We start from the raw sequence: 54,635 nt of genomic DNA, 5'->3' as shown, positions 1-54,635 counted from the left end.
GAGGTCATCGGCTCCTGGAACACGAAGCCGACTCGTCCGCCGCGGATCGCGCGCCAGTCGCGCGTCGATAGCCGCGCGAGATCGGTGTCGCCGAGCCGGCGCGTCCCGCTGACCCGGGCCCCGGGGGGCAGCAGGCCCAGGGCGCCGAGCGCCGATACCGACTTGCCGGAGCCGGACTCGCCGACCAGCGCCAGGGTCTCGCCGGAGCGCACCTGCAGCGACAGCGCCTCGACCACCGGGGCGTCGTCGAAGGCGATGGTCAGATCCTCGAGGCGAAGCAGGGTCTCGTCGCTCATCTGGCGCTCCCCGTGGCGGTCTGGCGCTCGCCGTCGGCCGGCTCGGCCTTGCCGCTGGCGTGCTGGATGTGGCGCGGATCGAAGGCGTCGCGCAGGCCCTCGCCGATGAACACCAGCAGCGACAGCATCACCGCCAGGGTCAAGAAGGCGGTGATGCCGAGCCACGGCGCCTGGAGGTTGTTCTTGCCTTGGGCCACCAGCTCGCCCAGCGACGGCGAGCCCGGCGGCAGGCCGAAGCCGAGGAAGTCCAGGGCGGTGAGGGTGGTGATGGCGCCGGTGAACAGGAACGGGATGAAGGTCAGGGTGGCGACCATGGCGTTGGGCAGCACGTGGCGGCGCATGATGATCCGCGACGGCAGGCCCATGGCCCTGGCGGCGCGCACGTATTCCAGGTTGCGGGCGCGCAGGAACTCGGCACGCACCACGTCGACCAGCCCCAGCCAGGAGAACAGCAGCATGATGCCGAGCAGCCACCACAGGTTCGGCTCGACCAGGCTGGCCAGGATGATCAGCAGGAACAGCACCGGCAGGCCGGACCAGATCTCGATCAGGCGCTGGCCGATCAGGTCGACCTTGCCGCCGAAGTAGCCCTGCACGCCGCCGATGGCGACGCCCAGGGCCAGCGAGCCGGCGGTCAGCACCAGGGCGAACACCACCGACAGGCGGAAGCCGTAGATCACCCGGGCCAGCACGTCGCGGCCCTGGTCGTCGGTGCCCAGCCAGTGGCGGGCGTCGGGCGGCGAGGGCGCCGGATGATCGAGGTCCTGATCCAGGGTGTCGTAGGAGAACGGGATCGGCGGCCACAGCATCCAGCCGTCGGCCTCGATGGCCTCGCGGGTGTAGGGGTCGCGATAGTCGGCCGGGGTGGGCAGGAAGCCGCCGAAGGCGCTGTCCGGGTAGTCGACGATCAGCGGTGCGTACCACTGGCCCTGGTAGTTCACCAGCAGCGGCCGGTCGTTGGCCACCAGCTCGGCGCCGAGGCTGACCACGAACAGCGCCATGAACAGCCACAGCGACAGGCGCGCGCGGGGGTTGCCGCGGAACACCGCCAGCCGGCGGCGGGTGATGGGAGAGAAACGCTCGCTCAGTGCCATGCTCAGGACTCCCGGGTCTCGAAGTCGATGCGCGGGTCGACCCACACGTAGGTCAGATCCGAGACCAGCTTCAGGATCAGCCCGATCAGGGTGTAGAGATACAGGGTGCCGAAGATCACCGGGTAGTCGCGCTGCATCACCGCCTCGAAGCCCAGCAGGCCGAGGCCGTTGAGCGAGAAGATCACCTCGATCAGCAGCGAGCCGGTGAAGAAGATCGCCACCAGCGCCGAGGGCAGCCCGGCGATGATGATCAGCATGGCGTTGCGGAACACGTGGCCGTAGAGCACGCGGCGGTCGCTGGCGCCCTTGGCCCGGGCGGTCAGCACGTACTGCTTGTGGATCTCGTCGAGGAAGCTGTTCTTGGTCAGCATGGTCAGGGTGGCGAAGCTGCCGATCGCCGAGGCCAGCACCGGCAGGCTGATGTGCCAGAAGTAGTCCTTGACCTTGCCCCAGGCGGAGAGATCGCTGAAGTCCGGTGAGGTCAGGCCGCGCAGCGGGAACACGTCCCAGTAGCTGCCGCCGGCGAACAGCACGATCAGCAGGATGGCGAACAGAAAGCCCGGGATGGCGTAGCCGACGATCACCAGCCCCGAGCTCCAGACGTCGAAGCGCGAGCCATGGCGGAGCGCCTTGCGGATGCCCAGCGGGATCGAGATCAGATAGACCAGCAGGGTGGTCCAGAGGCCCAGCGAGATCGATACCGGCAGGCGTTCGAGCATCAGGGTGGTGACCGGCTCGCCGCGGAAGAAACTCTCGCCCAGGTCGAAGGTGGCGTAGTCGACGAGCATGTCGAGGAAGCGCTGGTAGGCCGGCTCGTCGAAGCCGAACTGGGTCTCGAGGCGGTCGATGTACTGCTGTGGCACGCCGCGGGCGCCGCGGGATTCGCCGCCGCTGCCCGCGCTGTCGCCGCCGCCGCCCTCGAGACGGGTGCTGGCCTGGGTCGACAGGCCCTCGAAGCGGGCCAACATCTGGTCGATGGGGCCGCCAGGGGCGGCCTGCACGATGAGGAAGTTGAGCAACATGATCCCCAGCAGGGTGGGGATCATCAGCAGCAGGCGGCGCAGTATGTAGGCGGCCACGGAGTGTCCTTAGGGCTTCTATGAAATCTCAACGAATGATGAGCCTTCGCGGCGACAAGCCTTCGCGAGGACGCGGTAAACCCATCCCTGGGCGCTTCTTTTGACGCCCCTGTCAAAAGAACCTCGCTTCGCCTTGTCCCCGGCGCTCATCTGCCAGCAGCATCGTGCCTCGAACCTGTATCACCGATTCCGCTGTCGGGCCTCGATCTCGGCGCCGCGCTCGGGGTCGACCCACCAGGCGTCGAGGTCGAGATTGTACTCGGGGAAGGGCTCCTTCCAGCCGAACTTGTCCCAGACCGCGATGCGGGTGCTGTCCAGATGCCACTGCGGAATGACGTAGAAACCCCAGCGCAGCACCCGGTCGAGGGCCCGGGCGGCGGTGTCCAGCGCCTCGCGGCTGTCGGCGGCGATCAGCTCGTCGACCAGGGCGTCGATCGCCGGGTCGGCCAGGCCGATCAGGTTGCGGCTCTGCGGCGCGTCGGCGTACTCGCTGCCCCAGAACTCGCGCTGTTCGTTGCCCGGGTTGGCGGACTGCGGGAAGCCGCCCACCACCACGTCGAAGTCGAAGCGGCGCAGCCGGTTCAGGTACTGGTTGACGTCGACGATGCGGATGTCGCCCTGCACGCCGAGCCGCGCGAGGTTGCGCAGCAGCGGCTGCACGACGCGTTCGAACTGGGTGTCGTAGAGCAGCACCTCGAAGGCCAGCGGCTCGCCGGTCTCGGCGTTGACCAGGGTGCCGTCCTCGCGGTTCTCGTAGCCGGCGGCATGCAGCAGGCCGAGGGCCTCGCGCAGGCGGCCGCGCATGTCATCCGGCCGCTCGACGGGCAGCGGTTCGTCGAACACCCTATCGGGCAGCGCGTCGCGCCAGGGCTCGAGCAGGGCCAGCTCGGCCTCGCCAGGCAGCCCCTCGGCGGCCATCTCGGAGTTCTCGAAGTAGCTGTGGGTCCGCTCGTAGGCGCCGTAGAAAAGGTTCTGGTTGAGCCACTCGAAGTCGAAGACCAGGTTCATGGCCTCGCGCACGCGCACGTCCTGGAAGATGTCGCGGCGGGTGTTCATCACGTAGGCCTGCATGCCGGCGGGCTGGCCGTCCGGCACCTCCAGGCGCTCGACGAAGCCGTCGTCGGCGGCCGGGAAGTCATAGGCGGTGGCCCAGTTGCGCGCGCTGGACTCGATGCGCATGTCGAGGTTACCGGCCTTGAAGGCCTCGAGCGCCACGGTCTGGTCGCGATAGTAGTCGTAGACCAGCCGGTCGATGTTGTGGCGACCGCGATTCACGGCCAGGTCGCGGCCCCAGTAGTCGTCGATCCGTTCGTAGACGATGCGTCGACCGGGGTCGACCTCGGCGATGCGGTAGGGGCCGGAGCCGAGCAGGGCGTCGCGGGTCGGTCGCTCGAAGTCGCGGCCGTCCCAGTAGTGGGCCGGCAGGATCGGGATCTGGCCGAGGATCAGCGGCAGCTCACGGGATTTGCTGTCGGCCAGATCGATATGCACGGTGTCCTCGTCGACCGCGCGGACATCGCGCACGTCGGCGTAGTAGGCGGCGTAGAACGGCTGGCCTAGCTCGGTGAGGGTGTCGAAGCTGAAGATGACATCTTCGGCGGTGACCGGTTCGCCGTCGTGGAAGCGGGCATCGGGATCGAGGTCGAACTCGATCCACTGGCGGTCCGGGTCGAGGCGGATGCCCTCGGCCAGCAGCCCGTACATGCTGAAGGGCTCGTCGGGGTTGGCCACCATCAGGGTGTCGTAGATGGCATTCAGGCCCGAGGCCGGAGTGCCCTGGATGATGAAGGGGTTGGTGGAATCGAAGCTGCCGCTGGCGCCGCGGGTCAGGGTACCGCCCGTGGGCGCGTCGGGATTGACGTAGGGGAAGTGGTCGAAACCCGCCGGCAGCGCCGGGTCGCCGTAGAGCGCGAGCCCATGGCGGGTGGGCACGTCAGCCGGGTCCGCGGCCAGGGCGGGCGTTGCCGCCAGGGCCGCCGTCAGCAGGACGATCGATCGCATCGGTCAGCATCCTTGTACCAGGTCGGGGGGCGATGGCCCCCCTGATCATCTACCGGAAAGTGTCAGCTGCTGGCCGGGTTGTAAAGCGTTGGGGCTGTCCAGGCCGTTCCAGCGGGCCAGGTCGGCGACCGCCACGGCGTACTCTGAGGCGATGCCGGAAAGGGTGTCGCCGCGCCGCACCACGTGGATCTCTCCCGCGGCGCCGCCGCTCGGGGCGGTGCTTTCCAGGGCCGCCAGCAGCGGTTCGGCATTGTCGACGGGCACCAGCAGCTCGCTGACCTGGCCGGGATGAGCGGTGTCGCCGCGCATCCCGGGGTTCAGTTCGGCCAGCTGGCTGGTCGGCACGCCGGCCAGCTCCGCGGCCTCGCCGAGGCGGACGGGGCGTGTCACCGGCACGCGTTCGAAGGCCGGTGTGCCCTCGATCTCGGGCAGCGTCACGCCGTAGCGCTCCGGCTCACCGACGATGGCGGCGATGGCCAGCAGCTTGGGCACGTAATCCATGGTCTCGTTGGGCAGGTCGAGATCCCAGTAGTCACCCCGCTTGCCCTGGGCCAGGGCGCGGCGCTGGGCACGGTTCACGGTGCCGGCCCCGGCGTTGTAGGCGGCCAGCGAGAGCTCGATGTTGCCCTCGTACCACTGGTCGGCCTGATACTCGATGTAGTCCAGCGCGGCCTGGGTGGAGCGCACCACGTCCAGGCGGCCGTCCCAGCTGCCGGAGCGGTTCAGCCCCAGGGCATCGCCGGTGCGCGGCATGATCTGCCACAGGCCGGCGGCGCCGAAGTGGCTGCGCGCCTCGGGATCGAAGGAGCTCTCGACGAAGGGCACCAGGGCGATCTCGCCGGGCAGGCCGCGGCCCTCGACCCGTTCGAGGATCCACGCCAGCCAGGGGCGGGCGCGCTCGGCGATTTCGGCGACGTTGTGCGGCTTGGCACTGTACTCGTCGATCCAGTGCTGAACCCGAGCGTGGCCGGCGCCGTCTTGCCACTGATCCTTCCACTGGAAGGTGTCGCGCAGACGCGACCAGGCGTCGGCCGGCTGCAGCTGCAGGTGGCTCCAGAAGGTGCGCTGGCCCTCCGGTTCGCCGCGGTGAACCGGTGCGAAGCTCGGGGTATCGGCGCCCATCTGTCCGGCGGGCAGGGTCGATGCCTTGGTGTAGGCGCCGGCGATCAGGGCGCCGGTCATGGCGATCGTGCTGGCGAATCCGAGGAGTCGCCGGCGCGATGTGTAATAGGTCATTCAGGGCCTCCGGGGCGGGCGTTGCCGTCCGTGAATCAGGCGGGCAACGCGAGTTGCCGGGTGGGTCTCAGAAGTCGTCTTTCCAGCCGCGCAGGGTGGCGAAGGTCGTCACGGCGTCGGTCGTGTCGCCCTGGGGGGCGGCGGCCCGACGCACACCGGCGTCCTCGCAGCGCAGGAAAGGGTTGATGCGCCGTTCCCGCCCGATGGTGCTGGGCAGGGTGGGGCGCTCGAGCTCCCGGGCCCGCCGGCACTCCTGCTCGGCGGCGTCGATGTCGGGGTTGTCCGGGTCGGCGGCCTTGGCGAAGGCGAGGTTCGCCAGGGTGTACTCATGGGCCGCGAAGACCAGGGTATCCTCGGGCAGGGCCGTGAGGCGCGCCAGCGAGGCATGCATCTGTTCGGGGGTTCCTTCGAACAGACGTCCACAGCCGGCACTGAACAGGGTGTCGCCACAGAACAGCAGCGGCGGAATGCCGGCGGTGAAGAAAGCGATGTGATCCAGGGTATGGCCCGGGACCTCGATGATCTCGAACAGGCGCCCGATCACCCGAACCTCGTCACCGGCGCCGACGCGTTCGTCGATGCCCTCGATGGCGGGGTTGTGCGGTCCGATCACCCGCGGCGAGTAGCGCTGGATCAGCTCGGGCAGCCCGCCGACGTGATCCGGATGATGATGGGTGACGAGAATGCTGCCGAGGGTCAGTCCCTCGCGCTCCAGGGTCTCGATCACCGGGGCGGCATCACCCGGATCCACCACGCAGACCTGGGGGCTCGTGTCCTGCCGCAGCATCCAGATATAGTTGTCGCTAAAGGCGGGAATCGGTGTCACGCTCAACATGGGCTCGGGGTCCTCGCGCCGGGGCCGGTGATGTCCGAGGCCGGTGGCGCCTTGAATCGGGTCTGTGCAAAATCGAGTACTCTGGAGAGATGAACGGATCATGTCAAATTCGCAGGAGGCGATGCGCATGGCGCGGCTGGTGCGAGAAGGCCGCCATTACTGGGCCGGCGCCGCCGGGCAGGGCGTGTGGCAGGCCCAGCGCGCCTGCCTCGGCCCGCTTTGCGAGCGCTGGTTCGGCCCCCACGGACTGGAGCTCGGGCTGGCGCCGAGCCTGGCCGACATGTGTCCGGTGCGTCATGCGCTGCGCTGGTCGCCGACCCGGGAGCTGGCCGCCGACGAATCCACCCTGGTCTGCCCCCTCGATGCCCTGCCGCTCCCCGACGACTGCCTGAGCCTGGTGGTGGTGCATCACCTGCTCGAGATCGCCCCCGATCCTCATCATCTGCTTCAGGAGGCGGCCCGCGTGACCGCCGACGACGGCCATCTGATCCTCTTCGGCTGGCACCCCTTCGGCCCCAGTGGCTGGCGGCGCTGTCGGTCCGCCCGGCGGCGGCAGCTGCCCGGCCGCGGACGCTGGCGCACGCCCGGGCGTCTCGCCGACTGGCTGGCGTTTGTCGATTTCGAGGCCCGCCGGGTAGACTATTGCGGCTTTCGCCTGCCCGGCAGTCCGGCCCGGAACGCCCGGCTCGAGACCCTCGGGCGCCGGTACAACCTGCCGCTGGGCGACAGCTACATGATTCATGCGCGGCGCCGGTCCCAGCTGGTCCAGCCCGGGCGCGGCCGGGTGGTCTTTCCGACGCCGCTGGCCGGCTCGGCGCTGGGCAACGTGTCCGGCCGGTCCGCCACCGACGAAGGTAAGCAAGGGTGACAGACCAACCACAGTCAGGGGCGTTGCCCGACGTGACGATCTATACCGACGGCGCCTGCCGCGGTAATCCCGGCCCCGGCGGCTGGGGCGCGCTGCTCTGCAGCGGCCCTCACGAGAAGCCGCTCAAGGGCGCCGAGGAGAAGACCACCAACAACCGCATGGAGCTGATGGCCGCCATCATGGCGCTGAAGGCGCTGACCCGGCCGTGCCGCGTCGAGCTGTGGACCGACTCGGAATACCTGCGTCGCGGCATCACCGAGTGGATTCACGGTTGGATCAAGCGCGGCTGGAAGACCGCCTCCAAGCAGCCGGTCAAGAACGCCGAACTGTGGCGCGCCCTCCACGAGGAAGCACAGCGTCACCGCGTCGAGTGGCACTGGGTCAAAGGTCACAGCGGCCATCCCGGCAACGAGCGCGCCGACAGCCTGGCCAACGAGGCCATCGACGAGATGCAGGCCAAGGCCTGATGCTCGCCCAAGAACGCCGATTTCCCCACAGGTAACGCCCCATGCGTCAGATCATCCTGGATACCGAGACCACCGGCATCGACCCCCGCGACGGCCACCGCCTGATCGAGATCGGCGCCGTGGAGATGGTCAATCGCCGGCTGACCGGCAACACCTATCACCAGTTCATCAATCCGCAGCGCAGCATCGATGCCGAGGCAGTGGCGGTGCACGGCATCACCGACGAGCGGGTCGCCGACGAGCCGCTGTTCGCCGAGATCGCCGACGAGTTCTGGGCCTTCATCGAGGGCGCGGAGCTGGTGATCCATAACGCGCCCTTCGACGTGGGCTTCATCGACCACGAAATCGGCATGCTGAACCAGGCCCGCGGCGAGCCGCGTCTGGGCCCGGTGGCCGATCATTGCCGCATCCTCGATACCCTGCAGATGGCGCGGGACAAGCATCCGGGCCAGCGCAACAATCTCGATGCGCTGTGCAAGCGCTACGACATCGCGAACGGGCACCGGGTGCTGCACGGCGCCCTGCTGGATGCCGAGATCCTGGCGGACGTCTACCTGGCGATGACCGGCGGCCAGACCGCCCTGTCGCTGGACGCCCGCGCCGGTGACGGCGACGAGTCCGCGGCCAGCGGCGGGTTGAACATCCGTCGGGTGGCGCTGACGCCGGGCAGCCTGACGGTCCAGGCACCGGACGAGGCCGAGTGGCAGGCCCATCGCGACAAGCTGGCGACCGTCCGCGAGGCCGGCGGCGAATGCCGCTGGGACACGCTGGAGGGGTGGCCGGGTCGGGAGACCTCCTGATGCTGCGTCGCGAACTGCCCCATGAGGAAGCCGCGGGTCGGGTGATTCGCCTGGCCCGGGGACGCATCGCCCCGGGCACAGACGGCGGCCCGCTGCAGCCCTGGCAGCCCTGGCCCCCGGCCATGCAGCCGATGTGCTGGTGGCACGACGCGCCGGTGGCGCTGTCGGTGGAGGAGACGCCCGGCGACGACTGGATCGAGGGGCGGGAGTGGCTGGCGCGGCTGCCGGAGTCCTGGTTCGCGCTGGTCTCCACCGCGCTGCAGGTCGGCGCCTGGCTGCGCCATCATCGCTTCTGCGGCAGCTGCGGCGCGCCGGCCTCGCGGCTCGACCACGAGTTCGCGATGCACTGCGAGCGCTGCGGTCATCGCAACTATCCGCGCATCTCGCCGTGCATCATCACCCTGGTGACCCACGGCGAGTCGCTGCTGCTGGCGCGCAGTCCGCGTTTCCCCCCGGGGCGCTACTCGACGCTGGCCGGCTTCATCGAGCCGGGCGAATCCGCCGAGGAGGCGGTGCACCGCGAGGTATTCGAGGAGGTGGGGCTAACGGTGGGGCGGCTGCGCTACTTCCAGAGCCAGGCCTGGCCCTTCCCGCACTCGCTGATGCTCGGCTACTTCGCCGAGGCGGCCAGCCGGCGCATTCGCATCGACGGCCACGAGATCAGCGACGCCGCCTGGTATTCGCCGCGTCGGCTGCCGCAGCTGCCGCCGCCTCACTCCATCTCGCGGGCGCTGATCGAGACGCACCTGGCCGAGGTCGGCGTGCGGCCTTGAGGCGAAATCGCCCGCCCTCGGCTCAGTCGCGGCGGGGAAACAGGCCGCCGAGCTTGGTCGCCAGCATGACGTTGCCGGTGGCCTTGAGGCGGCCGCTCATGACGGCGCTCATGCCGCTGATCTCGCCGCTCATCACGCCCTTGAGGGTCTCGGTGCTCAGGCTCAGGCTGACCGACGGCTCCTCGTGAACGCCCTCCTGAACGTCCAGCGCGCCGTCGCGCACCACCAGGTGATAGTCGCCGGCGTCGCTGAAGTGAAACTGGAACACCTCGTCCATGCCGCGGGCGGCCTCGGGATCGAAGCGGGCATGGAGCTTGTCGAGGGTGCTGTCGGACATCGGGGGTCTCCGGAGACGTGAAAGATCGATCCGCGAGAGTAGGGAAAAGCGTCGGAGCCATCAAGCCGGTCGGCTTGTCGCGGCGTCCGCCGCTGGGCAGGATGAGGGGCAGCCCAGCGGCGAATGACGCCGCGAGGGATGGACACTTCGAAGGAGAGACACGGTGAACGAGTGGCTGACGGATTTCGGCATGTTCCTGGCCCAGCTGGTGGCGGTGGTGGTCATCGTGGCCCTGGGCGTGATGGTGGTGATGCGCTCGCGCGGCGGCGAGAGCGAGCGGACCCGGCTGCGGGTCGAGGAGCTCAACGGCGATCGCCGTCGCCGCCGTCGCCGACTGCAGCTGGCCGCCAGCGAGCCCGGTGCGCGCAAGCGGCTGCAGAAGGCCTTTCGACGCGATGACAAGGCGCGCGGCAAGCACAAGGACGATGCCGGCGGCGACGTCGCCGGTACGGTCTGGGTGCTGGACTTCCACGGCGACCTGAAGGCCAGTGCCACCGGGCGCTTCGCCGAGGAGGTGTCGGCGGTGCTGGACGTGGCCGGCGAGAAGGACGAGGTGGTGGTGCGCCTGGAGTCGCCCGGTGGGCTGGTGCACGCCTACGGCCATGCCGCCGCCGAGCTCGACCGCCTGCGTCAGGCGGGGCTCTCCACCACGGTGTGCGTCGACAAGGTGGCGGCCAGCGGCGGCTACCTGATGGCCTGCTGCGCCGACCGGCTGCGGGTGGCGCCCTTCGCGGTGCTGGGCTCGATCGGGGTGGTCGCCCAGGTGCCCAACCTGCATCGCCTGCTCAAGCGCCACGACGTCGACGTGGAGGTGCTGACCGCGGGCCGCTACAAGCGCACCCTGACGGTATTCGGCGAGAACACCGAGGAAGGGCGCGAGAAATTCCTGGAAGACCTCGAGAACGTGCACGGGCTATTCAAGCATTATGTCGCCGAGCGTCGCCCGGACCTGGACATCGAGGCGGTGGCCACCGGTGAGAGCTGGTACGGCCAGCAGGCGTTGCCACGGGGCCTGGCCGACGAGATCGGCACCAGCGAGGCCTATCTCGTCGAGCGCATGAAAGAGGCGCGGGTGGTCTCGTTGCGCCTGGAGCGTCGCCAGCCCCTGCCGGCAAGGCTGGGTCTGGCGGTGTCCGACGGCGTGGAGCGTGGCGTGGAGCGGGTCGTCGAGAGCCTGGAGGCGCGCGGCTGGCAGAAGCGCTGATCCTGCGGGGCCTCGGTGTCAACCGCTTCCCGGTCTCAGTGGTTCCCCAGTTCCATTCGGGCGAGGGCCGACAGCAGGATCCTCGCCCGGTCGCCGTTGAGCGAATAGTAGATGGTCTGCGACGCGCGCCGGGTGCTCACCAGGCTCTCGCGTCGCAGGATGGCCAGATGCTGGGAAAGGGCGGACTGGCTCAGCGCCAGCTGGTGGTTGAGCTCCGTGACCGACAGCTCCTGCCCGTCCAGCAGGCACAGGATCCTCAGCCGGTTGTCGTTGGCCATCGCCTTGAGCAGGGCGCTGGCCTGGTCGATGACGTCATCCCCGTCGTGCAGCAGGCCATCGGCCTGGGCTTGCGAAGTGCTCATGATGTATCACCTCTCATGCTGCCATGGCAGCCGATGGCGGTCGTCTCTTGCCGATGGGCTGTCGTCATGACGTCTCCCGGCAAGCCCTGGGTGTTGTGATGGCGCGTGCCCGCGGTGGCCCGTAACGTCACGTCTTTTCTGATTCAGTCATTTCTCAACTATAGTTCAGGGCGGCCAGCGCGGCCCTGCCGTTGCGCTTGATACGTTCTGTTTGTCGACAACGTGGCGAGAAGGCTCGTCCATTTGTCGAATTTCGCCCTTGGTATGAGGGTTTTGGGGTTGGCGTTGTTCTAGTGTGTCAACAATCGAGGCGACATTCACTGAGCAGGCAGGCCCCATGTCCACATATCGCAGCGAATATCAGCGTTCCATCGAGCAGCCGGAGGCCTTCTGGGCCGAGCAGGCGAGGCGCCTGCCCTGGATCACCCCGCCGACGCGCATCCTCGAGTATGACGATCAGGGCCATGCCCGCTGGTACGGCGACGGCGAGCTCAACCTCTGTCATGCGGCCCTCGATCACCACATCGAGCAGGGCCGCGGCGATCAGGACGCACTGCTGTGGGACTCGCCGGTCAGCGGCGGCAAGCGGCGTTACACCTATGCCGAGCTGCGCGAGCGGGTGGCGCGCTTCGCCGGGGCACTGCGGGATCTCGGTGTCGAGCAGGGCGATCGCGTGGTCATCTATTTGCCGATGGTGCCGGAAGCGCCGATCGCCATGCTGGCCTGTGCCCGGCTGGGGGCCGTGCATTCGGTGGTGTTCGGCGGCTTCGCCCCCCACGAGCTGGCGGTGCGCATCGAGGACGCCGAGCCCAGGGTGGTGATCGCGGCTTCCTGCGGCATCGAGGTCGACCGGGTGCTGCCCTACCAGCCGATCGTGCGCGAGGCGCTGGCGCAGAGCGCCCATCGCCCCGAGGCCTGCGTGATGCTGCAGCGCGAGCAGTGCCCGGTCGAGCTCGGCGAGGGCGAGCATGACTGGGCGACGCTGGAGGCCGCGGCGGCGCCGGCCGAGTGCGTGCCGGTCCGGGCGACCGATCCGCTCTATGTGCTCTATACCTCCGGCACCACCGGCAAGCCCAAGGGCGTGATGCGCGATACCGGCGGCTATGGCGTGGCGCTGCACTATTCCATGGAGGCGGTCTACGACATGGCGCCGGGCGAGGTGTTCTTCTCGGCCTCGGACGTGGGCTGGGTCGTGGGCCATTCCTATATCGTCTATGGGCCTCTGCTGCGCGGCTGCACCACCGTCGTGTATGAGGGCAAGCCGGTGCGGACCCCGGATGCCGGGGCCTTCTGGCGGCTGATCGCCGAGTATCGGGTCAAGGCCTTCTTCACCGCGCCGACCGCCTTCCGGGCGATCAAGAAGGAGGATCCCGAAGGGGTGCACCTGAAGGACCACGACATCTCGTGCCTCAAGGCGCTGTTCCTGGCGGGGGAGCGACTGGACCCGCCGACCTTCCACTGGCTGAAGGGAATGCTGGATGTGCCGGTGGTCGATCACTGGTGGCAGACCGAGACCGGCTGGCCGATCGCCGCCAACCTGCTGGGGCTCGAGCCGATGCCGGCCAAAGCGGGGTCGGCCACGGTGCCGGTGCCGGGGTTTGACGTGCGTATCCTCGGTCGCAGCGGCCACGACGCGCCGGCGCTGGAGCAGGGCAGCGTGATGATCAAGCAGCCGCTGCCGCCGGGCTGCCTGTCCGGCATCTGGCGCGATCCCGAGCGTTTTCACGCCGCTTACATGGCGGCCTTCTCGGGCTACTACCTGACCGGCGATGCGGGCTATCTGGACGAGGACGGCTATTTGTTCATCATGGGGCGCACCGACGACGTCATCAACGTGGCCGGGCATCGTCTCTCCACCGGCGAGATGGAGGAGGTGGTGGGCGGCCATCCGGCGGTGGCCGAGTGCACGGTGATCGGCATTCACGATGCGCTCAAGGGTCAGGTGCCGGTGGGGCTGGTGATCCCCAAGGACGGCTTCGACGGCGACGAGGCGACCCTGGAGCGCGAGCTGGTCGAGCGGGTGCGCGAGATGATCGGTCCGGTGGCCTGCCTCAAGCAGGTGCTGGTGGTGGATCGCCTGCCCAAGACCCGCTCCGGCAAGATCCTGCGCAAGCTGCTGCGTCACATCGCCGACGGCGAGGCCTATGGCGTGCCCTCGACCATCGATGACCCGGCAAGCCTCGCCGACGTGCACGATGCCATGGTGGCGCGCTCGCTGGGCAGCGCCGAGCAGGCACGGCAGCAGTAGGGCGGCGCGCCGAGGCGGGTTTGGCCCCCGGCGAGCGGGCGCGTATAATTCGCGACCGTTCGCCGGGGTACCGGCATGCCATTCGATGAGGGTTCCCTTACCCCTCCCGCCAAAAAGGTGTCCCATGTTCGCGCTTACCGCCGCCCAGACCCGCCGCTGCCTGATGTGGCTGGTCGCCTTTCATATCCTCGTCATCACGGCCAGCAACTACCTGGTGCAGCTTCCCTTCAGCCTGTTCGGGCTGCATACCACCTGGGGCGCGTTCAGCTTTCCCTTCATCTTCCTCGCCACCGACCTGACCGTACGGCTGTTCGGCAAGGAGCCGGCTCGGGCCATCATCCTGCGGGTGATGTTTCCGTCACTGGTGATCTCCTATGTCGTCTCGGTGGTGTTTCCGCGCGGCGGCTTCGCCGGGCTGGAGGCGCTGGGTGAGTGGAACCTGTTCGTGGCGCGCATCGCCCTGGCCAGCTTCATGGCCTACGTGCTGGGCCAGCTGCTCGATGTCACCGTCTTCGATCGCCTGCGCCGCCTCCGGGCCTGGTGGGTGGCGCCGGCGCTGTCGACCCTGCTCGGCAATCTGGCCGATACCTTCGCCTTCTTCTCGATCGCCTTCCACCGCGGCACCGATGCCTTCATGGCCACCCACTGGCCGGAGATCGCCTGGGTGGACTACGGCATCAAGCTGGGCATCAGCCTGGCCTTCTTCCTGCCGCTCTACGGCGTGCTGCTGGGCTGGCTGACGCGCCGCCTGGTGACGCTGACCGGCGACCGTGACCTGGCGCCCGAGCAGGTCCGCTAACCCGACAAGGAGTTCACGATGACTCTCGCTCTCCATCATATCGACACCGGCGGCGACGGCACGCCGCTGGTGGTGATTCACGGCCTGCTGGGCAGCGCCGACAACTGGCGCTCGCACATCAAGAAATGGCAGGAGCAGCATCGGGTGATCGCGGTGGACCTGCGCAACCACGGCCGCTCGCCGCATTCGCCCGGCATGGGCTACGCCGCCATGGCCCGCGACGTGCTGGCGCTGCTGGAGGCGCTGGGCGTGGCCAGGGCGCATGTGCTGGGGCATTCCATGGGCGGCAAGGTGGCGATCACCCTGGCTCGGCTGGCACCCGAGCGGCTGGCCTCGCTGATCGTCGCCGACGTCGCTCCCCAGGCCTACGGCCACGGCCACGACAACGAGCTCGGCGCGCTGCGGCGCGTGCGCGACGAGCGGCCGGCCGATCGCCGCCAGGCCGATGCGCTGATGGCGGATTTCATCGATCAACGCACCACGCGGCTATTCCTGGCCACCAACCTGGTGCGCGGTGAAGACGGCATGACGGTGCGCGTCGGGCTGGATCAGATCACCGAGGACTATGCGTCGATCAGCGGCGAACCGGACGGCGAGGGCGCCTTCGAGGGTCCGACCCTGGTGGTGCGCGGGAGCCGCTCGTCCTACGTGACCGATGCCATGCTGCCGGCGCTGCGCGAGGTGCTGCCGAACGCCGAGCTCGAGACCCTGGAGGCGGGCCACTGGCTGCACGCCGAGTGCCCCGAGGAGTTTCAGGCGGCGGTCAACGGCTTCCTCGCCCGCCAGCACGGCTGAGGCCTTCGTCTCTGTCGCGCCCCGAGCGTCGGACGCGGTCGGCCTGACGCTGCATCACTGGCGGTTCGGATCGATGGCCAGGCGCTCCACCGGCGTGGTTTCGGATACCAGGTGCTGCTGCTTGAGGAAGTGCTCGAAGTCCGCGTAGCGCTTCTCGTGCAGGGCGGCGGGGGTCAGGCTCAGGCGCCGCATGGCCTCGGGCCAGGCGGCGCGGTTGGTCGGGGTGTCCATGGCCGGTTCGGCGCGGGCCAGCAGTGCCCAGCCGGCATCGGGATGCTCGACGATCCAGGCCGTGGCCTCCTCCAGGGCCTCCACCAGTGCCACGATGGCCTCGCGCTGCTGGGCGAGATGGTCGCGGTTGGCCACCAGGATCAGGCCGTCGTAGCGCGGCACGCCCATGGATTCGGTGGTGTAGGTGTGCGTCGACAGACCATCGTCGGCCAGGGCGCGCGGCAGCAGATAGCGCACGGCGCCGATCACCCCGTCCACGCGCCCCTCGCGCATGGCCTGCTCGAGCCGGAAATGCAGGTCGGGGCTGTCCAGGGCCTCGCGGGTCAGCTCCTGATGGGTCAGCAGGCTGGCCAGCAGCACGTTCTCGGCATCCAGGTCGACGTGGCCGATGCGCGTGCCTTCCAGCGCCTCGAGGCCGATGGCGTCGTCGAGCACCAGCGAGGCGAGCGGCAGGCCGACCAGCGTCGCCACGCGCACCAATGGCTGGTCCTGATCGACCATCAGGTGCAGCAGCGGCTGACGGGTCAGGGCCAGATCGATCCGCGAGGTCGCCAGCAGCTTGGTGGGCACGTCGGGGTCGGCGGGCGTCTGGATCTCCACCTCCAGCCCGCGCTCCTTGAACAGGTCGAGCTCGCGGGCCACGAACAGCGCCGCGTGGCGCGGGCTCGGGTACCAGTCGAGCATCAGCGACAGATGCGTGACCGGCGGCGGCGCGATGGGCTCGGCGGGGCCCACGGCCACGGCCGGGGCGGTCGGCCGCGTGGGCGTGTCCACCGACGGGCCGCTCGGCCGGTCCTGGAAGGCGGTCAGCGGGTCCTCGATGACGGCCGGCGCGGTTTCCGATCCCAGGTCGGGGACCATGACGTCGGTACCGAGCGGCGGGTAGCCACCCTCGGGCGTTTCCGGCGCGGCATGGCCGACCGGAGACAGTCCCGGCAGGCCGAGCGCCATGACCAGTGAGGCCCAGGCGCTCGGTCGGGCCGGGCGGCGGATGAATGACAGCATGTCAGCGGCTCCAGCGATGCCCGGGAGGTGGCGATGACGGGCCCGGGCAAGGGGAAAGACGTGGCCAGTCTATCGGCGTGGGGTCCCGCCTGACCAGCGCCGCGGTCAACGTGTCGCTGCGCGTCGCGGCCGCCCGCACGCTATGAGATACTTGGATGACTTTCTGGGGCAGGATGCCATGGACACGATCAATACCCTTTTTCTGCTCAGCGGCTTCCTGATCGCGCTGAGCGTGCTGGCCAGCCGGCTCTCCACGCTGGTGGGCGTTCCCCTGCTGCTGCTGTTCCTCGGGCTCGGCATGCTCGCCGGGGAGGAGGGCGTACTCGGCATCCAGTTCGACGACTACCCGCTGGCGTTTCTGATCGGTCACCTGGCGCTGGCGATGATCCTCCTCGACGGTGGCCTGCGCACCCGGCTGAAGACCTTCCGGGTCGGCTTCAAGCCGGCGCTGTCGTTGGCCACCCTGGGCGTGTTCGTGACCAGTGCGCTGGTCGGCGTGATTGCCATGTGGGTGTTCGGGCTCAGCCTGGTGCAGGGGCTGTTGGTGGGGGCGATCGTCGGTTCCACCGATGCCGCGGCGGTGTTCTCGATGCTCGGCGGGCGAGGCATCAACCTCAACGAGCGGGTCGGGGCCACGCTGGAGATCGAGTCGGGCACCAACGATCCGATGGCGATCTTCCTGACCCTGATGCTGGTGGAGGTGCTGGTCGGTGATATCGGCGGCTGGCTCGATACCACGCTGTTCTTCCTGCAGCAGTTCGGCGTCGGCATCGCGCTGGGGCTGGGGGCCGGCTGGCTGATCGCGCGGCTGATCAGCTGGGTGGATCTGGCGCCGGGGCTCTATTCGCTGCTGGCGCTGGCGCTCGGCTTCTGCGTGTTCGGGGCGACCAGCGCGCTGGGCGGCAGCGGCTTTTTGGCCATCTACCTGGCCGGTCTGATGATCGGCAATCGGCCGGGGCGCCACCTCAATTTCATTCTGCCGGTCCACGACGGCCTGGCCTGGCTCAGCCAGATCGGCCTGTTCCTGGTGCTGGGGCTGCTGGTCAATCCCAGCGAGATGATGGTCTATGCATTGCCCGCCGCGGTGGTGGCCCTGGCCCTGATCTTCGTCGCCCGCCCGCTGGCGGTGGTGATCGCGATCAAGCCGTTCTTCCGCTTCCGCTGGCGCGAAGTCGGCTTCATCGCCTGGGTCGGGCTGCGCGGCGCGGTGCCGATCGTGCTGGCGATTTTCCCGGTCATCGGCGGCGTCGAGAATGCCTCGCTCTATTTCAATGTCGCCTTCGCGGTGGTGCTGTTGTCGCTGCTGATCCAGGGCGGCTCGTTGCCGTGGATGGCGAAGCGCCTGAAGGTCGAGCTGCCGCCCAGCGTGACGCCCAAGCGGCGTGGCCCGCTGGGGATTCAGCACGACAACGACTACGAGATGTTCATCTATCGCGTGGAGAGCTCCGATCTCGAGGAGGTGCCGATCCGGCTGCTGCGCTTCCCCTCCGGGGCGATCATCGCCGCGCTGTTCCGCGATGGCGTGATGGTGCATCCCAAGGGCAGCACCCAGCTGCAGCGCAACGACGTGCTGTGCGTGATCGGTCGCGGCGACGACCTGCCGTCGCTCAACCGGCTGTTCAACGGCGATGCCACGCTCCGTCGCCAGACTGCCTTCTTCGGCGCCTTCAGCTTCAACGGCGATGCACGGCTGGGCGATATCGCCGATGCCTATGGCTTGACCCTGAGCCCGGGTGAGCAGGACATGACCCTGGCGGATTTCATCTCGCTGCGTGTCGGCGGCCATCCGGTGGTGGGCGACGATATCGACTGGCACGGCATTCACTGGGTCGTCAACGAGATGCAAGGCAATCGCGTGACGCGGGTGGGGTTGAGGCTCTATTGACCATGGCCGTACCGCCCGATCTCTCCGGCCCACTGTGGCGGCTCGTGCGTCGGGCGGTTGGCCATTCATGTTACGGTGCCGGCGTTGGGGCTATTCTCTGGATTTGGCCATCTTCCAGGTGATGGCCGCGGCAATCAGTGATCCCCCGCTGGCCAGCCACATGCCATACGCGACGTGCATCGACAAGGTCGTATCTCCTATCCTGGTGCATTGTGGGTGTATCGGGTGCCGTCGGGTCATCGGCACCGGCTACGGGAAGTTGAATGAATATTCACCCAGGCCCGAATATCGCGCCCACCGTCCTGCCCGGACACGATCGATGCATTCGCTCAGGAACATGGTCGGCCAGCGCGGGGTCGATACCCTGATCACGATTTATAGCCATCGTTAAAAGGAACTCTCTCATGGACGTGCTTCGTATCCTGTTCGCCATTCTCCTGCCGCCGGTAGGCGTGTTTCTCCAGGTGGGCCTGGGCCTTCACTTCTGGATCAACATCCTGCTGACGCTGCTGGGCTACATTCCCGGCATCGTGCACGCGGTGTGGATCATCGCCCGGCGCTGATCGCCGATAGAGGACAGCGGGGCAGGCGGGGTCGATGCCGATCGGCCCCGCACGCTTTTACTCTCTCATCTCCCTTCTTTTTCTCTCCTCGGCTGTTTCGCTCGGCTCTTCGCCTGAACCTTGTCCTCCCCGCAGTCAGCGTGATCTTGCTCAGCGGCTGCCTGGTGTCATGAAAGCCCTCCTCTGCATTGATGATGCTAAAAATACCGCTGATCGCTGGTATCACTAAATAAGCATTATCTGCGACCATATCGGCTTCGATCCTGCCAAAGTGATGTCATGCCGAGGAGAGTGCATGGGACGAACCTTCGTGTATTGCCGCACCGGCGACGCCGAGCCCGATATCGATGATCAGTTGGCCTCGATCGAGGCCGCCGGGTATCGCGTGGCGCCCTACCGGGTGATCGACGAGGCCGTCAGTGTCTCGTGGCCGGCGATGGAGCGACCGACCTTCCGGACGCTGGTCGAGCACAAGCTGGAGCCCGGAGACGTGCTGGTGGTGCTCAGGCTCGATCGCCTGGGGCGAGACAATATCGACGTACAGCGGAGCATTGCCCGGCTGTCCAACGCCGGCGTGAGCGTGGTGTCGCTGGATCTGCCGATCGGTGATCTGACCGGCGGCGAGGGCCAGTTGATGCGCCAGATGTTCGATGCCTTCGCCGAATTCGAGCGTGTGCGCTTCAGCGAGCGGACCCGGGAAGGGCTGGCGCGGGCTCGGGGGCAGGGCAAGAAGCTCGGTCGCCCCGTTGCCATCGACACCACCGAAAGGGTGCAGGCACTCAAGGCGGAAGGGCTCAGCCAGTCGGCCGCGGCGACGCGCTCCGGGCTGAGTATTGCCACGATCAAGCGGCACTGGAACCGGCGCCTCGCGAGCGTGGGATAGCGGCATAGCGTGTCGTTTACGCCGCGTCTCGTCTCGAGACAGGATGCGATAACACATTGATCGCATGAAACTCTTGACCAAAACAGAAAGATTGGTAATATATGCGCCGTGAGCCGGAGGGATGGCAGAGCGGTTGAATGCACCGGTCTTGAAAACCGGCGTAGGTGAGAGCCTACCCAGGGTTCGAATCCCTGTCCCTCCGCCACCTTGTTCTCAAGAATCAAGCGCCTACGGGCGCTTTTTTCGTTTCAGGACTCCTCCAAATCCTGCGCCGGAAGTTTCCCTGTCACATGACGGCGAGTGACGTCTCGCGGCCGCATGATCCGAGGCATCGAGCGCCGCCAGGCCGAGGCGCGCCGCGCCGTTTGCTAAGACGTATCGTGCCGATCGGCCAAGCCTTCCGGGCCAGTCCGCTCAGGCGGCGGGCTTCATGCGCCTGCGATGGGAATGAATCGACGATGGCCTAATGGTGGTGTCTCCTTCACGTTAGAGATGCCGCCTGGCTTTGCCGACCCTCCCCGAGGCGGCAGTGTTGTATCACGCATGTTACCGTCGAGTGGGCCATCGAGCCCCATGCGTGTCGCCGTAGGGTGACAAGCGTGATCGGTTCAAACTTGCGTCACCACCGCCCAGGCGGCATGCTGTTAAGCATCGCCAAGATCAACCACACGGAGCTTTGGATCGATGGCTTACCAAGACACGCGAATGACGACGCAACAGACGAGTGCCGTCAGCGCCAACAAGGTCCTGCGCAACACCTATGGCCTGCTGGCGATGACCCTGCTTTTCTCCGCCGTCACGGCCGGCGCCGCCATGGCGCTCGGCGTCCAGCAGATGAACATCTTCATCTTCTTCATCGGCGCCTACGGGCTGATGTTCCTGGTGCACAAGACCGCCAATTCCGCCATGGGCCTGCTGGCGACCTTCGCCTTCACCGGTTTCATGGGCTTCACCCTGGGGCCGATCCTCAGCGCCTACCTGTCGCTGCCCAACGGTGCCCAGTTGATCATGACCGCGCTGGGGCTGACCGGCCTGACCTTCTTCGGTCTTTCCGCCGTAGCGCTGGTCACACGCAAGGACTTCAGCTTCCTGGCCAACTTCCTGATGGCGGGTGCCATCGTGCTGGTGCTGGCCATGCTCGCCGGGCTGTTCTTCCAGATTCCGGCGCTGTCGCTGATGGTCTCCGCCGGCTTCGTGCTGTTCGCCTCCGCGACCATCCTCTATCAGACGAGCGAGATCGTGCACCGGGCCGGCGAGACCAACTACATCCTCGCCACCATCACCCTCTATGTGTCGATCTACAACCTCTTCATCAGCCTGCTGTCCCTGCTCGGTATCATGAGCCAGGATTGACGCCAGCCACGGCGATGCGAGAATTGCTGGCCCCGCTTCGGCGGGGCCAGCCTGTTTCTGAGAGGATGATATGCGCTACGCGATCCTGCTGATGGGGGCTCCCTACAGCGATCAGGCCAGCCACTCGGCGCTGCGATTCGCCCGGGCACTGCTGGCGCGGGGACACCGCCTGGAGGCGGTGTTCTTCTACCACGACGGGGTCTACAACGCCGCCCGCCTGTCGGCGCCGCCCCAGGACGAACCGCATCTGACCGATGGCTGGGTGGCGCTGCACGAGACGCACGGCGTGGCGCTTCAGGTGTGCATCGCCGCGGCGCTGCGTCGCGGCCTGATGGACGAGCGCGAGGCGGCTCGCCACGGCAAGGCAGGGCACAGCGTCGAGGCGCCGTTCGAACTGACCGGCGTCGGGCAGCTGGTCGACCTGAGCCAATGTTGTGACCGGCTGGTGACCTTCGGGCCCTGAGGGAGTGTGTGACATGAGTGACGAACACGAACCGCTCGCCGGCGATCTGCTGGTGATCCTGCGTCATGCGCCTCACGGCAGCAGCTGGCTGCGCGAGGGCCTGGACGTCGCCCTGGTGGCGGCCGCCTTCGGCACCGACGTCTCGCTGCTGTTCATGGGTGAGGGCGTCACGGCTCTGGTCGAGGATCAGTCGGCGGGGGCGCTGGGGCAGAAGAGCACCGCGCCCACGCTCGAGATGCTGGAGATGTATGATATCGAGACGCTGTGGGTCGAGGCCGAGGCGCTTTCGCGCTTCGGTCTCGATCCCGACGAGCTGATGCTGGCGCCCCGGCTGCTCGAGGCCGGGGCGATCGCCGAGGCGGTACGGAAGCACCCGCGCGTGCTCACTTTCTAGCCTGGTGGGGGAACCCGACACCATGAAACTTCATATCGTGAACCGTTCGCCGGCCAGTCATCGCGTGCACGAGCAGGCGCTGGCCGCCATGGGGCCGGAGGATCGCCTGCTGCTGATCGAGGACGGCGTGCAGGGCGGTCTACCGCAGTTGGTACGCCACTTCGAGGCGATTGCGGGGCGGCTCTATGCGCAACGCGAGGATCTCGAGGCGCGCGGACTGCTCGGTCGCTGCGACGGCTCGGTGCAGGTGGTCGACGTCGACGGCTTCGTCCAGCTGACCGAGCAAGCCGAACACACCCTGAGCTGGTACTGAGCATGGCAACCACAGCAATCACCCGTTATCTGACCGTCTCCGATGCCGAGATCGGTCTCGACCCCGAGGGCTATCTGGTCGAGCTCGATCAGTGGTCGCCGGCGGTGGCCGAGGCGCTGGCCGAGGAAGAAGGCATCGAGCTGGACGCCGAGCACTGGGAAGTGCTCGAGGTGCTGCGGGCCTTCTATGCGAAATACGAGATGGCGCCGGCCATGCGGCCGCTGGTCAAGGCGGTCGGGCGCGAGCTGGGCCCCGACAAGGGCCGCTCGATGCATCTGATGCGGCTGTTTCCCGGCAGCCCCGCCAAGCGCGCGGCGCGGCTGGCCGGGCTGCCCAAGCCGACCAATTGCCTGTGAGGCGCTCGCCATGAACTTCCTGGCCCACGGCTGGCTCGCCCGCGGCGGCAGCGACGACTTCCTCTACGGCAATCTGATCGCCGACGGGGTCAAGGGCGTCGATCTCGACGCCTGGGGGGCGGGCGTGGCGGCGGGCATCCGCCATCATCGGCGGGTCGACGCCTACATCGATCGTCATCCGGTGCTGCTCGAGGTCAAGGCTCGGGCGCCTCGCGAGGGGCGTCGCGTGGCCGGTATCGCCCTGGATCTGATGTGGGATCATTGCCTGGCGCGCCGCTTGACCGTCGCCGAGCGCGACTGGCTGGTCGCGCGCTGCTATCGGCTGCTCGACGCTCGTCCGGCGCCGGATCGGCTGGCCGCGATGATGCCGGCCCTGGTGCGCCAGGACTGGCTGCGCGGCTATGCCGATTTCCGCTTCACCTGTCGTGCGGTGGCGGGGCTGGGGCGCCGGCTCTCGGGCCCCAACCGCCTCGCCGCGCTGCTGCCGTGGCTCGAGCGCGACTATCTGGCGCTGGACGAGGCCTTCACCCGGCTGTGGCCGGACATCGAGGCCCATCTCGACGTGCCGTTCGACCCGAACGACACCGGCTCAGTCGACGCGCAGCCACAGGCAGCGGACCGCATCGCCGGGCGCCACTGACGCCTCGGGCGGGATCACCGCCAGGGCGTCGGCGCCGACGCAGGACGAGAGCACGCCGGAGTTCTGATCCGCGAATGCATGGGCCTGGATGCCGTCGGCGCCGAAGTCCAGCGTCACGCGCAGGTAGTGCTGGCGTGGGCCGGTGCACGTGGTGAAGGTGGCGCGCGCGGTCAGTGCCGGCAGCTCGGCCATGGCGTGACAGCCCTGCAGCGCGCCCATCAGCGGGCGCAGGAACAGCCATGCGCCCACATAGCCCGAGACCGGGTTGCCCGGAAGGCCGACGAAGCGGGCTTCACCGCCGGCGCCAGCGCCGGGCAGCCGGCCCAGGGCCAGCGGCTTGCCGGGGCGCAGCGCCAGCCGCCACAGATCGAGCCGCCCCAGGGCCTCGACCGCGCCGCGCACGTGATCCTCTTCCCCCACGCTGACCCCGCCGGTGGTGATCACCACGTCGGCGAGCTCGGCGGCCTCGCCGAGAAGGCGTCGCGTGCTCGCGGCGGCGTCCGGCACCGCGGTGGCCATCACCACCTCGGCGCCGAAGCGTTCGAGCAGCATCGTCAGCATCGGGCGGTTGGTGTTGTAGATCTGGCCCGGCCCCAGAGGCTGGCCCGGATCGACGATCTCGTCGCCGGTGGAGAGCAGTGCAACCCGCGGACGGCGCCTGACCGAGACCTCGGTGATGCCCTGGCCGGCGAGATGCCCGAGCGCCGCGGCGTCGAGCCGGGTGCCGCCGGCCAGCAGCGGGCTGCCGGCCGCCACGTCGCGGCCTCGGCGGCGCAGGTTGTCGCCTCGCGGCACGTCCTCGGGCATCCGCGCCCGGTCGCCTTCGAGCTCGACCTTCTCCTGCATCACCACGCAGTCGGCCCCGGGCGGGATCTCGCCGCCGGTGAAGATGCGCGCGCACTGGCCGCGCTCGAGCGGTGCGGCCGTGTGGCCGGCGGCGATGCGCTGACCAATCGGCAGCCAGCGCCCGGCATCGGCATGATGCAGGGCATAGCCGTCCATGGCGCTGTTGTCGAAGGGCGGCACGTCGAGCCGGGCGGTGACCGCCTCGGCCAGCACTCGTCCCGCGGCCTCACTGGCCGCCAGGCGCTCGCCCTCGACCGGCGTCACGTCGGCCAGCAGCGCCTCCAGCGCCGCCGCGACGGGCTTGAGCTCAGCCATGCTGGCCTCGCTCGGAGATGGCGAGATTGGCCGGACCTTGTCGAGAGCGGCAGGGCTCGTCGTGGAGGAACGGCTGTCGCTGGCGTGTGATGTTATCCATGCTGGCCTCGCTCGGGGATGACCAGGTTGGCGAAATTGCAGGGCCTATGGCGGCTGTCGAGCTGCTCGGCGAGGATGCCGTCCCAGCCGGTGCGGCAGGCGCCGGTGGTGCCGGGCAGGCAGAACACCACGGTGGCGTTGGCCAGGCCGCCGAGGCAGCGGCTCTGCACCGTGGAGCTGCCGATCTCCTGCCAGGACAGCTGGCGGAACAGTTCGCCGAAGCCCTCGATGCGCTTGTCGAGCAGCACCGAGACCGCCTCCGGCGTGGAGTCGCGGCCGGTGAAGCCGGTGCCGCCGGTGGTCAGCACCACCTGCACCTCGGGGGCGGCGATCCAGTCGGCGACCACGGCGCGGATGCGATAAACGTCGTCGGGCACGATGCGCTTGTCGGCCAGCCGGTGGCCGGCGGCGGTGAGCCGCTCGACCAGCGCCTGGCCGCTGCGGTCGGTGTCCTCGGTGCGGGTGTCCGAGACCGTCAGCACCGCCACCGACAGCGGGACCATCTCCTCGCTCATGACGGATCGTCCTGCTTGGCCGCTTGCTTCGCTTCCTGGCGGGCCTCGAAGGCGGCCAGCTGCTCCGGCGTGGCCTTGGGCTGATAGAGCGACTTCCACTCGCTGTAGGGCATGCCGTAGACGTATTCGCGGGCAGCCTCGTAGTCGAGGGTCTCGCCGCGCTCCTCGGCGGCAGCCACCAGCCACTTGGAGAGGCAGTTGCGGCAGAAGTCGGCGAGGATCATCAGATCGATGTTCTGCACCTCCTTGTGCTCGTCCAGATGGCTCAGCAGTCGGCGAAAGGCGGCGGCTTCGAGCTCGGTGCGGGTGCTGTCATCCAGGTGTTGCATGATGCTGACTCCACTGTCGTTCTGGACCATGCGGTCGGGCCCACGGGGTAGGCGACCAGCTTATCAAAAGTCATCCGGGCTGGGGTGCGCCGAACGACGGCGCAAGACAGGCACGCCGCGACGGCGGACCGGCGCGGCGAAACGGGACGCATGAGCGAGAGTCGGGGAAGGGTTACTGGGAGTCGCGGGGCGTGCACACGGACAGCACGGTGGCGTCTTCCTCGCTCACCGACACCAGGGCGTGGCCCATGTCGCTGTCGAAGTAGATGCTGTCGCCCTTGACCAGGTGCAGGGGTTCGTAGAACTCGGAGTAGAGCTGGATCTCGCCCTCGAGCACCATCAGGAACTCCTCGCCGTCGTGGCGCACCCACTGGCAGAACTCGTCGAAGCTGCGCGCCCGCACGATGGTCTTGAACGGGATCATGCGCTTCTGGGCCATCTCGCAGCTCAGCAGCTCGTGCTCGTAGGTCGGCGTCGGATGCTGCTGGCCGTCGCCGCGGCGCGTCAGGTCGCGGCGACCCATGGTGCGGGCCTGGGGGCGCGGCTGGGACAGCAGCTGTGGCAGGTCGATGTCCAGGCCGCTGATCAGCTTCTGCACGGCGGTGAAGGTCGGCGAGATCTGGTCGTTCTCGATCTTGGACAGGGTCGAGCGGGCCAGGCCGGTACGCTCGCTGACGTCACCGAGGGTCCACTGGTTGGCCAGGCGGATCTCCTTGAGGCGCTCACCGAGCCGCAGCGGCTCGACGAAGGCCTTGCGCCCGGAGGCGATGCGCAGGGCGGCATCCTGATCGTTGTTGGCGGGCATGCGGGTTCACTATCGGAAACATGATTTCCACCAGCCTACCATATCGCCGTGCGCCTGCGGACTCGGGTGCGACCCGCGGCAGATGGGCTGCGACATGGCGTCGGGATGACCGGCCGTCGCGGGACACTGTTTCCCGCGGGTCGGAAACGTCAGCCGTGTTCAATCGAAGGGCAGCCCCATCAGCGCCTTGAGATGCGCCTCGACGCCGCGGCCCAGGACATCGAGGTCGTAGCCGCCCTCCAGCACCGAGACCAGGCGGTGATCGGCATGGCGGTCGGCGATGTCCATCGCCAGGCGGGTGATCCAGTAGTAGTCCTCGTCCTCCAGGCAGAGGTCGGCCAGCGGGTCGTGGCGGTGGGCGTCGAAGCCGGCCGAGAGCAGCACGATCTCCGGGGCGAAGTCCTCCAGCGCGGGCCGCCAGTCCCGCTCGATGGCCCGGCGAAAGGCCGCGCCGTCGGCGCCTGCCGGCAGCGGCGTCTGGACGACGTTACTGGCTTCGGTCTCGAGATGTCGCCAAGGATAGAAGGGCGACTGGAAGCTGGTGCAGATCAGCACCTCGGGATCGTCGCGGAAGATGTCGATGGTGCCGTTGCACTGGTGAACATCGAAGTCGAGGATCGCCACCCGCCTGGCGCCGTGCCTGGCCCGGGCGTGCGCGGCGCCGACCGCCACGTTGTTGAAGAAGCAGAAGCCCATGGCCTGGTCGCGCTCGGCGTGGTGGCCCGGGGGGCGCACCGCGCAGAAGACGTTGTCGGCCTGATGGCGATAGACCCGGTCGACCCCACGCACCACGGCGCCGGCGGCATGGCGGGCGGCCTGCAGGCTGTGCGGATTCATCAGGGTGTCGTCCTCGAGCAGGATCAGCCCGTGTTCGGGCAGGCAGGCCTCGAGGCTCTTCAGGTGGCTTCTCGGGTGCACCCGGGTCAGCTGCTCGTCGGTGGCGGCGGGGGCGTCGCCCTGCATGGTCTGCTGGAGCAGGCCGGCGCGCATCAGTCGCGCGTGAATGGCATCCAGGCGCTTGGGGCTCTCGGGATGTTCGGGCCCCATGTGGTGGCGATGGCACTCGGGGTGGGTCAGATAGGCCGTGATCATGCAGGGGCTCCAGACGAGACGCCCTTACCCTAAGCGTGATGGGGCCTTGCGTGACAGTGGCCATAAGTCGTACACAGTAGGCTGAGCCGAATCACCACGGAGCCCCGGATGAGCACACGCTTCCTGCACCATTTCTTCTCGCCGCGCAGCATCGCCGTGGTCGGGGCCTCGGAAAAGCCACATTCCATGGGCGGCATCGTGATCCGTAACCTGCTCGAGGGCGGCTTCGCGGGCACGCTGTGGGCGATCAACCCCAAGGGCTACGACAGCGTGCACGGGGTGGATGGCCTGTCCCGCGTGCATCAGCTGCCCCGGGTGCCGGACCTGGCCGTGGTGTGCACGCCGGTGGCGCGCGTGCCGGGAGTGATCGCCGAGCTCGGCCGTTTCGGCGTGCGGGCGGCCCTGGTGCTGTCCGGCGGGGCGAACCTGAACGAGGACCTCGACGGTCACGGCTCGATCCGCGGGCGCATGCTGGCCGCGGCGCGTGAGTCCGGCATCCGGGTGCTCGGCCCCGGTTGCATGGGGCTGATCGTGCCGGGACGTCGGCTCAACGCCTCCTATGCCAGCCAGCCGGTGAAGAAGGGGCGAATGGCCTATCTCGGGCAGTCGGGCATGCTGGGCAATGCCATGATCGACTGGGCCGCCGGGCGCGGCATCGGCTTCTCTCATCTGCTGACCGTGGGCGACAGCGTCGATGTGCTGCTGCCGGACATGATCGACTATCTTAACCAGTTCGCGCCGATCCAGGCGCTGATGCTGCACCTGGAGCATATCCAGGACGCCCAGCACTTCATGACCGCGGTGCGCGAGGCCTCCCGTCATCGCCTGGTGCTGGCGATCAAGAGCGGACGCACCGCGGCGTCGGACATCGCCAATCTGCCGCCCACGCCGGGGATCGCCAACCGCGATCAGATCTTCGATGCGGCCTTCGCCCGGGCCGGGGTGGTGCGGGTCGATGACTCCGACGAGCTGTTCGATGCCCTGGAGACGCTGTCGCGCATGCGTCCGCTCAAACGCGACCGGCTGGCGGTGGTGTCCAACGGACTGGGGCCGGCGATGCTGGCCATCGACAAGTTGATCAGCGCCGGTGGGCGGCTGGCCACCTTCAACGAGCAGACCCGTGAGGCGCTGTGTCGTGATGACATGGACGTCAGCAAGCCGGGCGAGAATCCGGTGGATATCGGCGGCAACGCCACGCCGCAGCGGTTCACCGAGATCATCGAGCTGGTCGCCGCCGATCCCGGGGTGGATGCGGTGCTGGTGGTGCATGCGCCGACCCGCATGGCGCCGTCGCTGGATACCGCCCAGGCGCTGATTGCCGCCCGCCAGCGCTTCCGGCGCAACCTGCTGACCAGCTGGATGGGGCTCGGCGAGGCGCTGGACGCCCGGCAGGCCTGTCACGAGGCCGGCGTTCCCACCTATCTCTCGCCGGAGAAGGCGGTCAAGGCCTTCATGCACATGGTCAACTATCAGCGGGTGCAGAAGCTGCTGCAGGAGACGCCGCCGAGCCTGCCGTTCTCCACCACCCGGGAGAGCCGCGCCGCCAGCCGGACGCTGATCGAGCGGGTGCGGGATGAAGGACGCGAGTGCCTGTCCCACTCCGAGACCGCGCAGGTGCTGTCGGCCTACGGTATCCCGGTGGCCGAGAGTCGCTATATCGACACGCCGGAGCAGGCCGCCGAGGCGGCACTGGGGCTCGAGGGGCCGCTGGCGCTGAAGGTGGTGCATGACGGCAACTGCCGGCCGTACCGCTATCGTCAGCATCCCCACAAGCTGTCCGCCGGCCTGCTGCAGGATCTGGAGGGCCCCGAGCGGGTCGCCGAGGGCGTGGCCCGGCTGAGTGACAAGGTGGCCGAGAAGTTTCCCGCCTTCAGGGTGCGCGAGTATTGCCTGCAGCCCATGCAGCGCGGCAAGCACTCCATGCAGCTGTGTGCCGGCATCACCCGCGATCCGGTGTTCGGCCCGCTGATCGTGTTCGGCATCGGCGGCTACAAGGTGAACATTCTCGCCGACCGGCAGGTGGCGTTGCCGCCGTTGAACATGAGCCTGGCCGCGGACCTGGTCGGGCGTACCCATGCCGCGCGGCTGATTCGCGAGCACTCCAGCGATCCCGAGCGCGATCTGCGTCGCATCGGCGAGCTGCTGGTGACGCTCTCGCAGATGGCCAGCGATCTCACCGAGCTGCGCGGGCTGGAGCTCAACCCGCTGGTGCTCAATCGCGACGGCATGCTGGCGGTCGACTTCGCCATGGACCTGGGGACGTCGGCGCGTTTCGCGATCATGCCCTACCCGGAAGAGTTGCGCGAATGGGTGACGCTGAACAACGGCTGGGAGGTCGAGGTGCGGCCGATTCGCGCCGAGGACGCGCCGCTGATCACCCGCTTTCACCGGCGGCTGTCCGAGGAGAGCATTCGCTTTCGCTACTTCCATCACAAGGCCGACCTCACCCAGCGCGACCTGTCGCTGCTCTCGCACATCAACTACGACCGGCAGATGGCCTTCATCGCCGAACATCCGCTGCCCGAGGGCGGCAAGGAGATGCTCGGCGTGGTGCGGGTGTGGAATGACGCCGACAACATCCGCACCGAGTTCTCGATCATCGTGCGCGACGACCTCCAGGGACTGGGGATCGGCAGCCTGCTGATGGAGAAGATGATCCGCTACAGCAAGCGCCTCGGTACCCTGGAGATGGTCGGCAAGATCATGGTCGACAACCGGCCCATGCGCGCGCTGATGGAGCATCTCGGCTTCCGGCTCAGCTACAACCTGGAAGAGGAGGTCATGGACGCGGTGCTCAGGCTCAACGAGCCCGAGAGCGACTGGCAGCGGCTGCGCCTGGAGAGCCCGGTGGAGGGCTGAGAGAGGCTTTGGGTATAAAGTCGAGAGCGTAAAAGGCCCGACCCCGCACGATGGCGGGGTCGGACGGTCATGCTGGTGCTGGTCAGGCAGCGATCAGGGCGCCAGGCGGAAGCGATGCCAGTGGTCGTCGCGGCGCTCGAAGCGGATGCGGTCGTGCAGGCGGCTGGGCTGACCCTGCCAGAACTCGATCATCTCGGGCACCAGGCGATAGCCGCCCCAGTGGACCGGGCGCGGGATGTCCTGGCCCTCGTAGGCCTGCTCGAACCGGTTCTCGCGTTCCTCGAGCCACTGGCGGCCGGGAATCACCACGCTCTGGGTGGCGACCCAGGCGCCCAGCTGGCTGGCGCGGGGGCGGCTGGCGAAGTAGGCATCGGATTCCTGTTCGCTGACCTGCTCGACGCTGCCTTCCACGCGAATCTGGCGTGCCAGCGACGGCCACCAGAAGACCAGTGCGGCCTGGGGCACGTTGGCCAGCTCGCTGCCCTTGTGGCTGTGGTAGTTGCTGAAGAACTTGAGCCCCTGGTCGTCGGCGCCCTTGAGCAGCACCACGCGGGCGTGGGGAAAGCCCTGGCTGTCCACGGTGGCCAGCGTCATGGCGTTGGCATCCTCTCCCTCGGCGTCCAGCGCCAGGGTCAGCCACTCGTCGAACATCGGCATGGGCCGGTCGGGGAGCTGGGTCTCGTCCAGGCGGCCACCCTCGTAGTCGCGCCTGATATCGGCGATGTTGCGTGTCATGGTGTTCTCCTCGAATGTGCTCCCATGTTCGCCGCTTGTCGGGGCAAGCTCAACCTCGCCCCGTCGACCCGGTTCGGGGTGACGGGGCGACCATGGCCATCATACGCCATGTGGGCGCGATTCCATCGAGATGGATCATCGCCGCCACGTGGCTGACGCCGTGGCAGGGGAGCGTGAGCCGCCTCGCCGTAAGGCGGCTTCGGTCGCCGGGCAGTCGCTTTACTGCCGGGCCTTGAGCTGGCGGCTGCGAAAGCGGGCATAGCCCATGCAGCCGGTGAACAGCGAGAGCGAGACCAGCGCCTCGAGCCCGCCGCGCAGCATCTCGCCGGGCAGCGAGGCCACCATCACGCCCTGGGCGAAGTAGAGCAGGCTGACGAAGGCCAGCCAGGCGTGGCCGCGGGCTCGCTGGGCGAGGATCGACGGCAGGAACAGCACCAGCGGCAGCACGAAGGCCACCAGTGGGCCGACGTTGCTGCCGTCGCTCTGGATCGCCACGCCGCGATACAGCATCAACGCCAGAAGCATCACGTAGCTGCCGATCACCAGGCGCCGTGACCGGGCGGTCAGGTGGTCGAGCCCCTGGCGAGCCTCCAGGTCTTCCAGCCAGCGCCTCATGAGCGATCCCCCGCGCCGTCGAGCGCCAGGGCCAGCCGCGCCAGGCGTTTGCCCTGGGCGTAGGCCAGCTGGCGCTCGTTCTCGTCGAGGGGACGGTCGCTGCGCTTGCCGGCCAGATGGCTGGCGCCATAGGGCGTGCCGCCGCTCTGGGTCTCGGTGAGCTCGGTCTCGCTGTAGGGCAGGCCGGCGTAGACCATGCCGTGGTGCAGTAGCGGCAGCAGCATCGAGATCAGGGTGGTCTCCTGGCCGCCGTGCAGGCTGGAGGTCGAGGTGAAGGCGGTGGCCGGCTTGTCCACCAGGGCGCCGCCCAGCCATAGCTCGCTGGTGGTGTCGACGAAGTGCTTCAGTGGCGCGGCCATGTTGCCGAAGCGCGTGGGGCTGCCCAGCGCCAGGCCGGCGCAGTGGCGCAGGTCGTCGAGCTCGGCGTAGATGGCGCCCTCGGCGGGAATCTCGGGGTCGACCGCCTCGCAGGTGGGCGAGACCGGAGGCACGGTGCGCAGCCGCGCCTCGATGCCGCGGCAGGACTCGACGCCGGCGGCCAGGCGCTCGGCCATGGCGCGGGTGGCGCCGGAGCGGGAATAGTAGAGGATCAGCACATAGGGCAGGGAGGACATGGAGCTTCCTGATTCCGGAGAGGAAAGGGCGTCAGTCGAGCAGGGCGAGGATATCTTCCGGCGGTCGGCCGATGATCGCCCGACTGCCATCGTCGGCGATGGGCCGCTGCATGATCTTGGGATGGGCGACGATGGCGTCGATCACCTGCTCGGGGTCGTCGCGGTCGGCGCCCAGGGCCTTCCATTCGGCCTCGTTGGTGCGCACCAGGTCGCGCGGATCGGCGCTCAGGCGCCCCATCAGGGCGCGAAGCTCGGCACCGTCGAGCGGCTCATCCAGGTAGCGACGTACCTGGACGGCGGTGCCGCGCTCTTCCAGCAGCGCCAGGGCCTGGCGCGACTTCGAGCAGCGCGGATTATGCAGCAGGGTGATCATGGGCGAGAGTCCTTGGTGTTGTCCGAGAAGTCGTATCGCGGGTCAGAAACGGGGCTCATTGTAGGCTGGGGCCGAATGCCGTCACAACTGGCGGCCCCTCAGTCACCGTCGGGCCGGCGGTGGTGCGGCAGGGCGCGTTCGATGCCGCCCAGCACCACCATGATCACCAGCGCCATCAGCGTGACCATGGCGGCCAGCGGGAAGTTATGGACGCCCGCGGCGATGCCGATGGCGCCGGCCAGCCAGATCGAGGCGCCGGTGGTGATGCCCTGGACGCTGGTGCCGCTGCGGATGATGCTGCCGGCACCGAGGAAGCCGATGCCGCCGATCACGCCCTCGACGATGCGGGTCGGATCGATGCGGGCGGAGGGGTCGCCCTCGGCGGTGGCGTACAGGATCTCGAGGCGACGATCAGGAAGGCCGCGGCGCCCAGCGCCACCAGCATGTGCGAGCGCAGCCCGGCAGGCTTGCCGCGCAGCTCGCGCTCGAGACCCAGCACCAAGGCCAGGCCGGCGGCCACGCCCAGGCGAGCGAACATGTCGAGCAGGGTGATCCCGGCCTCCATGGAGGCGTCCTCGGTCGGGGATGATGTCAGTCCCGATAGTGCCTGTGATACGACACGGCAGAAACCCAGGGAGGTTTATACCGTTATCTACTGCTTCTGCCAAAAACGATACTCTTGAAATGTCAGCTTGAGTTATCCAGGCGGCGATAGACCCAGGCCGAGCGGCCATCGGCCAGCTCGATGCGTACGCGACGATAGCGCACGCCGAGGCGCTCGTAGCGATCGAGGCGGGCCAGCTCCTCGGCGCTGACGGTCAGTCGAAGCCCTTTCACCTCACAGGGCGTGCAGGGCACCAGGTCGAGCCCGGTACGCCGGTAGCCCTCGAGACTCGCCGGCTCGGGTTCGCCCGCGCGGCCATAGACCACCCAGCGTATCGGGGCATGGGTCAGGGTGCCGTAGACGAACAGTGCGTGCGGGCCCTCGGCGATGGGCGCCAGATGGTCGGGGCGCTCGTAGGTCCAGGGGCTGAGCATCGTCAGCCACAGCCAGGCGGCGACCGCCGGCGGGGCGGCGAGCAGCGGCAGGCCGATCAGCAGGCGCGGGGAGGGCATGGGTGAACTCCGGGGCGACAGAACGGCGCCCATGCTGCCATAGCTGCTCCCGTTGCGACAGAACGGCGCCCATGCTGCCTGACATAGCCGCTCCCGGGGCGACAGCACGACGGGGCATCGCGGCTCAGGCCAGGAAGTCCGCCAGTCTCGATGCCTGCTGGAGGACGCCCTCGAGGATGGGGTCACTGGTCGCCGCCGGGAAGTCGCCGGGCAGGTCGGCGTCGAGATCACCCACGATCCGCCCGGCGGAGCCGGCGATCTCCTCCATCAGGGCGGTGACGCGTTCGGGGGAATACTCTACCTGCTCGGCGGTGGCGATGAAGTGCCGGGGCGCCATCCGCGACCAGCGGTAGTGGCGATTCTTGCCCTTCAGGGCCATGGCCATCTTGGCGCGCTCGGCGGCCATGCTGCCCTGATGCATGAGCGGATAGGCCGAGATGACGTCGTACATCGGCGTCATGCGATAGGCGCTGCCCGGCTCGAGGAACAGGCTGAAGTTCTTGGCATGCCCGTCGATGGCGGCCAGCAGCCAGAACAGGATCTGGGCCTTGAAGAAGCGCTCCCGGTCCACGCCGGCCTGCTGTGAGCCGCGCAGCAGGCGCATGCCCTGGGCGATCCCCGGGCCGCCGTCGCTCTCGTACTTGAGCGCCGGGGCAATCCCCAGCGCCTGGCAGAAGTCTTCCTGGGGCAGGCGCATGAGCCAGGACCCGTCCCGCGACCAGCGGCGGTCGAAGCGCTCGACCACCAGCACCTCCTGGTCACCGAAGCGGGCGAGTTCTGTCTGCGCCGCCGGCAGGCCGAAGGCCTCCAGCAGGCGCAGGCACAACCACTCGTTGGCGTTGCTCTGGCGCAGGTCGATGTTGCTGTGTTCGAGAAAGCCGATCGGCAGCTTGAAGATGTGACTGGTGGGCGTGCTGCCGGTGGGACGCTGCCAGCGGCCCTGATGCCAGAGCAGCGCCGTCTTTTCCTGGGCGCCGGCCAGCGAGATGCGGAAATCCTGGCCCTCGGCCATGCCCAGCGGGGCGTCCTGGTAGCCGGACAGCAGCGCCTCGATGGCGCGATCGTCGAGCGGCTCGGCGCTGACGCCGTGGACGTCACCACACGGGGCATCCTCGGGGGTGAGCTGGATGGCGCCGACGCAGTCTCGGCCGATGCTCGCCAGCAGGTCGAAGGGGTGGCGCGTCGGCACCCGGAAACGGGCCTGCATGCGGGCGCGGATCGCCTCCGAATCCGGCAGCAGGTTGTCGAAGAAGTTGTAGACCCGCTCGCCGCGGTACGCCGCCGTGGAGAGCGGCAGCGAGAGCGAGACGGCCCGGGCGCCGGGGCGGTCGACCCATTCACGGCGGTACTGGAAGGCCATGGCGCCGGAGCGCGCCAGGCTCAGGGTGCCGATCTCGATGCCGTTCATCGCGACGGTGAGATTCGCCATGGCCTACCACTCCTGGTCCCAGCCCGCCTCGGGGCTTGTCGATGCGTCGGTGCTGTCGCGTTCGGTGACGTGAAGCTCCAGCTCGAGAGCCGACAGCAGCTTGAACAGCGTCTCGAGCCGGCTGCGCTCCGGGTGGTGCTCGAAGCCGGAGATGGTCGACTGCTTGATGCCGATCTGCTCGGCGGTGGCCTGCTGTGTCAGCTGGCGACGCTTGCGCGCGTTCTTCAGCGAGTGCGCGAGCATCTCGGGTGAGGTGATCTTCATGATATCCCCTGTAGAGGATAAAAATACGTTTATCCGCTATAGAGGATATTAGCACAATATCCTCTATAGCGGATATTGTGGCGTCATCTCGACATGCGATGGCACTGAGCACTTTGCTAGGATGAGCGTTCTACTCACGCTGGCCAGGAGGTGTGCCATGACGGACCTTCACGACGATGCCGATTTCCAGGCCCTGATGGGCGATGTGAAACCCCTGTCGCGCGGCCAGGGCCGGGTGCATACCGGCCAGACTCGCCGCGTGCCCACCGAGGCACAGCTCGCCAAGCGTGAAAGCGCGGCCGGTGACGCCGCGGGCCGCGATATTCTCTCCGACGACTTCGTCGATCTGGTGCCGCCCTTCGATCCGCTGGACTTTCGCCGCGACGGCATCCAGCGCGCCGTGGCGGAGCGCCTGCGCCAGGGCGGCTACCCGATGCAGGCCAGCCTGCACCTGCTGCGGCGCCCGGTGGAGGAGGCCCGCCAGGCGCTGCCGGCCTTCCTGCGCGAGGCCGTGGAGCACGACCTGCGCTCGGTGATGATCGTCCACGGTCGCGGCCGCGAGATCGACAGCCCCGCCAACGTGCTGCGTTCCTACCTGGCCAAGTGGCTGCCGGCCTTCGACGAGGTCCAGGCCTTCGCCTCGGCGACGCAGGCCGACGGCGGCCTGGGCGCCACCTGGGTGATGCTGCGCAAGAGCGAGCGGGCGAGGGCGGCCAATCGGGAGCGCCAGCAGAAGCGCCGCGGCTGATAGCAACCTTGATGATCATCATGCGATGGGTACTCAGCCATCGCTCGATAAAAAACGACGAAGCCGGCCCATGGGCCGGCTTCGTGCGTTCTGGCGAGGCGATCCGTCAGGCGACTTCGCCCTTGTGGGCCTCGCGCAGGCGACGGCGGAACAGCGGCTCCGGATCGTCGGTGCCGGGCTGGTAGCTGCGGCTGAAGGTGCTCAGGGCGTTCAAGGCATCCTCGACGATCTGATCCTCGCGCAGCGAGAAGGCGTCGAAGCCGCAGCGCGACATGTAGAACAGCTGGTCGATCAGCACGTCGCCGATGGCGCGGATCTGGCCCTGGTAGCCGTGCCGCTCGCGCAGCAGGCGGGCGATGCTGTAGCCGCGGCCGTCGGTGAACTTCGGGAAGTCGATGGCCACCAGCGGGGCGGCCTCGAGTTCACGCGCCAGCTCGTCGGTCATCTCGGTGTCGCTGGCCAGCCAGGGGGCGACGTCGTCGCCCTTGTCGGAGGCCTGCCAGTCGGCCAGCGGCAGCAGGGCCGGCTGGCCGTCGGGGCGCTGGGTGGCGTCCTCGCAGAGGACCCACTCATCGGCCACGACGCGCCGGTCGGCGATCAGGGGGCGAGAGGTCTGCTCAGGCATAGACACGCTCCTTGAAGGGTTTGAGGCCGATGCGGCGATAGGTGTCGAGGAAGGTCTCGTCGGGGTGGCGCTCGCCGACATAGACCTGCAGCAGGGTGTCGATCACGCCCGGCACGTCCTCGCGGTAGAAGGAGGGGCCGAGGATCTTGCCGAGCGAGGACTCGTTGCCCTGGCTGCCGCCCAGCGAGATCTGATAGTACTCCTCGCCCTTCTTGTCGACGCCGAGGATGCCGATGTTGCCGACGTGGTGGTGGCCGCAGGCGTTCATGCAGCCGGAGATGTTGAGCTCCAGCGGGCCCAGGTCGTAGAGGAAGTCGAGGTCCTCGAAACGCTCCTGGATAGCATGGGCGACCGGGATCGACTTGGCGTTGGCCAGGCCGCAGTAGTCGCCGCCGGGGCAGCAGATCAGGTCGGCCAGGGTGCCCACGGTGGGGTTGGCCAGGCCGAGCTCGTCGAGGCGCTGCCACAGGGCTTCGATCCGGTCCACGGCCACGTCGGTGAGCACCAGGTTCTGCTCGTGGGTCACGCGCAGCTCGCCGTAGCTGAACTCGTCGGCGATGTCGGCGATGGCGGCCATCTGATCGGAGGTGACGTCGCCCGGCGAGTGCTCGCGGCGCTTCAGCGACAGGGTCACGGCCTTGTAGCCCGGCACCTTGTGATCGGTGACGTTGTTGGTCACGAAGCGGGCGAAGGCACGGTTGTCGGCGCGCAGTGCCTCATAGGCCTCGATCGCCTCCTGGCTGATCTCGCGACGCTCGGGATCGACGAAGTGCTCGGCCACGGACGCCACGGCCTCGTCGGTGAGGGTCTGGGGGCCGTCCTTGAGGTGCGCCCACTCTTGCTCGACGCGGCGACGGAACTCGTCGACGCCCAGGGCCTTGACCAGGATCTTGATGCGCGCCTTGAACTTGTTGTCGCGGCGGCCGAACTGGTTGTAGACCCGCAGGATCGCCTCGAGGTAGGTCAGCAGGTGCTGCCAGGGCAGGTCCTCGCAGACCGTGTTGCCGATCATCGGCGTGCGGCCCAGGCCACCACCGGCCAGCACCTTGACCCGCACCTCACCGTCGTCGTTGCGCCAGAAGCGCAGGCCCACGTCGTGGACCTGGATCGCCGCGCGATCCTCCTCGGCGCCGGTCACCGCGATCTTGAACTTGCGCGGCAGGTAGGCGAACTCGGGGTGGAAGGTGGACCACTGGCGGATCAGCTCGCACCACGGACGCGGATCGACGTCCTCGTCGGCGGCGATGCCGGAGAACTGGTCGGTGGAGGTGTTGCGGATATCGTTGCCGCTGGTCTGGATGGCGTGCATTTCCACGCTGGCCAGGTCGGCGAGGATGTCCGGCACGTCTTCCATCTTGGGCCAGTTCAGCTGCAGGTTGGTGCGCGTGGTGAAGTGGCCGTAGCCGCGGTCGTAGCGCGCGGCGATCTCGCCCAGCTTGCGCAACTGGTAGGACGCGAGCATGCCGTAGGGAATGGCGATGCGCAGCATCGGCGCGTAGCGCTGCACATAGAGGCCGTTCTGCACGCGCAGCGGCAGGAATTCCTCGTCGCTGATCTTGCCCTCGAGGTAGCGACGCATCTGGTCGCGGAACTGGGCGACGCGTTCGTCGACCAGGGTCTGATCATGGGTGTCGTAGCGATACATTCAGCGCTTACCTGAAACGGGGAAGTGGCGAAGCTTGGCGACTACCTTAACGGGTCGCAATTATTCTATAAAAGAATAAATCTTCATAGTTTATATTCGAAACGGAATGAGCACAGGGCCTGTTCGTCGACCCTTTACGCTCATACCGCCAACCGCTGCCAGCCTCGGCGCTGCCAGATCAGCATGAAACCGAGGGAGTTGAGGCAGCGATAGCCGAGCTGGACCCACCAGATACCGAGCAGCCCGGCCTCCTGATGCACGCCGACCCACCAGGCCAGCGGCAGGAATACCATCCATTGTAGCGTCAGGGTGAGGGTCATCACCGTACGCTGGGCACCGGCGCCGAGCAGCGCCTGGGCGAAGACCAGGGCCGCGGCGTCGAGCACGATCATGGCCGCCGTGAGCTGCAGCGGCAAGCGTCCGAGCGCGATCAGCGCCGCGTCGTGCAGGAACAGCCCCAGCACGAGATCGGGCAGCAGCACCATCGGCAGGGCGATCAGCGCCAGGCAGGGAAAGGCCAGGCGCACCACGTCCCAGCCCCAGCGATGGGCGTCGCGATGATCGTGACGCCCCAGCGACTCGCCGACCAGGCTCATCGCCGCCATGCCCAGCCCCACGCCGGGCAGGATCAGCAGCAGCGACAGGTTCACCAGCACGTGGCCGACCGCCACGCTGGCGGTGTCGATCCGCCCGAGTATCCAGAACAGTACCGCGTAGCCGGCGGCGAACCAGATCTGCTGGAAGGAGTGCGGCACGGTCAGGCGCAGCGTGGTGGCGAAGGTGCCGGCGCAGGGGTGCTGCGTCAGGAAGCCGTTCGCCCGGGCGTGACGCAGGCTATACCAGGCCCACAGGCCGAGTCCGGCGAACAGTGAGAGGGTGGTGCCGGCGCCGGCGCCGGCGCTGCCCATGGCGGGCAGGCCGGCCAGGCCGAAGATCAGCCCCACGCTCGCCACCACGTTGATCAGGTGCATGGCCAGGATGATGCGCAGATAGAGGCCGGTCTGCTGGATGCCGTTCCAGTAGCCGCGGAAGCAGAAGATCATCGCCACCGGCACCAGCGAGGCGACGCGCCACTGGAAGTAGCCGGCCGCCTCGGCGTTCACCGCCGGGTCCTGGTTGATCAGCGCCAGCAGCGCCGGCGCCTGCCACAGGCACACCAGGGTCAGCGGGCCGGCCACGGCCAGGGCGATGACGAGTCCCGCATTGAGCGCCACGGCACAGCGCCCCCAGTCCTGCTCGCCGTGCCGTCTCGCCGCTTGGGCCTGCACCGCGGACGACAGCCCGAAGACCACGGCGGTGATCAGGAAGATGGCATAGCCGCCGATGCCCACCGCGGCCAGCGGCACCTCGCCGAGCGATCCCACCAGGGCGGCATCGACGAGGTTGAGCAGGCTCTGGGTGAGCATGCCGCCGATGATCGGCAGGGCGAGGCGCAGGATGGTCTGGCGTCGGGAGGTCTCAGGCAGCATGCCGGCCTCCATGGATCGGCTGGACGAGGCGGTGGATGGTCTGACGACGAGAGGATTCAGGCTGCATGCCGACTTCCAGCAATGACGAAACCGGGCCCGCTGAGCGGGCCCGGGGCGAGCGAGACGACCATCAGCTCGGGTCGTAGGAGAGCACCGGCGACAGCCAGCGTTCCATCTCGGCCAGCGTCATGCCCTTGCGGCTGGCCAGCGCCTCGACCTGATCGCGGGTGATCTTGCCGGTCGAAAAGTACTTCGACTGTGGGTGGGCGAAATACCAGCCGGACACCGCGGCGGCGGGCCACATGGCGAAGCTGTCGGTGAGCTCAAGGCCGGCGTTGGCCTCGGCCTCGAGCAGCCGGAACAGGGTGGCCTTTTCGGTGTGGTCGGGACAGGCCGGATAGCCCGGCGCCGGGCGGATGCCCTGGTACTTCTCGGCGATCAGCGCCTCGTTGTCGAGGGTCTCGTCGGCGGCGTAGCCCCAGAACTCCTTGCGCACCCGCTCGTGCATGCGTTCGGCGAGGGCCTCGGCGAGGCGGTCGGCCAGCGCCTGGACCATGATAGCGTTGTAGTCGTCGCCGGCGGCCTTGTAGCGGTTGGCGAGCGCCTCGACGCCGTGGCCGGTGGTGACGGCGAAGCCGCCGATCCAGTCCGGCTTGCCGGTCTCCTTCGGTGCGATGAAGTCGGCCAGGCTGTAGCAGACGCCCTCGCGGTTCTTGGTGGTCTGCTGGCGGATGTGGTGCAGCCGCTCGATCACCTCGCGGCGCGACTCGTCGGCGTAGACCTCGATGACGTCGTCATCGACGACGTTGGCCGGCCACTGGCCGATCACGCCGCGGGCCTGGACCAGCCCCTCGTCGATCAGTTTGCCAAGCATCGCCTGGGCGTCGGCGAACAGGCTGCGCGCCGCCTCGCCGACCACCTCGTCATCGAGGATCTTCGGGTACTTGCCGGCCAGCTCCCAGCTCATGAAGAACGGTGTCCAGTCGATGCGCTCGACCAGCTCGCTCAGGTCGTAGTCCTCGAACACCTTGAGGCCGGTGAAGCCCGGTGCCGGCGGCGTGTAGCCGTCCCAGTCGAGGACCGGCTTGCGCGCACGGGCCTCGGCGTAGGACAGATCCGCCGCCTTGGGCCGACGCTTGGCGTTGCGCTCGCGCACGACCTCGTATTCGGCGCGGATCTCGGCCACGTACTCGGGCTTGAGCGCCGGGGAGAGCAGCTTGCCGGCCACGCCCACGGCCCGGGAGGCGTCGGTGACGTAGATCACCGGATGCTCGTAGCCCGGCTCGATCTTGACCGCGGTGTGGGCCTTGGAGGTGGTGGCGCCGCCGATCAGCAGCGGGGTGTCGAAGCCCTGGCGCTGCATCTCCTTGGCGACGTGGACCATCTCGTCCAGCGACGGCGTGATCAGGCCGGAGAGGCCGATGATGTCGGCGTTCTCTTCCTTCGCCGTCTGCAGGATCTTCTCCGCCGGCACCATCACGCCGAGGTCGATCACCTCGTAGTTGTTGCACTGCAGGACCACGCCGACGATGTTCTTGCCGATGTCATGGACGTCGCCCTTGACCGTGGCCATGACGATCTTGCCCTTGGTTTGAGTATCCTCGCTCTTTTCCGCCTCGATGTAAGGCAGCAGGTAGGCCACCGCCTGCTTCATGACCCGCGCCGACTTGACCACCTGGGGCAGGAACATCTTGCCGGCGCCGAACAGGTCGCCGACCACGTTCATGCCGTCCATCAGCGGCCCCTCGATCACCTCGATGGGGCGCGTGGCACGCTGGCGGGCGAGCTCGGTGTCTTCCTCGATGTAGGCGGTGATGCCCTTGACCAGGGCGTGCTCGATGCGCTTCTCGACCTCCTCGTTGCGCCACTCGAGGTCTTCCTTCTTGGCGCCGCCGGAACCGTCGCCCTTGTACTCGTCGGCGATCTCCAGCAGTCGCTCGGTGCTGTCGCTGCGGCGGTTGAGCACCACGTCCTCGACCGCCTCGCGCAGCGCCTCGGGCAGGTCGTCGTAGACCGCCAGCTGGCCGGCGTTGACGATGCCCATGGTCAGCCCGGCGCGGATGGCATGGTAGAGGAACACCGAGTGGATCGCCTCGCGCACCGGGTTGTTGCCGCGGAACGAGAACGACACGTTCGACACCCCGCCGGAGACCATGGCGTGGGGCAGGTGCTCGCGGATCCAGCGGGTGGCCTCGATGAAGTCTACGGCGTAGTTGTCGTGCTCCTCGATGCCGGTGGCGATGGCGAAGATGTTGGGGTCGAAGATGATGTCTTCGGCAGGGAAGCCGATCTCGTCGACCAGCAGGCGATAGGCGCGCTGGCAGATCTCGGTCTTGCGCGCGAAGGTGTCGGCCTGGCCTTGCTCGTCGAAGGCCATGACCACCACGGCGGCACCGTAGCGCATGCACTTGGTGGCCTGCTCTCGGAAGGCCGCTTCGCCTTCCTTCATCGAGATCGAGTTGACCACCGCCTTGCCCTGGATGCACTTGAGGCCGGCCTCGACGATCTCCCACTTGGAGGAGTCGACCATGATCGGCACCCGGGCGATGTCGGGCTCGCCGGCGATCAGGTTGAGGAAGCGCACCATGGCCTCCTCGGACTCCAGCATGCCCTCGTCCATGTTGACGTCGATGACCTGGGCGCCGTTCTCGACCTGCTCCAGGGCCACCTCCAGGGCGGTGGTGTAGTCCTCTTCCTTGATCAGGCGCTTGAAGCGCGCCGAGCCGGTAACGTTAGTGCGCTCGCCGACGTTCACGAACAGCGAGTCATGGGCGATGTTGAACGGCTCGAGGCCGGACAGCCGGCAGGCCAGCGCGCGCTCGGGCACCTCGCGCGGAGGCAGGTCCCGAATCGCCCGATGGATGGCGGCGATGTGCTCCGGCGTGGAGCCGCAGCAGCCGCCGATGATGTTGACCAGGCCGCTCTCGGCGAAATCGCCGACGATGGCGGCCATCTCCTCCGGCGTCTGGTCGTACTCGCCGAACTCGTTGGGCAGGCCGGCGTTGGGGTGCGCCGAGACGAAGGTGTCGGCCTTGTCGGAGAGCTCCTGCAAATAGGGGCGCAGCTCCTCGGCCCCCAGCGCGCAGTTCAGGCCCACCGAGATCGGCTTGGCATGGCGGACCGAGTTCCAGAACGCCTCGGTGGTCTGGCCCGAGAGCGTGCGGCCGGAGGCGTCGGTGATGGTGCCGGAGATCATCACCGGCAGGCGTTCGCCGCGATCCTCGAACAGCTCTTCCAGGGCGTAGATGGCGGCCTTGGCGTTGAGGGTGTCGAAGATGGTCTCGATCAGGATCAGGTCGCTGCCGCCCTCGATCAGCGCCTCGGCGGCCTCGCGATAGTTCTCGCGCAGCTGATCGAAGGTGACGTTGCGCTTGGCCGGGTCGTTGACGTCCGGTGACAGCGAGGCGGTGCGCGAGGTCGGACCCAGCACGCCGGCGACAAAGCGCGGTACGCCTGTTTCTTCGGCCACGGCGTCGCAGACCGCGCGGGCCAGGCGTGCCGACTCGCGGTTGAGCTCGGCCACCAGGTCTTCCATGCCGTAGTCGGCCTGGGACAGGCGAGTGCTGTTGAAGGTGTTGGTCTCGACGATGTCGGCGCCGGCTTCCAGATAGTCGCGATGGATGCGCGTCACCAGGTCCGGGCAGGTCAGCGCCAGCAGATCGTTGTTGCCCTTGAGGTCGGTGGGCCAGTCGGCGAAGCGCTCCCCGCGGAATTCTTCCTCCGACAGCGCGGCATTCTGCAGCATGGTCCCCATGCCTCCATCGAGCATCAGGATGCGGCGGCGAAGGCTGTCGGTCAGCGAAGCGGTGAGAGGAGTCGGAACGGCGGCCATGGGTCGAGTCTATCTCCAGCGATAAGGGCGTCGGGGCGCGACAACGGCGCGATGATATTGTGTCGTATGGCGTCCGTCGCGAGGCCGGACAAACGTCGCATCTTAGCAAAAGCCGGGGTCCCGCGGCAGGGGCGCGACGCGAGCGTCTTTCATGTCGTGCGTGACCGGGTTTCATGCAGCCGGCGGGCGTAAAACCCAGCGCGGCGGTCGGGATTGTCAGGGTTCGGGCAGTCGCTTACCATAGTGGCAGACCCTCATCCCGGCCCGACCGTGCCGGGCTCGACCAGCGAGAGAGCAATGAGCGAGAGCATTCAGATCACCGACAGCGCCCAGGATTACCTTGCCGAGCTGCTGACCAAGCAGAACGTCGAAGGGATCGCCGTGCGCATCTTCATCACCCAGCCGGGCACGCCCTATGCCGAGACCTGCCTGGCGTACTGCCGCCCCGGTGAGGAAGAGCTGACCGACGAGCGTCTGGAGCTCGACAAGATCATCGTCTACCTCGACAAGAACAGCATCGCCTTCCTCGAGGAAGCGGTGGTCGACTTCAACGCCGACCGCATGGGCGGCCAGCTGACCATCAAGGCGCCCAACGCCAAGATGCCCAAGGTCAACGAGGACAGCCCGCTGGCGGATCGCGTCAACTACGTGCTCTACAGCGAGATCAACCCCGGCCTCGCGGCCCACGGCGGCGAGATCAAGCTGGTCGAGCTGACCGAGGAGCAAGTGGCGGTGCTGGCCTTCGGCGGCGGCTGCCAGGGCTGCGCCGCGGTCGACCTGACACTCAAGGAAGGCGTCGAGAAGACCCTGCTCGAGCGTATCCCCGAGCTCGCCGGCATTCGCGACGTGACCGACCACACCGACACCACCAACGCCTACTATCAATAAGCGTTCCGCCGGGCCGGCTCAGTGGCCGGCCTGTGTGTCCTCCTCGGGCCCCGCATCGTCGGGGCCCGAGGCGTTTTCGGCTGCGGCCTCGAGCCGGTCCTGACTCGCCTGCATCTTCTCCAGCGATGACCACAGCCGCGCCTCGAGCTGCTGCTCCAGCGCTTCCACGCGGGCCTGGCGGCTGTCCAGGGCCGCCTGAGCATCCTCCAGCCGGGCGCCGAGGCGGGTGCGTTCCTCGTCGAGGCTGACTCGGGCAGCCTCGGCATCTCGTCGCGCCTGCTCCTCGGTACGCCGCTTCTTCTCTTCTTCCTTCAGGGCGTCCTGCAGCGCCTGCTGCTCTGCCTTGGCGGCCTCGCTGCGCTTCTCCAGGCGCTCGTAACGCGCGGCATGGGTCTTCTCGGCGGCCTGGCGTTCCTGGCGGGCCTCGTCGAGCAGCCCCATCAGCCGTGCCTCGGCGGCCTCGTGGCGCTGCTCCTCCTGGCTGAGTCGCGCCTGGTGCGCGGTTTCCATCTCTTCCTGCGTCTGACGGTGAGCCTGGGCCTGGCGCTCCAGCTCGCCCTGCAGCTCATCCAGTCGCGCTTCCAGCCGGCCACGGACCTCGCGCTGACGCGTGGCCTCGGCCTGCAGGGTGTCGTGTTCGGCCTGGAGTCGACTTAGCTCGGCGGTCTGCTCGTTGAGGCGCTCCTCGCTGCGGGTCAGGTGTGACGACAGGGCGCTCTCGCGCTGCTCGGCATCCTCGGCGCGGCGCTCGGCGGCGGCCACCGCCTGCTGCGCCTCGGCGACCTTGTCGTCGGCCTCGCGGCGGTAGTGGGCCAGCGCCTCGTTGGCGGCGTCCTGGGCCTGCTGCCACAGCGATTCGGCGAGCTCCTGCAGCGGCGCCGGCATACCGCGGGGCGGCGGCACGTCGCGGTTCTCCTCGCGGCGTTTTCGCCATTCGCGCAAATGCTCGCTGATGGTGGTGAAGCTGCCGGTGCCGAGCGTCTCGCGAATCCGCTGCACGCTGGGCGCCTGCCCGGCGGCCATCAGCTCGTCGATCGCCCGCTGCACGTCTTCGAAGCGTACGCCGCTGCGCGCCATGCCGTTCTCCTTGTCTCGTGAGTCCGCCCGTCGGGACCTTCAGGTCGCACTATACCCGTCCCGGTCGTCGGGATAAAGATAATTACATTAAACGTAATACGTAACTTACATTATCAAAAAGGACATAAAAGCAAGATTACGCGCATTATCTTGATTATTCGTGGCGTAACGTCGATACTGCGGCCGGGTGGAGCAGATGATTGAATTCAAAGGGCGAAGTGCGGATGAAAGCCGGCGGGAAGGGGGGGCAGGCGCCTGTTTCGACCGCCCGCTGTGACGCAATAGCCACGAGGGAGGTGTAAACGGCCGTGGAAAGGGATAGCGAGACGCCGGGCGCGCTGATGTCTCGGGCGGCGGCGCTGAACGAGACGATGGGCGAGGTGCTAGGCGATGTCGTGAGTCGGGGCGAGCCGTCGACGGCATCGACGGTGGCTCCGGCCGCCGGACACGCCCATATCGTTGCGACCAGCGATGCCGAGGCGGTGGCCCAGTGGCTCGGCGAGTATCGCGCCAGCCCCAACACCCAGCGGGCCTATCGGCGCGAAGCGGAGCGGCTGCTACTGTGGTTGGCCGAGCAGGAGCTCGCGCTCGGCGAGATGCGCCGCGATCATCTGGACGCCTTCGAGGCTTTCCTGGCCGATCCGCAGCCCCGCGAGCGCTGGGTCGGGCCGACCCGGCCGCGCCACGATCCGCGCTGGCGGCCGTTTCGCGGCCCGCTGTCGCCGGCCAGCCGCCGGCAGTGCCTGGTGATCCTGCAGGGGCTGTTCGCCTGGTTGGTGGAGGCGGGCTGGGTCGGGCACAACCCGTTCAGGCTGATGCGCGACAAGCGCCGCCGGCTGGATAATCGCCAGGGCAGGGTGGAGCGCCACCTGGAGAAGCCGCTGTGGGACTGGCTATGGCAGTGGCTGAGCGAGGCACCGGACGACGATGCGACGCCGCGGGCGCGCTTCGAGCACGAGCGCCGCCGCTTCGCGTTCGGTTTCGCCTACCTGCTGGCCCCACGGATCGGCGAGATGGCGGCGGCGAGGATGCAGGACGTGTTTCGCCGCGAGGGGCGCTGGTGGTGGCACACGGTGGGGAAGGGCGGCAAGGCGGCCAGCATCCCGGTGCCGCCGGACATGATACGCCTGCTCGGGCAGTGGCGAACGGCGCTCGGCCTCGCGCCCGAGCCCGCCCCGGACGAGGTCACGCCGATGCTGAGAGGGCTCGATGGTCAACGCGGGCTGGGCGAGAACCGGCTCTATCGACTGATGCGCGAGGCCTTCGCTCGGGCGGCGGATGACCTGGAGGCGCGCCAGGGCCGGGCAAGCGCCCGCGAGATCGCACTGCTGCGGCGCGCCACGCCGCACTGGCTGCGCCATACCGCGCTCACGCATCAGGCCCAGGCCGGCGTCGAGCTGCGCTATCTCGCCGAGACGGCCCGGCATTCGCGGCTCGACACCACCGCCCGCTACCTGCACGCCGAGGACGCCGAGTGGCATCGCCAGCAGTCGCGTCACGGACTGTCGTCGGGGGCGGACGACGACGGGGCCCAGCCGTTATAATGGCGACAATCGTTTCAAGGAGTGTTGCATGACCACGACCGCCGAACAGGCCCAGCAGGAACTCGTCGACGAGTTCGAGATGTTCGACAACTGGATGGACCGCTACCAGTACATCATCGACCTGGGCAAGCAGCTGCCGACCTTCCCCGAGGAGTGGAAGCGCGACGAGCTGAAGATCCAAGGCTGCCAGTCCAACGTCTGGATGCACCATGAGCGCGACGGCGAGCGGCTCCGCTTCCAGGCGATCTCCGACGCCGCCATCGTCTCCGGGCTGATCGCCGTGCTGATGCGTATCTACGACGACCGCCGCCCGGAGGACATCCGCGACACCAGCCCGCACTTCCTCAAGGATCTGGGCCTCGACAAGCATCTCTCGCCGACGCGCAGCAATGGCCTGAACGCCATGCTCGAGCGCATCTATCGGGTCGCCGAGCAGGAAGCCGCCTGACAGGCGCCGACCGCCGGCATGAAAAACCGCCCGCAGCGGATCCTCGTGGTATCCGATGGATCGCCTGCGGGCGGTTTTCGCTCAGGCATGGATACGCCGCGTGCTGCGGCTAGCGCGTGGTCTCGTCGTTTGACGATGCCTCGTCGCCATCGCGACAACGGAAATGCTCGTCGAGCTCGGGGTCTTCCCGGCACAGCGTCTCGCTCGGGCCACCCGGGACCGGGTCGATGCCGCCCTCGGCGCCGGGATGGCAGCGCAGGATGCGGCGCAGGCCGAGCCAGCCGCCCCGGAGCGGGCCGTGGACCTTCAGCGCCTCCGCCGTGTAGTGGGAGCAGCTCGGCCAGTAGCGACAGCGAGGCCCGAGCAGCGGGCTGAGGATCAGCTGGTAGGCCTTGACCAGGCCCAGCAGGGGCCAGGTCAGGAGGCGTCCGGCGAGGCGCCGGGCGCGGTGGAGCAGGGCGGTCATGACCTCAGCGCTTGCCGTAGAGGGTCTCGGGGTCGATCAGCGGCGCCGAGATGATGCGCGCCTCGTCGCCCTCGAGGGACACGTAGAAGCAGCTCCGGCGGCCGCTGTGACAGGCCGGACCGGTCTGGTCGACCTGCATCAGCAGGGTGTCGCCGTCGCAGTCGAGGGTGGCGCTGCGCAGATGCTGCTGCTGGCCGGAGGACTCGCCCTTGCGCCACAGCTTGCCCTTGGAGCGCGACCAGTAGCAGACGCGGCCGGTGGCCAGGGTTTCTTCCAGCGCCTCGCGGTTCATCCACGCCATCATCAGCACCTCGCCGCTGTCATGCTGCTGGGCGATGGCAGGAATCAGGCCGTCGTCATTGAAGCGGATGGCATCGAGGATCTCGCCGAGCGGGCGGCGGCTGTCGAGTGCCGCGCCTTCCAGGCGCTTGAAGGTGTCGGTCATGGGGGCTCCGTGCATCATGAGGTCGCGATGGCCGACCGGCAGGCCTCGCACTGGCCGAGCAGCTCGATGGTCTGGCGATGCACCACGAAGCCGAGCTCGCGGGCACGCTGGCCGAGCCGCTCGTTGATGTCATCGAGGTGAAGCTCCTCGACCCGGCCGCAGTCGCGGCAGATCAGCAGCTGGAAGCCGTGGGCGTGCTCCGGGCAGGGGCAGGCCACGTAGGCGTTGAGCGATTCGATGCGGTGCACCAGTCCCTGGTCGATGAGAAATTCCAGGGCGCGATACACGGTGGGCGGCCGCGCCGACGCGTGCTCGGTGGCGAGGCGGTCGAGCAGCTCGTAGGCCTTCAGGCCGCCGCGGGTGTCGGCGATGATCTGCAGCACCCGCTGGCGAATCGGAGTGAAGCGCACGCCACGCTGGTGGCACTGTCGCTCGGCCTGTTGTATCAGGTCGCTGGAATCGGTCATGCGGGCCATGCGGTCGAGGATTGAGGGGAACATTCTACGCGCCCGGCATGGCCCGAGCCAGCCGGGCGTTGGTGGCCACGATGAAGGTGGCGCTGGCTTCGAGAGGCGACGCGCAGGGCGGCCGCCTCAGGCCTCGGCCGCCTCCTGCGCCACGCGCTCCAGCTCGCTGCTGCGGGCGAAGTGATGCTGGGCGAAGGCCACGCGCTCCTCGGGCGAGACGCCCTCCGGCTGGCGTTCGATGAGGTCGAGCCGCTTGCGCAGCCCCTCGCCGTTGGCCATCTGGATCGCCAGCCCCGGGCGGGCGTTGAGCTCCAGCAGCATCGGCCCGTGCTGGCGGTCGATCACCATGTCGGTGCCGAGGTAGCCCAGCGCCGTCATCTCGTAGCAGCTGGCGGCCAGTTCGAGCAGCGTCTTCCAGCCGGGAATGCGCAGGCTGGCCAGCTCGTGGCCGGTGTCCGGGTGGTCGTGACGGGCCCGGTCGAACTGCACGCCGCGGATCGCCGTGCCGCTGGCGATGTCGATGCCCACGCCGACCGCGCCCTGGTGCAGGTTGGCCTTGCCGTCGGAGGCGGCGGTCGACAGCCGCATCATGGCCATCACCGGATAGCCCTGGAAGACGATCACGCGGATGTCCGGCACGCCCTCGTAGCTGTATTCGGCGAAGGATTCGTCGAAGTCGATCAGCGCCTCGATCACCGCCACGTCCGGTGAGCCGCCCAGCGAATAGAGCCCCGAGAGAATGTTCGACACGTGGCGTTCGACGTCCTCCAGGGTGAGGTGGGCGCCGCTGGGCTTCACGAAGTGCGCGCCGTCGCGCTGTTCGATGACCAGGATGCCCTTGCCGCCGCTGCCCTTGGCCGGCTTGATCACGAAGCCGCCGTGGGCGGCCAGCATCTCGTGGATGCGCTTGACGCCGAACTGGGTCGAGACGGTGCCGATCAGCGCCGGAGTGCTGATGTCGTACCGCTGGGCGAGCAGCTTGGTCTGGAGCTTGTCGTCGACCAGCGGATACAGCCGCCGGTCGTTGTAGCGGCCGATATAGCGGATGTTGCGCTGGTTCATGCCGATGATGCCCTTGGCGCGCAGCTTGCCCGGGGAGGTCCACATGCGATCAGTCCTCCGTGACCGGCTTGAAGCGACGCAGCTCCAGCAGCCGGTAGCCGGTGTAGTTGCCGAGCATCAGGATCAGCGCCATCAGGATCAGCTGCACCCCGAGGAAGTTGAAGGTGATGTGGCGGATCCAGGGGTTGTTCATCGCCAGGTAGGCCAGCACCGCGGTCAGCATGCTGCCGCCGCCCTGGATCAGCACTTCCTTGGGGCCTTCCTCTTCCCACAGGATCGACATGCGCTCGATGGTCCACGACAGGATGATCATCGGGAAGAAGGTGATCTGCAGTCCGGCGTTGAGGCCCATGCGGAACGACAGCACCGAGAACAGCGAGATGATGGCGATGACCGTGATGATCACCGCCGTCACCCTGGCCACCAGTAGCAAGTTCAAGTAGGACAGGTAGTTGCGGATCACCAGGCCCACGGCCACGACCAGCAGGAAGCCGACCAGTCCCGTCACCAGCGAGGTCTGGATGAAGGCCAGGGCGATCAGCACCGGCATGAAGGTGCCCGATGTCTTGATCCCTACCAGCACCCGCAGCAGCACCACGACCAGCGCGCCGATGGGAATCAGCAGGATGGTCTGGAACAGTGCCTGCTCCTCGAGCGGCAGGCTGTGGATCGAGAAGTTGAGCAGAGTGTCGGCGTCCCTGGCCACCTGGCTGCGCACCGCGGCGGCGGCGGGCTGGTTGCGCGAGATCATCGAGAAGCTGATCCGGGAGTTGGTCCCGCCCTGTACCTCCAGCACCGACTGGCCGGCGTTCTCCCACAGCAGCAGGTTGTCCGGGCGTCCGCGTTGGCCGGTGGCCGGATCGAACAAGGCGCTCTCGTTGCCGTCGTAGACCTCGAGCCAGGTGTTCAGGGCCTGGCGACGCCGGCCGTTCTCCAGCGTCAGGCCGCTGACCGCTCGCGCCTGGACGCCGGCCTGATGGAACAGTCGCAGCAGCAGCGGCGAGCGATCGAACTGGGTCAGCAGCAGGCGCACGTTCTCGCCACGCCGCTCGTCGCTGAAGTCGCTGATCAGCTGCTGGGCGAAGGTGAAGGGATCGGCGCTGCGCGACCAGGCATGGTCGATGACTTCCTGGGCCGCGGTGTCATAAGGCGGCTCCCAGACCACGTTCGGCACCGGGCGCGGCGGCGGCACGTCACCGGCCTCTGCGTTCGGCGCGACCAGGACCTGGGCGCTGTAATAGAGCTGCTGGTTGCCCTCGGCCTCGCGTACCGACCACAGGGCACGGCGCGCGCCGTTCTCCTCGAGGTAGTTCAGGCCATAGCCGGGCGAGGCGGTGTGCTCGGTGAGCACCCGGAAGCCGGGCTGGGTGGAAGGCAGGGCCATTTCGACCCTGGCCGGGCCGCCGTCGGCGCGGAAGTCGACCTGGGCTTCGATCTCCCAGACCTGGCGCTGTTCGCCCGGCGTCCAGGGGACCTCGAATTGGACATGGCGATGGACGCTCATGGCAATGCCGGTGACCAGCAGCAGGGCGACGATCAGATAAAAGGGCAGTCGGGACATGTCGGCTTCCTTGGGCGCGTGACGTGGGCTTCGCTGACGGGATCAGGGCGCCGTCGTCTCGTCTTGTGTCTCGGGCGCGTCGGCATCCGCTGCCGACGGCGAGGAAAATTCGGGGCGATCGTAGATATGCCGGCGGGCTACGTCGACGATGGCGATATCCATCAGGAAGCGACGGCCCAGCAGCGCCGGAGAGTCGAGATGGGTGCGGTCATCGAGGGTGAACTCCACGCTTTCGCGCAGCGGCCCCAGCGTCAGCAGCAGGCGAATCACCGGCCGCGGGGCCTCGCCGTTGGCCTGGGCGGCGCGGACCCGGTGCTCGACAGGCGCCTCGATCCACTCGTCGCGCTTCGTCTCGATCACGCTGTCCTCGTCGTTGAGGCCCAGCTTGAAGCGCACCCAGTCTTCGCCGTCACGCTCGAACGGCGTGATCTCGGTGGCCGACAGCGACGACATTTCGGCACCGGAATCGATACGAGCTTCCAGATAGGTGCCCACCTCGGGCAGGCCGATCCACTCGCTGCGACCGACCAGGGTCTTCTTGTCGAGCCGCTCGTCGACCACCGGGCAATTGCGGGACGTCGGCTCCTGGCGTGTCTCGCCGCGCAGCGTCTCGAGCTCGCCGCGCACGTTGCGCAGCAGGTATCCCAGCTCGCGCACGTCGGCGCGCAGGCCCAGCTGCTCCTCGCGGTGCGCCGACTGGGCCTGGAGCGTGGCGTCGCAGCGGTCGGCCAGGTCGGCCTGGAGCCGATCCATGCGATTCGCGAAGGCCTGCTGGGTGACGGGCTCGGGGGGCGCTTCGCGCTGGGGCACCATTCCGCAGCCACCGAGCGATAACAGGGCGGCGAGAGGGGCAATCAGCAGGGGGCGAATCGGCATGTCGTCGACATCCTTGGCTCTGGCGAGTTGAAGAGGCAAAGGCCTCGCGAACTGACGGGATGATAAGGAGCGGGGGGCAAGCTGTCCATGTCGTGGCGATGACGAATCCGTGGGTGACCTGGGCTTGCATGGCTCCGACACGACCATGATTTAACATAATATATATTATGCGAAATCCTGTCCGTGGCGGCTTGATGCCCTTGTGTCATCATCGCGACACCCAGACGCCGTCTCCGTCCACTACCTACGGTGACGGCCTCGACGGCCTGGCATGATGCCCAGTGTCGTCCAGCCGTCACGCTTTCGCCATGGGAACCCCCGTCACACTGCCGGCGGATGTCACGGCCGAGACGCCGGCGCCCGGAACGCCTCTCGAGGTTCCGGGCGCGCGGCCCCGCAGTCGATGATGTCAGGCCGTCTCGGCGTCCAGTCGCTGGCTGGGCGCGGCGCGCTCGAGCCGGATCGCGATGAACTTCGAGGTCGGCGTGAAGGTCTGCTCGCCGTAGCTGTCGAGCGGCACCAGCGGATTGGTTTCCGGATAGTAGGCCGCGGCCTGGCCGTCCGGCATGTCATAGGCCACCAGCTGGAAATCGCTGACCCGACGCTCGCGGCCGTCGTCCCACAGCGACACCAGGTCTACCCGGTCACCGGGGGCGAAGCCGAGCCGCCGGATTTCCGTCTCGCTGGCGAACACCGCCTCGCGCAGCCCGAAGACGCCACGGTAGCGATCGTCCAGCCCGTAGAGCGTGGTGTTGTACTGATCGTGGGAACGCAGCGTCTGCAGGATCAGGTCCGGCATCTCGCCGCGCGCCAGCACGCCGGCGTTGACCAGCGCCTCGGGCAGCGCGTGGGAGCGGAACCGGGCCTTGCCGCTGTTCGTGTGCCACACCCGCTCCGCGGCGGCGTTGCCCAGGTGGAAGCCGCCGGGCTGGTCCAGCCGTGCGTTGAAGTCCTCGAAGCCGGGAATGGTGACCGCGATCAGATCGCGGATGCGGCCATAGTCGGCGATCAGCGACATCCAGTCCACGGGATGCGGGCCCAGCGTCGCCTGGGCGATGCCGGCGATGATCGCGGGCTCCGAGCGTAAATGTGGAGATCGCGGTGTCAGCTGGCCATGGGAGATGTGCACCATGCTGAAGGTGTCCTCAACGGTGACGCCCTGAGGCCCCTCGGCCTGCATGTCGATCTCGGTGCGGCCCAGGCACGGCAGGATCAGGGCGTCCCGGCCGGTCACCAGGTGCGAGCGGTTCAGCTTGGTGGCGATGTGCACGGTCAGCTCGCAGTGTCGCAGCGCGGCGTGGGTGCGCTCGGTATCCGGCGTGGCCTGGGCGAAGTTGCCGCCCAGGCCGAGAAAGACCTTCGACCGCCCTTCTTCCATCGCCTGGATCGCCTGCACCGTGTTGTGACCATGGTCCCGCGGCGCCTCGAAGCGGAAGCGCCGCTCCAGGGCGTCGAGCAGCCTCGCCGGCGGCTTCTCGTCGATGCCCATGGTGCGATCGCCCTGCACGTTGCTGTGGCCGCGCACCGGCGACAGCCCGGCGCCCGGCTTGCCGACATTGCCGCGCAGCAGCTGAAGATTGACGATTTCCTGCACCGTTGCCACCGAATGGCGGTGCTGGGTGATGCCCATCGCCCAGCACATCACCACCCGTTCGGCACGGCGATACATCTGTGCGGCCAGCTCGATGTCGTCGAGCGAGAGCCCCGACTGCGCGCGAATATGCGCCCAGGGCGTGGCATCCACGGCGGCCAGGTAGTCGTCCAGGCCGTCGGTGTGGGGCTCGAGGAAGGCGTGATCGAACACCGGCGGCTCGCCGGCCGCCAGCGCTTCGCGCTCCCAGCCCAGCAGGTATTTCGCGATGCCGCGCATCAGCGCCATGTCGCCGCCGAGGGCCGGACGCAAATAGGCGGTGTGGGTGGGCTCTGAGGCGTTGCCGAGCATTTCCAGCGGTTTCTGGGGATGCTGGAAGCGCTCGAGGCCGCGCTCTTTCAGCGGATTGATGCAGACGACCTGGGCGCCGCGCTGAACTGCTTCGCGCAGCGGCTCGAGCATGCGCGGATGGTTGGTGCCGGGATTCTGGCCGATGACGAAGATCGCCTCGGCGTGCGCCAGGTCGTCGAACACCACGGTGCCCTTGCCCACGCCGAGGCTATCGGTCATGCCGATGCCGCTGGCCTCGTGACACATGTTCGAGC

Annotated in this window: 57 protein-coding genes and 1 tRNA gene (2 of these 58 cut by a window edge); 23 read left to right on the top strand and 35 right to left on the bottom strand. The window is 68.0% G+C overall.

Features of this window, described 5'->3' with window-relative positions; translation table 11 throughout:
* The 6 genes from ACGTNF_RS03640 to gloB all read right to left on the bottom strand — a co-directional run.
* A protein-coding gene (locus ACGTNF_RS03640; RefSeq protein WP_394600455.1) for an ABC transporter ATP-binding protein crosses the window boundary here: on the bottom strand, positions 1-296 show its beginning. The gene continues 1,297 nt to the left of window position 1, outside the view; only the first 296 of its 1,593 coding nucleotides appear in the window; its start codon is at positions 294-296; its stop codon lies off the left edge, out of view.
* A complete protein-coding gene (locus ACGTNF_RS03635; RefSeq protein WP_152478989.1) occupies positions 293-1,390 on the bottom strand; it encodes an ABC transporter permease in 1,098 nt (365 codons plus the stop codon). The genes ACGTNF_RS03640 and ACGTNF_RS03635 overlap by 4 nt, the downstream gene beginning before the upstream one ends.
* Positions 1,391-1,392: 2 nt before the next feature.
* On the bottom strand, positions 1,393-2,469 hold the full coding sequence (locus ACGTNF_RS03630; RefSeq protein ID WP_394600454.1) for a microcin C ABC transporter permease YejB: 1,077 nt from the start codon (positions 2,467-2,469) through the stop codon (positions 1,393-1,395).
* Positions 2,470-2,649: 180 nt separating this feature from the next.
* Complete coding sequence (locus ACGTNF_RS03625; protein WP_394600453.1) at positions 2,650-4,470, bottom strand: extracellular solute-binding protein; 1,821 nt, start codon at positions 4,468-4,470, stop codon at positions 2,650-2,652.
* Positions 4,471-4,515: 45 nt separating this feature from the next.
* Entirely contained in the window at positions 4,516-5,706 is a 1,191-nt protein-coding gene (locus ACGTNF_RS03620; protein ID WP_394600452.1) for a transglycosylase SLT domain-containing protein, read from the bottom strand.
* Positions 5,707-5,773: 67 nt separating this feature from the next.
* Positions 5,774-6,541: a hydroxyacylglutathione hydrolase gene (gene gloB / locus ACGTNF_RS03615; RefSeq protein ID WP_394600451.1), complete on the bottom strand. Its 768-nt coding sequence runs from the start codon at positions 6,539-6,541 to the stop codon at positions 5,774-5,776.
* Positions 6,542-6,641: 100 nt separating this feature from the next.
* Between gloB and ACGTNF_RS03610 the strand changes: the two genes are divergently transcribed.
* Genes ACGTNF_RS03610 through nudC form a run of 4 tightly spaced genes read left to right on the top strand, consistent with a single transcriptional unit; the run spans position 6,642 to position 9,449 of the window.
* Positions 6,642-7,409 carry a methyltransferase domain-containing protein gene (locus ACGTNF_RS03610; RefSeq protein WP_394600450.1) on the top strand — a complete coding sequence of 256 codons (768 nt, stop codon included), beginning with the start codon at positions 6,642-6,644 and terminating at the stop codon, positions 7,407-7,409.
* Between the two features lie 23 nt (positions 7,410-7,432).
* Positions 7,433-7,876 (top strand): ribonuclease HI, encoded by a 444-nt coding sequence (gene rnhA / locus ACGTNF_RS03605; RefSeq protein WP_016854975.1) that lies wholly within the window; start codon positions 7,433-7,435, stop codon positions 7,874-7,876.
* A gap of 41 nt (positions 7,877-7,917) precedes the next feature.
* On the top strand, positions 7,918-8,676 hold the full coding sequence (gene dnaQ, locus ACGTNF_RS03600) for a DNA polymerase III subunit epsilon (RefSeq protein WP_394600449.1): 759 nt from the start codon (positions 7,918-7,920) through the stop codon (positions 8,674-8,676).
* On the top strand, positions 8,676-9,449 hold the full coding sequence (gene nudC / locus ACGTNF_RS03595; protein ID WP_394600448.1) for an NAD(+) diphosphatase: 774 nt from the start codon (positions 8,676-8,678) through the stop codon (positions 9,447-9,449). Before dnaQ ends, nudC begins: the two co-directional genes overlap by 1 nt.
* A gap of 22 nt (positions 9,450-9,471) precedes the next feature.
* On the opposite strand, the gene ACGTNF_RS03590 is transcribed toward nudC, so the two are convergent.
* A complete protein-coding gene (locus tag ACGTNF_RS03590; RefSeq protein ID WP_394600447.1) occupies positions 9,472-9,786 on the bottom strand; it encodes an SCP2 sterol-binding domain-containing protein in 315 nt (104 codons plus the stop codon).
* A gap of 163 nt (positions 9,787-9,949) precedes the next feature.
* On the opposite strand from ACGTNF_RS03590, the gene sohB reads away from it, so the two are divergent.
* Positions 9,950-10,990: a protease SohB gene (sohB, locus tag ACGTNF_RS03585; protein WP_394600446.1), complete on the top strand. Its 1,041-nt coding sequence runs from the start codon at positions 9,950-9,952 to the stop codon at positions 10,988-10,990.
* A 35-nt stretch (positions 10,991-11,025) separates the two neighbouring features.
* Here the strand turns inward: sohB and ACGTNF_RS03580 are convergent, their stop codons facing one another.
* The gene (locus ACGTNF_RS03580; protein ID WP_394600445.1) at positions 11,026-11,352 is read right to left on the bottom strand and encodes an ArsR/SmtB family transcription factor; all 327 of its coding nucleotides are present in this window, start codon (positions 11,350-11,352) and stop codon (positions 11,026-11,028) included.
* 304 nt (positions 11,353-11,656) lie between these two features.
* On the opposite strand from ACGTNF_RS03580, the gene ACGTNF_RS03575 reads away from it, so the two are divergent.
* From ACGTNF_RS03575 to ACGTNF_RS03565, 3 genes are all read left to right on the top strand, one after another.
* Positions 11,657-13,600, top strand: a complete 1,944-nt coding sequence (locus ACGTNF_RS03575; RefSeq protein ID WP_394600546.1) for a propionyl-CoA synthetase — start codon at positions 11,657-11,659, stop codon at positions 13,598-13,600.
* Between the two features lie 124 nt (positions 13,601-13,724).
* A complete protein-coding gene (locus tag ACGTNF_RS03570; protein ID WP_394600444.1) occupies positions 13,725-14,399 on the top strand; it encodes a 7-cyano-7-deazaguanine/7-aminomethyl-7-deazaguanine transporter in 675 nt (224 codons plus the stop codon).
* A gap of 18 nt (positions 14,400-14,417) precedes the next feature.
* Positions 14,418-15,194: an alpha/beta fold hydrolase gene (locus tag ACGTNF_RS03565; protein WP_394600443.1), complete on the top strand. Its 777-nt coding sequence runs from the start codon at positions 14,418-14,420 to the stop codon at positions 15,192-15,194.
* Positions 15,195-15,248: 54 nt separating this feature from the next.
* Here the strand turns inward: ACGTNF_RS03565 and ACGTNF_RS03560 are convergent, their stop codons facing one another.
* Positions 15,249-16,430 carry an ABC transporter substrate-binding protein gene (locus ACGTNF_RS03560; RefSeq protein WP_394600442.1) on the bottom strand — a complete coding sequence of 394 codons (1,182 nt, stop codon included), beginning with the start codon at positions 16,428-16,430 and terminating at the stop codon, positions 15,249-15,251.
* A gap of 178 nt (positions 16,431-16,608) precedes the next feature.
* Between ACGTNF_RS03560 and ACGTNF_RS03555 the strand changes: the two genes are divergently transcribed.
* From ACGTNF_RS03555 to ACGTNF_RS03510, 10 genes are all read left to right on the top strand, one after another.
* A complete protein-coding gene (locus tag ACGTNF_RS03555; protein WP_394600441.1) occupies positions 16,609-18,315 on the top strand; it encodes a potassium/proton antiporter in 1,707 nt (568 codons plus the stop codon).
* Between the two features lie 404 nt (positions 18,316-18,719).
* Positions 18,720-18,878 carry a YqaE/Pmp3 family membrane protein gene (locus ACGTNF_RS03550; RefSeq protein WP_016854964.1) on the top strand — a complete coding sequence of 53 codons (159 nt, stop codon included), beginning with the start codon at positions 18,720-18,722 and terminating at the stop codon, positions 18,876-18,878.
* A gap of 295 nt (positions 18,879-19,173) precedes the next feature.
* A complete protein-coding gene (locus tag ACGTNF_RS03545; protein WP_394600440.1) occupies positions 19,174-19,761 on the top strand; it encodes a recombinase family protein in 588 nt (195 codons plus the stop codon).
* A 115-nt stretch (positions 19,762-19,876) separates the two neighbouring features.
* A tRNA-Ser gene (locus ACGTNF_RS03540) sits at positions 19,877-19,966 on the top strand.
* Between the two features lie 479 nt (positions 19,967-20,445).
* Positions 20,446-21,114 (top strand): Bax inhibitor-1/YccA family protein, encoded by a 669-nt coding sequence (locus ACGTNF_RS03535; protein ID WP_026068415.1) that lies wholly within the window; start codon positions 20,446-20,448, stop codon positions 21,112-21,114.
* Between the two features lie 70 nt (positions 21,115-21,184).
* Entirely contained in the window at positions 21,185-21,577 is a 393-nt protein-coding gene (gene tusD, locus ACGTNF_RS03530) for a sulfurtransferase complex subunit TusD (protein WP_394600439.1), read from the top strand.
* A gap of 13 nt (positions 21,578-21,590) precedes the next feature.
* Positions 21,591-21,971, top strand: a complete 381-nt coding sequence (gene tusC, locus ACGTNF_RS03525) for a sulfurtransferase complex subunit TusC (protein ID WP_394600438.1) — start codon at positions 21,591-21,593, stop codon at positions 21,969-21,971.
* 22 nt (positions 21,972-21,993) lie between these two features.
* Positions 21,994-22,284 (top strand): sulfurtransferase complex subunit TusB, encoded by a 291-nt coding sequence (tusB, locus tag ACGTNF_RS03520; RefSeq protein ID WP_016854951.1) that lies wholly within the window; start codon positions 21,994-21,996, stop codon positions 22,282-22,284.
* Between the two features lie 2 nt (positions 22,285-22,286).
* Positions 22,287-22,640, top strand: a complete 354-nt coding sequence (locus ACGTNF_RS03515) for a TusE/DsrC/DsvC family sulfur relay protein (protein WP_016854950.1) — start codon at positions 22,287-22,289, stop codon at positions 22,638-22,640.
* Between the two features lie 10 nt (positions 22,641-22,650).
* On the top strand, positions 22,651-23,280 hold the full coding sequence (locus ACGTNF_RS03510) for an acyl carrier protein phosphodiesterase (protein ID WP_016854949.1): 630 nt from the start codon (positions 22,651-22,653) through the stop codon (positions 23,278-23,280).
* Here the strand turns inward: ACGTNF_RS03510 and ACGTNF_RS03505 are convergent.
* The 5 genes from ACGTNF_RS03505 to ACGTNF_RS03485 all read right to left on the bottom strand — a co-directional run bounded on the left by ACGTNF_RS03505 (position 23,230) and on the right by ACGTNF_RS03485 (position 27,281).
* A complete protein-coding gene (locus tag ACGTNF_RS03505) occupies positions 23,230-24,441 on the bottom strand; it encodes a molybdopterin molybdotransferase MoeA (protein ID WP_394600437.1) in 1,212 nt (403 codons plus the stop codon). The genes ACGTNF_RS03510 and ACGTNF_RS03505 overlap by 51 nt on opposite strands.
* Before the next feature lie 92 nt (positions 24,442-24,533).
* Entirely contained in the window at positions 24,534-25,055 is a 522-nt protein-coding gene (gene moaB, locus ACGTNF_RS03500) for a molybdenum cofactor biosynthesis protein B (RefSeq protein ID WP_394600436.1), read from the bottom strand.
* Positions 25,052-25,384 carry a DUF1244 domain-containing protein gene (locus tag ACGTNF_RS03495; RefSeq protein WP_016854946.1) on the bottom strand — a complete coding sequence of 111 codons (333 nt, stop codon included), beginning with the start codon at positions 25,382-25,384 and terminating at the stop codon, positions 25,052-25,054. The genes moaB and ACGTNF_RS03495 overlap by 4 nt, the downstream gene beginning before the upstream one ends.
* 172 nt (positions 25,385-25,556) lie before the next feature.
* On the bottom strand, positions 25,557-26,189 hold the full coding sequence (locus ACGTNF_RS03490) for a helix-turn-helix domain-containing protein (protein ID WP_016854945.1): 633 nt from the start codon (positions 26,187-26,189) through the stop codon (positions 25,557-25,559).
* A 159-nt stretch (positions 26,190-26,348) separates the two neighbouring features.
* The gene (locus ACGTNF_RS03485) at positions 26,349-27,281 is read right to left on the bottom strand and encodes a histone deacetylase family protein (RefSeq protein WP_016854944.1); all 933 of its coding nucleotides are present in this window, start codon (positions 27,279-27,281) and stop codon (positions 26,349-26,351) included.
* A gap of 108 nt (positions 27,282-27,389) precedes the next feature.
* Here ACGTNF_RS03485 and ACGTNF_RS03480 point away from each other — a divergent pair, with 108 nt between their 5' ends.
* Complete coding sequence (locus ACGTNF_RS03480; RefSeq protein ID WP_394600435.1) at positions 27,390-30,140, top strand: bifunctional acetate--CoA ligase family protein/GNAT family N-acetyltransferase; 2,751 nt, start codon at positions 27,390-27,392, stop codon at positions 30,138-30,140.
* 93 nt (positions 30,141-30,233) lie between these two features.
* Here ACGTNF_RS03480 and pdxH read toward each other — a convergent pair whose 3' ends face one another.
* The 9 genes from pdxH to ACGTNF_RS03435 all read right to left on the bottom strand — a co-directional run bounded on the left by pdxH (position 30,234) and on the right by ACGTNF_RS03435 (position 35,286).
* Positions 30,234-30,875 (bottom strand): pyridoxamine 5'-phosphate oxidase, encoded by a 642-nt coding sequence (pdxH, locus tag ACGTNF_RS03475; protein WP_394600434.1) that lies wholly within the window; start codon positions 30,873-30,875, stop codon positions 30,234-30,236.
* A 219-nt stretch (positions 30,876-31,094) separates the two neighbouring features.
* Positions 31,095-31,490: a DUF2069 domain-containing protein gene (locus ACGTNF_RS03470; protein WP_016854941.1), complete on the bottom strand. Its 396-nt coding sequence runs from the start codon at positions 31,488-31,490 to the stop codon at positions 31,095-31,097.
* Positions 31,487-32,104 carry an NAD(P)H:quinone oxidoreductase gene (wrbA, locus tag ACGTNF_RS03465; protein ID WP_016854940.1) on the bottom strand — a complete coding sequence of 206 codons (618 nt, stop codon included), beginning with the start codon at positions 32,102-32,104 and terminating at the stop codon, positions 31,487-31,489. The genes ACGTNF_RS03470 and wrbA overlap by 4 nt, the downstream gene beginning before the upstream one ends.
* 31 nt (positions 32,105-32,135) lie before the next feature.
* On the bottom strand, positions 32,136-32,477 hold the full coding sequence (gene arsC, locus ACGTNF_RS03460; protein WP_394600433.1) for an arsenate reductase (glutaredoxin): 342 nt from the start codon (positions 32,475-32,477) through the stop codon (positions 32,136-32,138).
* A 98-nt stretch (positions 32,478-32,575) separates the two neighbouring features.
* Positions 32,576-32,809 carry an MgtC/SapB family protein gene (locus tag ACGTNF_RS03455; RefSeq protein ID WP_394600432.1) on the bottom strand — a complete coding sequence of 78 codons (234 nt, stop codon included), beginning with the start codon at positions 32,807-32,809 and terminating at the stop codon, positions 32,576-32,578.
* Positions 32,806-33,042: an MgtC/SapB family protein gene (locus tag ACGTNF_RS03450; protein WP_394600431.1), complete on the bottom strand. Its 237-nt coding sequence runs from the start codon at positions 33,040-33,042 to the stop codon at positions 32,806-32,808. Before ACGTNF_RS03450 ends, ACGTNF_RS03455 begins: the two co-directional genes overlap by 4 nt.
* 122 nt (positions 33,043-33,164) lie before the next feature.
* Positions 33,165-33,593 carry a gamma-glutamylcyclotransferase family protein gene (locus tag ACGTNF_RS03445; protein WP_394600430.1) on the bottom strand — a complete coding sequence of 143 codons (429 nt, stop codon included), beginning with the start codon at positions 33,591-33,593 and terminating at the stop codon, positions 33,165-33,167.
* A 124-nt stretch (positions 33,594-33,717) separates the two neighbouring features.
* Positions 33,718-35,022: a type II toxin-antitoxin system HipA family toxin gene (locus ACGTNF_RS03440; protein WP_394600429.1), complete on the bottom strand. Its 1,305-nt coding sequence runs from the start codon at positions 35,020-35,022 to the stop codon at positions 33,718-33,720.
* A gap of 3 nt (positions 35,023-35,025) precedes the next feature.
* Entirely contained in the window at positions 35,026-35,286 is a 261-nt protein-coding gene (locus ACGTNF_RS03435) for a helix-turn-helix domain-containing protein (RefSeq protein WP_394600428.1), read from the bottom strand.
* 157 nt (positions 35,287-35,443) lie between these two features.
* Here ACGTNF_RS03435 and smrA point away from each other — a divergent pair, with 157 nt between their 5' ends.
* Positions 35,444-36,034 (top strand): DNA endonuclease SmrA, encoded by a 591-nt coding sequence (smrA, locus tag ACGTNF_RS03430; protein WP_394600427.1) that lies wholly within the window; start codon positions 35,444-35,446, stop codon positions 36,032-36,034.
* A gap of 106 nt (positions 36,035-36,140) precedes the next feature.
* Here smrA and ACGTNF_RS03425 read toward each other — a convergent pair whose 3' ends face one another.
* The 4 genes from ACGTNF_RS03425 to metH form a co-directional block, all read right to left on the bottom strand.
* Positions 36,141-36,659 carry a DUF934 domain-containing protein gene (locus tag ACGTNF_RS03425; protein WP_394600426.1) on the bottom strand — a complete coding sequence of 173 codons (519 nt, stop codon included), beginning with the start codon at positions 36,657-36,659 and terminating at the stop codon, positions 36,141-36,143.
* A complete protein-coding gene (locus ACGTNF_RS03420) occupies positions 36,652-38,304 on the bottom strand; it encodes a nitrite/sulfite reductase (RefSeq protein WP_394600425.1) in 1,653 nt (550 codons plus the stop codon). The genes ACGTNF_RS03425 and ACGTNF_RS03420 overlap by 8 nt, the downstream gene beginning before the upstream one ends.
* Before the next feature lie 140 nt (positions 38,305-38,444).
* A complete protein-coding gene (locus ACGTNF_RS03415; protein WP_394600424.1) occupies positions 38,445-39,773 on the bottom strand; it encodes an MATE family efflux transporter in 1,329 nt (442 codons plus the stop codon).
* Between the two features lie 130 nt (positions 39,774-39,903).
* Positions 39,904-43,605, bottom strand: coding sequence for a methionine synthase (gene metH / locus ACGTNF_RS03410; protein ID WP_394600423.1), 3,702 nt, complete (start codon positions 43,603-43,605; stop codon positions 39,904-39,906).
* 297 nt (positions 43,606-43,902) lie between these two features.
* Here metH and nfuA point away from each other — a divergent pair, with 297 nt between their 5' ends.
* Complete coding sequence (gene nfuA / locus ACGTNF_RS03405; RefSeq protein WP_394600422.1) at positions 43,903-44,493, top strand: Fe-S biogenesis protein NfuA; 591 nt, start codon at positions 43,903-43,905, stop codon at positions 44,491-44,493.
* Positions 44,494-44,511: 18 nt separating this feature from the next.
* Here nfuA and ACGTNF_RS03400 read toward each other — a convergent pair whose 3' ends face one another.
* Positions 44,512-45,570 carry a DNA-binding protein gene (locus ACGTNF_RS03400; protein WP_394600421.1) on the bottom strand — a complete coding sequence of 353 codons (1,059 nt, stop codon included), beginning with the start codon at positions 45,568-45,570 and terminating at the stop codon, positions 44,512-44,514.
* 371 nt (positions 45,571-45,941) lie between these two features.
* Between ACGTNF_RS03400 and ACGTNF_RS03395 the strand changes: the two genes are divergently transcribed.
* Together ACGTNF_RS03395 and ACGTNF_RS03390 are read left to right on the top strand one after the other, a co-directional pair.
* Positions 45,942-47,114: a tyrosine-type recombinase/integrase gene (locus ACGTNF_RS03395; RefSeq protein ID WP_394600545.1), complete on the top strand. Its 1,173-nt coding sequence runs from the start codon at positions 45,942-45,944 to the stop codon at positions 47,112-47,114.
* Positions 47,115-47,142: 28 nt separating this feature from the next.
* Positions 47,143-47,562, top strand: a complete 420-nt coding sequence (locus ACGTNF_RS03390; RefSeq protein WP_016854926.1) for a SufE family protein — start codon at positions 47,143-47,145, stop codon at positions 47,560-47,562.
* Between the two features lie 109 nt (positions 47,563-47,671).
* On the opposite strand, the gene yidD is transcribed toward ACGTNF_RS03390, so the two are convergent.
* From yidD to ACGTNF_RS03355, 7 genes are all read right to left on the bottom strand, one after another.
* The gene (gene yidD, locus ACGTNF_RS03385) at positions 47,672-48,028 is read right to left on the bottom strand and encodes a membrane protein insertion efficiency factor YidD (RefSeq protein WP_394600420.1); all 357 of its coding nucleotides are present in this window, start codon (positions 48,026-48,028) and stop codon (positions 47,672-47,674) included.
* A gap of 4 nt (positions 48,029-48,032) precedes the next feature.
* On the bottom strand, positions 48,033-48,473 hold the full coding sequence (gene hisI / locus ACGTNF_RS03380; RefSeq protein ID WP_394600419.1) for a phosphoribosyl-AMP cyclohydrolase: 441 nt from the start codon (positions 48,471-48,473) through the stop codon (positions 48,033-48,035).
* 14 nt (positions 48,474-48,487) lie between these two features.
* The gene (locus ACGTNF_RS03375) at positions 48,488-48,940 is read right to left on the bottom strand and encodes a Fur family transcriptional regulator (RefSeq protein ID WP_394600544.1); all 453 of its coding nucleotides are present in this window, start codon (positions 48,938-48,940) and stop codon (positions 48,488-48,490) included.
* 126 nt (positions 48,941-49,066) lie between these two features.
* On the bottom strand, positions 49,067-50,047 hold the full coding sequence (locus ACGTNF_RS03370) for an alpha-L-glutamate ligase-like protein (RefSeq protein WP_394600418.1): 981 nt from the start codon (positions 50,045-50,047) through the stop codon (positions 49,067-49,069).
* Between the two features lie 4 nt (positions 50,048-50,051).
* Positions 50,052-51,563 carry an inactive transglutaminase family protein gene (locus ACGTNF_RS03365; protein ID WP_394600417.1) on the bottom strand — a complete coding sequence of 504 codons (1,512 nt, stop codon included), beginning with the start codon at positions 51,561-51,563 and terminating at the stop codon, positions 50,052-50,054.
* A gap of 42 nt (positions 51,564-51,605) precedes the next feature.
* The gene (locus ACGTNF_RS03360) at positions 51,606-52,439 is read right to left on the bottom strand and encodes an ATP-dependent zinc protease family protein (protein ID WP_394600416.1); all 834 of its coding nucleotides are present in this window, start codon (positions 52,437-52,439) and stop codon (positions 51,606-51,608) included.
* A 409-nt stretch (positions 52,440-52,848) separates the two neighbouring features.
* A protein-coding gene (locus tag ACGTNF_RS03355) for an FdhF/YdeP family oxidoreductase (RefSeq protein WP_394600415.1) crosses the window boundary here: on the bottom strand, positions 52,849-54,635 show its 3' portion. The gene runs 538 nt beyond the window's last position; only the last 1,787 of its 2,325 coding nucleotides appear in the window; its start codon lies beyond the right edge, outside the window; it ends in the stop codon at positions 52,849-52,851.

Origin of the sequence: Halomonas sp. B23F22_10 (genome assembly GCF_043496975.1) — a bacterium.
In the GTDB taxonomy this organism is placed as follows: domain Bacteria; phylum Pseudomonadota; class Gammaproteobacteria; order Pseudomonadales; family Halomonadaceae; genus Halomonas; species Halomonas smyrnensis.
This window is presented reverse-complemented; position numbering and strand designations above follow the sequence as displayed.

Coding starts and splice junctions, on each gene's coding strand:
- ACGTNF_RS03495 (WP_016854946.1), bottom strand. CDS start 25,384: ATGCAACACCTGGATGACAGCACCCGCACCGAGCTCGAAGCCGCCGCC.
- gloB (WP_394600451.1), bottom strand. CDS start 6,541: ATGTTGAGCGTGACACCGATTCCCGCCTTTAGCGACAACTATATCTGG.
- ACGTNF_RS03555 (WP_394600441.1), top strand. CDS start 16,609: ATGGACACGATCAATACCCTTTTTCTGCTCAGCGGCTTCCTGATCGCG.
- ACGTNF_RS03560 (WP_394600442.1), bottom strand. CDS start 16,430: ATGCTGTCATTCATCCGCCGCCCGGCCCGACCGAGCGCCTGGGCCTCA.
- ACGTNF_RS03590 (WP_394600447.1), bottom strand. CDS start 9,786: ATGTCCGACAGCACCCTCGACAAGCTCCATGCCCGCTTCGATCCCGAG.
- yidD (WP_394600420.1), bottom strand. CDS start 48,028: ATGACCGCCCTGCTCCACCGCGCCCGGCGCCTCGCCGGACGCCTCCTG.
- ACGTNF_RS03480 (WP_394600435.1), top strand. CDS start 27,390: ATGAGCACACGCTTCCTGCACCATTTCTTCTCGCCGCGCAGCATCGCC.
- ACGTNF_RS03450 (WP_394600431.1), bottom strand. CDS start 33,042: ATGGAGGCCGGGATCACCCTGCTCGACATGTTCGCTCGCCTGGGCGTG.
- ACGTNF_RS03490 (WP_016854945.1), bottom strand. CDS start 26,189: ATGCCCGCCAACAACGATCAGGATGCCGCCCTGCGCATCGCCTCCGGG.
- ACGTNF_RS03515 (WP_016854950.1), top strand. CDS start 22,287: ATGGCAACCACAGCAATCACCCGTTATCTGACCGTCTCCGATGCCGAG.
- ACGTNF_RS03510 (WP_016854949.1), top strand. CDS start 22,651: ATGAACTTCCTGGCCCACGGCTGGCTCGCCCGCGGCGGCAGCGACGAC.
- dnaQ (WP_394600449.1), top strand. CDS start 7,918: ATGCGTCAGATCATCCTGGATACCGAGACCACCGGCATCGACCCCCGC.
- ACGTNF_RS03370 (WP_394600418.1), bottom strand. CDS start 50,047: ATGTGGACCTCCCCGGGCAAGCTGCGCGCCAAGGGCATCATCGGCATG.
- moaB (WP_394600436.1), bottom strand. CDS start 25,055: ATGAGCGAGGAGATGGTCCCGCTGTCGGTGGCGGTGCTGACGGTCTCG.
- ACGTNF_RS03360 (WP_394600416.1), bottom strand. CDS start 52,439: ATGCCGATTCGCCCCCTGCTGATTGCCCCTCTCGCCGCCCTGTTATCG.
- ACGTNF_RS03620 (WP_394600452.1), bottom strand. CDS start 5,706: ATGACCTATTACACATCGCGCCGGCGACTCCTCGGATTCGCCAGCACG.
- ACGTNF_RS03415 (WP_394600424.1), bottom strand. CDS start 39,773: ATGCTGCCTGAGACCTCCCGACGCCAGACCATCCTGCGCCTCGCCCTG.
- nfuA (WP_394600422.1), top strand. CDS start 43,903: ATGAGCGAGAGCATTCAGATCACCGACAGCGCCCAGGATTACCTTGCC.
- ACGTNF_RS03570 (WP_394600444.1), top strand. CDS start 13,725: ATGTTCGCGCTTACCGCCGCCCAGACCCGCCGCTGCCTGATGTGGCTG.
- ACGTNF_RS03445 (WP_394600430.1), bottom strand. CDS start 33,593: ATGCCCTCCCCGCGCCTGCTGATCGGCCTGCCGCTGCTCGCCGCCCCG.
- ACGTNF_RS03580 (WP_394600445.1), bottom strand. CDS start 11,352: ATGAGCACTTCGCAAGCCCAGGCCGATGGCCTGCTGCACGACGGGGAT.
- ACGTNF_RS03625 (WP_394600453.1), bottom strand. CDS start 4,470: ATGCGATCGATCGTCCTGCTGACGGCGGCCCTGGCGGCAACGCCCGCC.
- tusB (WP_016854951.1), top strand. CDS start 21,994: ATGAAACTTCATATCGTGAACCGTTCGCCGGCCAGTCATCGCGTGCAC.
- ACGTNF_RS03505 (WP_394600437.1), bottom strand. CDS start 24,441: ATGGCTGAGCTCAAGCCCGTCGCGGCGGCGCTGGAGGCGCTGCTGGCC.
- ACGTNF_RS03635 (WP_152478989.1), bottom strand. CDS start 1,390: ATGGCACTGAGCGAGCGTTTCTCTCCCATCACCCGCCGCCGGCTGGCG.
- ACGTNF_RS03565 (WP_394600443.1), top strand. CDS start 14,418: ATGACTCTCGCTCTCCATCATATCGACACCGGCGGCGACGGCACGCCG.
- ACGTNF_RS03610 (WP_394600450.1), top strand. CDS start 6,642: ATGTCAAATTCGCAGGAGGCGATGCGCATGGCGCGGCTGGTGCGAGAA.
- ACGTNF_RS03470 (WP_016854941.1), bottom strand. CDS start 31,490: ATGAGGCGCTGGCTGGAAGACCTGGAGGCTCGCCAGGGGCTCGACCAC.
- ACGTNF_RS03395 (WP_394600545.1), top strand. CDS start 45,942: ATGGGCGAGGTGCTAGGCGATGTCGTGAGTCGGGGCGAGCCGTCGACG.
- metH (WP_394600423.1), bottom strand. CDS start 43,605: ATGGCCGCCGTTCCGACTCCTCTCACCGCTTCGCTGACCGACAGCCTT.
- ACGTNF_RS03485 (WP_016854944.1), bottom strand. CDS start 27,281: ATGATCACGGCCTATCTGACCCACCCCGAGTGCCATCGCCACCACATG.
- ACGTNF_RS03400 (WP_394600421.1), bottom strand. CDS start 45,570: ATGGCGCGCAGCGGCGTACGCTTCGAAGACGTGCAGCGGGCGATCGAC.
- ACGTNF_RS03435 (WP_394600428.1), bottom strand. CDS start 35,286: ATGAAGATCACCTCACCCGAGATGCTCGCGCACTCGCTGAAGAACGCG.
- ACGTNF_RS03420 (WP_394600425.1), bottom strand. CDS start 38,304: ATGTATCGCTACGACACCCATGATCAGACCCTGGTCGACGAACGCGTC.
- tusD (WP_394600439.1), top strand. CDS start 21,185: ATGCGCTACGCGATCCTGCTGATGGGGGCTCCCTACAGCGATCAGGCC.
- ACGTNF_RS03535 (WP_026068415.1), top strand. CDS start 20,446: ATGGCTTACCAAGACACGCGAATGACGACGCAACAGACGAGTGCCGTC.
- tusC (WP_394600438.1), top strand. CDS start 21,591: ATGAGTGACGAACACGAACCGCTCGCCGGCGATCTGCTGGTGATCCTG.
- wrbA (WP_016854940.1), bottom strand. CDS start 32,104: ATGTCCTCCCTGCCCTATGTGCTGATCCTCTACTATTCCCGCTCCGGC.
- ACGTNF_RS03375 (WP_394600544.1), bottom strand. CDS start 48,940: ATGACCGATTCCAGCGACCTGATACAACAGGCCGAGCGACAGTGCCAC.
- nudC (WP_394600448.1), top strand. CDS start 8,676: ATGCTGCGTCGCGAACTGCCCCATGAGGAAGCCGCGGGTCGGGTGATT.
- hisI (WP_394600419.1), bottom strand. CDS start 48,473: ATGACCGACACCTTCAAGCGCCTGGAAGGCGCGGCACTCGACAGCCGC.
- ACGTNF_RS03425 (WP_394600426.1), bottom strand. CDS start 36,659: ATGCCTGAGCAGACCTCTCGCCCCCTGATCGCCGACCGGCGCGTCGTG.
- pdxH (WP_394600434.1), bottom strand. CDS start 30,875: ATGACACGCAACATCGCCGATATCAGGCGCGACTACGAGGGTGGCCGC.
- ACGTNF_RS03545 (WP_394600440.1), top strand. CDS start 19,174: ATGGGACGAACCTTCGTGTATTGCCGCACCGGCGACGCCGAGCCCGAT.
- ACGTNF_RS03365 (WP_394600417.1), bottom strand. CDS start 51,563: ATGTCCCGACTGCCCTTTTATCTGATCGTCGCCCTGCTGCTGGTCACC.
- arsC (WP_394600433.1), bottom strand. CDS start 32,477: ATGATCACCCTGCTGCATAATCCGCGCTGCTCGAAGTCGCGCCAGGCC.
- ACGTNF_RS03550 (WP_016854964.1), top strand. CDS start 18,720: ATGGACGTGCTTCGTATCCTGTTCGCCATTCTCCTGCCGCCGGTAGGC.
- smrA (WP_394600427.1), top strand. CDS start 35,444: ATGACGGACCTTCACGACGATGCCGATTTCCAGGCCCTGATGGGCGAT.
- ACGTNF_RS03390 (WP_016854926.1), top strand. CDS start 47,143: ATGACCACGACCGCCGAACAGGCCCAGCAGGAACTCGTCGACGAGTTC.
- ACGTNF_RS03440 (WP_394600429.1), bottom strand. CDS start 35,022: ATGGCGAATCTCACCGTCGCGATGAACGGCATCGAGATCGGCACCCTG.